The 53,908-nt window shown below is 68.4% G+C and carries 59 protein-coding genes, 1 tRNA gene, 1 pseudogene and 2 riboswitches (2 of these 63 running past the window's edge); of the genes and pseudogenes, 38 read left to right on the top strand and 23 right to left on the bottom strand.

What is annotated here, in order from left to right:
- The 3 genes in view from sdhA to sdhC are tightly spaced (each overlapping or abutting the next) and all read right to left on the bottom strand, a layout consistent with a single transcriptional unit that may run on beyond the window.
- Window positions 1-403: the 5' portion of a succinate dehydrogenase flavoprotein subunit gene (gene sdhA, locus FHS98_RS00590; protein WP_167098288.1), read on the bottom strand. 1,400 nt of this gene lie to the left of the window's left edge; only the first 403 of its 1,803 coding nucleotides appear in the window; the start codon lies at window positions 401-403; the stop codon falls past the left edge of the window.
- Window positions 403-792, bottom strand: a complete 390-nt coding sequence (gene sdhD, locus FHS98_RS00585; protein WP_167098285.1) for a succinate dehydrogenase, hydrophobic membrane anchor protein — start codon at window positions 790-792, stop codon at window positions 403-405. Before sdhD ends, sdhA begins: the two co-directional genes overlap by 1 nt.
- Window positions 792-1,229 carry a succinate dehydrogenase, cytochrome b556 subunit gene (gene sdhC / locus FHS98_RS00580; protein ID WP_167098282.1) on the bottom strand — a complete coding sequence of 146 codons (438 nt, stop codon included), beginning with the start codon at window positions 1,227-1,229 and terminating at the stop codon, window positions 792-794. Before sdhC ends, sdhD begins: the two co-directional genes overlap by 1 nt.
- A gap of 160 nt (window positions 1,230-1,389) precedes the next feature.
- Here sdhC and FHS98_RS00575 point away from each other — a divergent pair, with 160 nt between their 5' ends.
- The 7 genes from FHS98_RS00575 (at window position 1,390) to FHS98_RS00545 (ending at window position 7,255) form a co-directional block, all read left to right on the top strand.
- Window positions 1,390-2,721 carry a methyl-accepting chemotaxis protein gene (locus FHS98_RS00575; protein WP_167098279.1) on the top strand — a complete coding sequence of 444 codons (1,332 nt, stop codon included), beginning with the start codon at window positions 1,390-1,392 and terminating at the stop codon, window positions 2,719-2,721.
- Between the two features lie 61 nt (window positions 2,722-2,782).
- Window positions 2,783-3,499, top strand: coding sequence for an SDR family NAD(P)-dependent oxidoreductase (locus tag FHS98_RS00570; protein ID WP_167098277.1), 717 nt, complete (start codon window positions 2,783-2,785; stop codon window positions 3,497-3,499).
- A complete protein-coding gene (locus tag FHS98_RS00565; RefSeq protein ID WP_167098274.1) occupies window positions 3,489-4,397 on the top strand; it encodes a 50S ribosomal protein L11 methyltransferase in 909 nt (302 codons plus the stop codon). The genes FHS98_RS00570 and FHS98_RS00565 overlap by 11 nt, the downstream gene beginning before the upstream one ends.
- A gap of 77 nt (window positions 4,398-4,474) precedes the next feature.
- Entirely contained in the window at window positions 4,475-5,713 is a 1,239-nt protein-coding gene (gene coaBC / locus FHS98_RS00560) for a bifunctional phosphopantothenoylcysteine decarboxylase/phosphopantothenate--cysteine ligase CoaBC (RefSeq protein WP_167098271.1), read from the top strand.
- Window positions 5,710-6,159, top strand: a complete 450-nt coding sequence (gene dut / locus FHS98_RS00555; protein ID WP_167098268.1) for a dUTP diphosphatase — start codon at window positions 5,710-5,712, stop codon at window positions 6,157-6,159. Before coaBC ends, dut begins: the two co-directional genes overlap by 4 nt.
- Entirely contained in the window at window positions 6,156-6,905 is a 750-nt protein-coding gene (locus FHS98_RS00550) for a molybdopterin-synthase adenylyltransferase MoeB (protein ID WP_167098265.1), read from the top strand. The genes dut and FHS98_RS00550 overlap by 4 nt, the downstream gene beginning before the upstream one ends.
- Complete coding sequence (locus FHS98_RS00545) at window positions 6,893-7,255, top strand: peroxiredoxin (RefSeq protein WP_425057324.1); 363 nt, start codon at window positions 6,893-6,895, stop codon at window positions 7,253-7,255. Before FHS98_RS00550 ends, FHS98_RS00545 begins: the two co-directional genes overlap by 13 nt.
- Here the strand turns inward: FHS98_RS00545 and FHS98_RS00540 are convergent.
- Both FHS98_RS00540 and topA read right to left on the bottom strand, forming a co-directional pair.
- The gene (locus FHS98_RS00540) at window positions 7,252-7,641 is read right to left on the bottom strand and encodes a hypothetical protein (RefSeq protein WP_167098259.1); all 390 of its coding nucleotides are present in this window, start codon (window positions 7,639-7,641) and stop codon (window positions 7,252-7,254) included. The two genes, FHS98_RS00545 and FHS98_RS00540, sit on opposite strands and share 4 nt — an antisense overlap.
- 110 nt (window positions 7,642-7,751) lie before the next feature.
- Window positions 7,752-10,307, bottom strand: a complete 2,556-nt coding sequence (topA, locus tag FHS98_RS00535; RefSeq protein ID WP_167098256.1) for a type I DNA topoisomerase — start codon at window positions 10,305-10,307, stop codon at window positions 7,752-7,754.
- A 197-nt stretch (window positions 10,308-10,504) separates the two neighbouring features.
- Between topA and aqpZ the strand changes: the two genes are divergently transcribed.
- Entirely contained in the window at window positions 10,505-11,236 is a 732-nt protein-coding gene (gene aqpZ, locus FHS98_RS00530; RefSeq protein WP_167098253.1) for an aquaporin Z, read from the top strand.
- Between the two features lie 18 nt (window positions 11,237-11,254).
- Here aqpZ and dprA read toward each other — a convergent pair whose 3' ends face one another.
- A complete protein-coding gene (dprA, locus tag FHS98_RS00525; RefSeq protein WP_208401886.1) occupies window positions 11,255-12,400 on the bottom strand; it encodes a DNA-processing protein DprA in 1,146 nt (381 codons plus the stop codon).
- 4 nt (window positions 12,401-12,404) lie between these two features.
- Window positions 12,405-13,031 carry a glycerol-3-phosphate 1-O-acyltransferase PlsY gene (gene plsY / locus FHS98_RS00520; protein ID WP_208401885.1) on the bottom strand — a complete coding sequence of 209 codons (627 nt, stop codon included), beginning with the start codon at window positions 13,029-13,031 and terminating at the stop codon, window positions 12,405-12,407.
- A gap of 150 nt (window positions 13,032-13,181) precedes the next feature.
- Here plsY and murI point away from each other — a divergent pair, with 150 nt between their 5' ends.
- Window positions 13,182-13,976: a glutamate racemase gene (gene murI, locus FHS98_RS00515; protein WP_167098250.1), complete on the top strand. Its 795-nt coding sequence runs from the start codon at window positions 13,182-13,184 to the stop codon at window positions 13,974-13,976.
- A 75-nt stretch (window positions 13,977-14,051) separates the two neighbouring features.
- The gene (gene hemA / locus FHS98_RS00510; RefSeq protein WP_425057323.1) at window positions 14,052-15,311 is read left to right on the top strand and encodes a 5-aminolevulinate synthase; all 1,260 of its coding nucleotides are present in this window, start codon (window positions 14,052-14,054) and stop codon (window positions 15,309-15,311) included.
- 15 nt (window positions 15,312-15,326) lie between these two features.
- Here the strand turns inward: hemA and FHS98_RS00505 are convergent, their stop codons facing one another.
- Together FHS98_RS00505 and FHS98_RS00500 are read right to left on the bottom strand one after the other, a co-directional pair.
- On the bottom strand, window positions 15,327-15,806 hold the full coding sequence (locus tag FHS98_RS00505) for a DUF3429 domain-containing protein (RefSeq protein ID WP_167098242.1): 480 nt from the start codon (window positions 15,804-15,806) through the stop codon (window positions 15,327-15,329).
- On the bottom strand, window positions 15,803-16,972 hold the full coding sequence (locus FHS98_RS00500) for a phospholipase A (protein WP_167098239.1): 1,170 nt from the start codon (window positions 16,970-16,972) through the stop codon (window positions 15,803-15,805). Before FHS98_RS00500 ends, FHS98_RS00505 begins: the two co-directional genes overlap by 4 nt.
- Window positions 16,973-17,185: 213 nt before the next feature.
- On the opposite strand from FHS98_RS00500, the gene rpiB reads away from it, so the two are divergent.
- The 4 genes from rpiB to FHS98_RS00480 all read left to right on the top strand — a co-directional run bounded on the left by rpiB (window position 17,186) and on the right by FHS98_RS00480 (window position 20,237).
- On the top strand, window positions 17,186-17,644 hold the full coding sequence (gene rpiB, locus FHS98_RS00495) for a ribose 5-phosphate isomerase B (protein ID WP_167098237.1): 459 nt from the start codon (window positions 17,186-17,188) through the stop codon (window positions 17,642-17,644).
- Window positions 17,641-18,942: a serine hydroxymethyltransferase gene (gene glyA / locus FHS98_RS00490; protein ID WP_167098234.1), complete on the top strand. Its 1,302-nt coding sequence runs from the start codon at window positions 17,641-17,643 to the stop codon at window positions 18,940-18,942. The genes rpiB and glyA overlap by 4 nt, the downstream gene beginning before the upstream one ends.
- Before the next feature lie 111 nt (window positions 18,943-19,053).
- Window positions 19,054-19,515 carry a transcriptional regulator NrdR gene (nrdR, locus tag FHS98_RS00485; RefSeq protein ID WP_167098231.1) on the top strand — a complete coding sequence of 154 codons (462 nt, stop codon included), beginning with the start codon at window positions 19,054-19,056 and terminating at the stop codon, window positions 19,513-19,515.
- Window positions 19,515-20,237 (top strand): RNA methyltransferase, encoded by a 723-nt coding sequence (locus FHS98_RS00480; protein ID WP_167098228.1) that lies wholly within the window; start codon window positions 19,515-19,517, stop codon window positions 20,235-20,237. Before nrdR ends, FHS98_RS00480 begins: the two co-directional genes overlap by 1 nt.
- On the opposite strand, the gene FHS98_RS00475 is transcribed toward FHS98_RS00480, so the two are convergent.
- Complete coding sequence (locus FHS98_RS00475; RefSeq protein ID WP_425057322.1) at window positions 20,234-20,506, bottom strand: chorismate mutase; 273 nt, start codon at window positions 20,504-20,506, stop codon at window positions 20,234-20,236. The two genes, FHS98_RS00480 and FHS98_RS00475, sit on opposite strands and share 4 nt — an antisense overlap.
- 135 nt (window positions 20,507-20,641) lie before the next feature.
- On the opposite strand from FHS98_RS00475, the gene FHS98_RS00470 reads away from it, so the two are divergent.
- The 7 genes and pseudogenes from FHS98_RS00470 to aguB all read left to right on the top strand — a co-directional run bounded on the left by FHS98_RS00470 (window position 20,642) and on the right by aguB (window position 26,141).
- The gene (locus FHS98_RS00470) at window positions 20,642-20,890 is read left to right on the top strand and encodes a hypothetical protein (protein ID WP_167098221.1); all 249 of its coding nucleotides are present in this window, start codon (window positions 20,642-20,644) and stop codon (window positions 20,888-20,890) included.
- A 184-nt stretch (window positions 20,891-21,074) separates the two neighbouring features.
- On the top strand, window positions 21,075-21,689 hold the full coding sequence (rpsD, locus tag FHS98_RS00465; protein WP_019831093.1) for a 30S ribosomal protein S4: 615 nt from the start codon (window positions 21,075-21,077) through the stop codon (window positions 21,687-21,689).
- Between the two features lie 148 nt (window positions 21,690-21,837).
- Window positions 21,838-23,220: an alpha/beta hydrolase family protein gene (locus FHS98_RS00460; RefSeq protein WP_243847789.1), complete on the top strand. Its 1,383-nt coding sequence runs from the start codon at window positions 21,838-21,840 to the stop codon at window positions 23,218-23,220.
- 15 nt (window positions 23,221-23,235) lie between these two features.
- Window positions 23,236-23,835, top strand: a pseudogene (locus FHS98_RS18720) (alpha/beta hydrolase family protein); the annotation flags it as partial.
- Between the two features lie 101 nt (window positions 23,836-23,936).
- Complete coding sequence (locus FHS98_RS00455; RefSeq protein ID WP_167098218.1) at window positions 23,937-24,926, top strand: agmatine deiminase family protein; 990 nt, start codon at window positions 23,937-23,939, stop codon at window positions 24,924-24,926.
- The gene (locus tag FHS98_RS00450) at window positions 24,926-25,276 is read left to right on the top strand and encodes a DUF3147 family protein (RefSeq protein ID WP_167098215.1); all 351 of its coding nucleotides are present in this window, start codon (window positions 24,926-24,928) and stop codon (window positions 25,274-25,276) included. Before FHS98_RS00455 ends, FHS98_RS00450 begins: the two co-directional genes overlap by 1 nt.
- A gap of 13 nt (window positions 25,277-25,289) precedes the next feature.
- Window positions 25,290-26,141 carry an N-carbamoylputrescine amidase gene (gene aguB / locus FHS98_RS00445; protein ID WP_167098212.1) on the top strand — a complete coding sequence of 284 codons (852 nt, stop codon included), beginning with the start codon at window positions 25,290-25,292 and terminating at the stop codon, window positions 26,139-26,141.
- Between the two features lie 35 nt (window positions 26,142-26,176).
- Here the strand turns inward: aguB and FHS98_RS00440 are convergent, their stop codons facing one another.
- Window positions 26,177-26,335, bottom strand: a complete 159-nt coding sequence (locus FHS98_RS00440; RefSeq protein WP_167098210.1) for a hypothetical protein — start codon at window positions 26,333-26,335, stop codon at window positions 26,177-26,179.
- Between the two features lie 8 nt (window positions 26,336-26,343).
- Window positions 26,344-27,006: a uracil-DNA glycosylase gene (locus tag FHS98_RS00435; RefSeq protein WP_167098207.1), complete on the bottom strand. Its 663-nt coding sequence runs from the start codon at window positions 27,004-27,006 to the stop codon at window positions 26,344-26,346.
- 23 nt (window positions 27,007-27,029) lie between these two features.
- On the opposite strand from FHS98_RS00435, the gene folK reads away from it, so the two are divergent.
- From folK to FHS98_RS00420, 3 genes are all read left to right on the top strand, one after another.
- A complete protein-coding gene (gene folK, locus FHS98_RS00430; protein WP_167098204.1) occupies window positions 27,030-27,560 on the top strand; it encodes a 2-amino-4-hydroxy-6-hydroxymethyldihydropteridine diphosphokinase in 531 nt (176 codons plus the stop codon).
- A 25-nt stretch (window positions 27,561-27,585) separates the two neighbouring features.
- Window positions 27,586-27,661 (top strand) — tRNA-Lys (locus FHS98_RS00425).
- A gap of 197 nt (window positions 27,662-27,858) precedes the next feature.
- Window positions 27,859-28,188 carry a hypothetical protein gene (locus FHS98_RS00420; protein WP_167098201.1) on the top strand — a complete coding sequence of 110 codons (330 nt, stop codon included), beginning with the start codon at window positions 27,859-27,861 and terminating at the stop codon, window positions 28,186-28,188.
- 48 nt (window positions 28,189-28,236) lie between these two features.
- Here the strand turns inward: FHS98_RS00420 and gcvPB are convergent, their stop codons facing one another.
- From gcvPB to FHS98_RS00395, 5 genes are all read right to left on the bottom strand, one after another.
- Entirely contained in the window at window positions 28,237-29,808 is a 1,572-nt protein-coding gene (gene gcvPB, locus FHS98_RS00415) for an aminomethyl-transferring glycine dehydrogenase subunit GcvPB (protein WP_167098198.1), read from the bottom strand.
- The gene (gene gcvPA, locus FHS98_RS00410; protein ID WP_167098195.1) at window positions 29,805-31,169 is read right to left on the bottom strand and encodes an aminomethyl-transferring glycine dehydrogenase subunit GcvPA; all 1,365 of its coding nucleotides are present in this window, start codon (window positions 31,167-31,169) and stop codon (window positions 29,805-29,807) included. Before gcvPA ends, gcvPB begins: the two co-directional genes overlap by 4 nt.
- 129 nt (window positions 31,170-31,298) lie before the next feature.
- Complete coding sequence (gene gcvH, locus FHS98_RS00405; protein WP_425057321.1) at window positions 31,299-31,679, bottom strand: glycine cleavage system protein GcvH; 381 nt, start codon at window positions 31,677-31,679, stop codon at window positions 31,299-31,301.
- On the bottom strand, window positions 31,679-32,851 hold the full coding sequence (gene gcvT, locus FHS98_RS00400) for a glycine cleavage system aminomethyltransferase GcvT (protein ID WP_167098189.1): 1,173 nt from the start codon (window positions 32,849-32,851) through the stop codon (window positions 31,679-31,681). The genes gcvH and gcvT overlap by 1 nt, the downstream gene beginning before the upstream one ends.
- Before the next feature lie 57 nt (window positions 32,852-32,908).
- Window positions 32,909-33,033: riboswitch (glycine riboswitch) on the bottom strand.
- Window positions 33,034-33,140: riboswitch (glycine riboswitch) on the bottom strand. It lies immediately after the preceding riboswitch.
- Between the two features lie 115 nt (window positions 33,141-33,255).
- Window positions 33,256-33,921: a hypothetical protein gene (locus FHS98_RS00395; RefSeq protein ID WP_167098186.1), complete on the bottom strand. Its 666-nt coding sequence runs from the start codon at window positions 33,919-33,921 to the stop codon at window positions 33,256-33,258.
- A 98-nt stretch (window positions 33,922-34,019) separates the two neighbouring features.
- Here FHS98_RS00395 and ispH point away from each other — a divergent pair, with 98 nt between their 5' ends.
- From ispH to FHS98_RS00375, 4 genes are read left to right on the top strand one after another with little or no spacing between them, the layout of a single operon-like run.
- Window positions 34,020-35,000, top strand: coding sequence for a 4-hydroxy-3-methylbut-2-enyl diphosphate reductase (gene ispH / locus FHS98_RS00390; RefSeq protein ID WP_167098183.1), 981 nt, complete (start codon window positions 34,020-34,022; stop codon window positions 34,998-35,000).
- 35 nt (window positions 35,001-35,035) lie between these two features.
- Window positions 35,036-35,995 (top strand): homoserine kinase, encoded by a 960-nt coding sequence (thrB, locus tag FHS98_RS00385; RefSeq protein WP_167098180.1) that lies wholly within the window; start codon window positions 35,036-35,038, stop codon window positions 35,993-35,995.
- A complete protein-coding gene (gene rnhA / locus FHS98_RS00380) occupies window positions 35,992-36,444 on the top strand; it encodes a ribonuclease HI (RefSeq protein ID WP_167098177.1) in 453 nt (150 codons plus the stop codon). Before thrB ends, rnhA begins: the two co-directional genes overlap by 4 nt.
- Entirely contained in the window at window positions 36,444-36,803 is a 360-nt protein-coding gene (locus tag FHS98_RS00375) for a DMT family protein (RefSeq protein ID WP_167098174.1), read from the top strand. The genes rnhA and FHS98_RS00375 overlap by 1 nt, the downstream gene beginning before the upstream one ends.
- On the opposite strand, the gene FHS98_RS00370 is transcribed toward FHS98_RS00375, so the two are convergent.
- The gene (locus FHS98_RS00370) at window positions 36,793-37,914 is read right to left on the bottom strand and encodes an FAD-dependent oxidoreductase (RefSeq protein ID WP_167098171.1); all 1,122 of its coding nucleotides are present in this window, start codon (window positions 37,912-37,914) and stop codon (window positions 36,793-36,795) included. The genes FHS98_RS00375 and FHS98_RS00370 overlap by 11 nt on opposite strands.
- A complete protein-coding gene (locus FHS98_RS00365) occupies window positions 37,911-38,864 on the bottom strand; it encodes an alpha/beta hydrolase (RefSeq protein WP_167098168.1) in 954 nt (317 codons plus the stop codon). Before FHS98_RS00365 ends, FHS98_RS00370 begins: the two co-directional genes overlap by 4 nt.
- A gap of 51 nt (window positions 38,865-38,915) precedes the next feature.
- Between FHS98_RS00365 and FHS98_RS00360 the strand changes: the two genes are divergently transcribed.
- From FHS98_RS00360 to FHS98_RS00320, 9 genes are all read left to right on the top strand, one after another.
- A complete protein-coding gene (locus FHS98_RS00360) occupies window positions 38,916-39,389 on the top strand; it encodes an A24 family peptidase (protein ID WP_167098165.1) in 474 nt (157 codons plus the stop codon).
- 45 nt (window positions 39,390-39,434) lie between these two features.
- Window positions 39,435-40,454 (top strand): Flp pilus assembly protein CpaB, encoded by a 1,020-nt coding sequence (gene cpaB, locus FHS98_RS00355; protein ID WP_167098162.1) that lies wholly within the window; start codon window positions 39,435-39,437, stop codon window positions 40,452-40,454.
- A gap of 2 nt (window positions 40,455-40,456) precedes the next feature.
- Window positions 40,457-41,983, top strand: coding sequence for a type II and III secretion system protein family protein (locus FHS98_RS00350; RefSeq protein ID WP_167098159.1), 1,527 nt, complete (start codon window positions 40,457-40,459; stop codon window positions 41,981-41,983).
- Window positions 41,984-41,994: 11 nt separating this feature from the next.
- Window positions 41,995-42,663 (top strand): CpaD family pilus assembly protein, encoded by a 669-nt coding sequence (locus tag FHS98_RS00345; RefSeq protein WP_167098157.1) that lies wholly within the window; start codon window positions 41,995-41,997, stop codon window positions 42,661-42,663.
- Window positions 42,663-43,937 (top strand): CpaE/TadZ family protein, encoded by a 1,275-nt coding sequence (locus FHS98_RS00340; RefSeq protein ID WP_167098155.1) that lies wholly within the window; start codon window positions 42,663-42,665, stop codon window positions 43,935-43,937. Before FHS98_RS00345 ends, FHS98_RS00340 begins: the two co-directional genes overlap by 1 nt.
- Window positions 43,938-44,004: 67 nt before the next feature.
- Window positions 44,005-44,970, top strand: a complete 966-nt coding sequence (locus FHS98_RS00335; RefSeq protein WP_167098153.1) for a type II secretion system F family protein — start codon at window positions 44,005-44,007, stop codon at window positions 44,968-44,970.
- 20 nt (window positions 44,971-44,990) lie between these two features.
- Entirely contained in the window at window positions 44,991-45,995 is a 1,005-nt protein-coding gene (locus tag FHS98_RS00330; protein ID WP_167098151.1) for a type II secretion system F family protein, read from the top strand.
- Between the two features lie 68 nt (window positions 45,996-46,063).
- Window positions 46,064-46,546, top strand: coding sequence for a hypothetical protein (locus tag FHS98_RS00325; protein WP_167098149.1), 483 nt, complete (start codon window positions 46,064-46,066; stop codon window positions 46,544-46,546).
- 118 nt (window positions 46,547-46,664) lie between these two features.
- Window positions 46,665-47,063: a DoxX family protein gene (locus tag FHS98_RS00320; protein ID WP_167098147.1), complete on the top strand. Its 399-nt coding sequence runs from the start codon at window positions 46,665-46,667 to the stop codon at window positions 47,061-47,063.
- A 3-nt stretch (window positions 47,064-47,066) separates the two neighbouring features.
- On the opposite strand, the gene FHS98_RS00315 is transcribed toward FHS98_RS00320, so the two are convergent.
- The 4 genes from FHS98_RS00315 to FHS98_RS00300 are packed head-to-tail and all read right to left on the bottom strand — an operon-like array spanning window position 47,067 to window position 53,153.
- Entirely contained in the window at window positions 47,067-47,318 is a 252-nt protein-coding gene (locus FHS98_RS00315; protein ID WP_167098143.1) for a hypothetical protein, read from the bottom strand.
- Window positions 47,315-50,029, bottom strand: coding sequence for a pyruvate, phosphate dikinase (ppdK, locus tag FHS98_RS00310; RefSeq protein ID WP_167098140.1), 2,715 nt, complete (start codon window positions 50,027-50,029; stop codon window positions 47,315-47,317). Before ppdK ends, FHS98_RS00315 begins: the two co-directional genes overlap by 4 nt.
- A gap of 5 nt (window positions 50,030-50,034) precedes the next feature.
- On the bottom strand, window positions 50,035-52,254 hold the full coding sequence (gene glyS / locus FHS98_RS00305) for a glycine--tRNA ligase subunit beta (RefSeq protein WP_167098137.1): 2,220 nt from the start codon (window positions 52,252-52,254) through the stop codon (window positions 50,035-50,037).
- A complete protein-coding gene (locus FHS98_RS00300) occupies window positions 52,251-53,153 on the bottom strand; it encodes a glycine--tRNA ligase subunit alpha (RefSeq protein ID WP_167098134.1) in 903 nt (300 codons plus the stop codon). Before FHS98_RS00300 ends, glyS begins: the two co-directional genes overlap by 4 nt.
- A gap of 125 nt (window positions 53,154-53,278) precedes the next feature.
- Here FHS98_RS00300 and FHS98_RS00295 point away from each other — a divergent pair, with 125 nt between their 5' ends.
- Window positions 53,279-53,908, top strand: the 5' portion of a protein-coding gene (locus tag FHS98_RS00295; protein ID WP_167098131.1) for a TraB/GumN family protein. 291 nt of this gene lie beyond the right edge of the window; only the first 630 of its 921 coding nucleotides appear in the window; its start codon is at window positions 53,279-53,281; the stop codon falls past the right edge of the window.

Genomic DNA, 53,908 nt, shown 5'->3' with positions numbered 1-53,908 from the left:
GCGGGCCTTCGCCCATGTTCTGCATGTGGCCGCCGAACGGGCGCTGGTAGATCGTGCCTTCCGGGTTGCGGCTGAACGGCACGCCGGCATGTTCCAGCTCGATCACCGCCGCCGGGGCCTCGCGCACCATATATTCGATGGCATCCTGGTCGCCGAGCCAGTCCGACCCCTTGACGGTGTCGTACATGTGCCAGGTCCAGTGGTCCGGCGTGTTGTTGCCGAGGCTCGCCGCGATGCCGCCCTGCGCCGCCACGGTGTGCGAGCGGGTCGGGAACACCTTGGTGATGCAGGCCGTCTTCAGGCCCTTCTCGGCACAGCCCATGGTGGCGCGCAGGCCCGAGCCGCCCGCGCCGACGACGACCGCGTCATAGACATGGTCGATGATCTTGTAGCTGTTCGACATTATGCGGGCACCCCGCCGAAGGCGATCTTCAGGATCGAGAAGACGCAGAGCGTCGCCGCGCCGATCGCATAGGCATTGAGAAGAAGGAGAAGGGCGATCTTGCCGCCTTCCTCATGGACATAGTCCTCGATGAACACCTGAAGGCCGAGGCGCAGGTGCCAGAAGACCGATATCACCAGCAGCAGCAGCGGCACCGCCGCGAGCGGCGACTTGAGCCACAGCACGACCGCCTGATGATCGAGCACCGGCAGGCGCGCGATCGACACCACGAACCAGATCAGCAGGACGAGATTGCTGGCGGCGGTGACGCGCTGGAGCCACCAGTGATGCGAGCCGCTATGCGCGGAGCCGAGGCCCCGCACGCGGCCGAGGCTGGTACCCGTGCCCATCAGTATTTCCCCGCGATGACGGCCCAGAACAGGATCGTCGCGACGATCGAGAAGGCCAAAGTGAGGATCGAGCCCAGACGGTTGGTCTTCAGCTCATAGCCCGCGCCCGTATCGAGCACGAAGTGACGGATGCCCGAAGCCATATGCTGGAAGAAGCTCCAGGTCAGGCCGACGCCGACGATCTTCGCCAGGATGTTGGCGAGACGCTGCGTCGAGGCGTGGAGGCTGGCCGGATCGGCCTGCACCACCCAGTGGTAGAAGATGTTGTAAGCCGCCGGGCTCATCGCCGCGGCCGTCAGCCACCACGCGAAGATGACGCCGCCACCGATGGCGAGCGCCGTGCCGGTGGCGCGGTGAAGAATGGAGACCAGCATGTGCGGCCCCCACTTGTAGATCGAAAGGTGGGGCGACAGCGGTCGCGCTGGATTGTGCGCCATGGATCCTCCGTCGGGATACGCGTCGCCCCCTGTAACCATTGCGGCGCGCCTTGCAAGCCGCTCGTCGGCGGTTTTGCTCGCCTCGGCTAACTTCGCGTTTACCCTTACCCGCCTATTCATACCCGGAAGGCATCACCCCATCGGGGCAACGAGGGACAGGATGAACGAAGGCATCAGGGGCGAAGTGGCGCTGAGCGACGCGGAAATCAACGCGCGCGTCGCGGCCTATGCCGGCAGGGGCGATTACGAGATGCGCCGCCGCCGCCTGTGGGATCGCGCCCGCGACATCATCGAGCCCGAGCTGCGCTCTTATTATGTCGAGCTGTTCCGCGGCCGCTACGCCGCGGACGATTCGGCCACCCAGATGATGCTGGACGGTATCGAGGAGGTCTATGGCCGCCCGATCGACGCCGACTGGATTCGCGCCAATGCGCGCCATGGCGGCCAGATGCACCGGCTCCAGCTCCACACCTACGACGTCATCTCGGCCATGACGGAGAAGGCCGAGCGAATCGCCGCCCGCCTCGCCGAGGCCTTCCCCGACGATCACGCCTTCGTGATCGAGGGGACGCTGACGCTGCGCGCGCTCGACGATTTCCGCATCGAGGTGATGCAGGCCGAACTCGCCGCGATCCAGAGCCAGAACGCCGCCGTGGATCGCAACGCCAACAGCGCGGCCTTCCGCAACGACATCCTCGGCATCCTCTCGACCGCAATGCGCAACTCCACCGACCTGCGCGACCAGACCAGCGCCACCTCGGCCTCGGCGCGCGGGATGCTGGGCAAGGCCTCCGAGGTTGCCGCCGCCGCCGAGCAGTCCGCCGTCGCGATGCGCGAAGCCGCGCAGACCGCCGCCGGCCTGATCCGCGCCATCGAGGACGCGCGCCGCGAGGTGGAGATCGCCGCCGGCGTCGCCACCCGCGCCGCCGACCAGTCGAGCCAGGCGGTGTCCGTCTCCGAGGCGCTGTCCGGCCATGCGCAGGCGATCGAATCGATCCTCGGCCTGATCCGCGACATTGCGGGGCAGACCAACCTGCTCGCGCTCAACGCCACCATCGAGGCGGCGCGCGCGGGCGACGCCGGTCGCGGCTTCGCGGTCGTCGCGCAGGAGGTGAAGTCGCTCGCCTCGCAGACGGCGCGCGCCACCGACGACATCGCCGCCAAGATCGCCGCGATCCAGTCCGCCTCGCGCCAGACGCTCGACGTCAACGGCTCGATCCGCGACATCGTCGGCGAGGTGCAGACCTCCGCCCAGCGCATCCGCGAGGCGATGGAGGCGCAGGCCCACACCGTCACGATGATTACCGCCGCCGTCGACGAGACCGCGCTTGCCGCCGACTCGATGTCCGGCACGATCGCCGCGATCCGCGTCGACACCGAGTCCGTCGCCACCGACATCGATCGGCTGGAGGCGGGGTTCCGCTCGGTCGACGGGCAGCTTGCGCGGCTGGAGACGACGACCGGCGACTTCGTGGCGCGCATCGCCGCATGATAGCCTCCAGCCGGGGCTAAAGGCTTGCCCCGGCTCCGCCCGCGCCTTACCCGCGCAGGTCATGGACCGCATCCACATCCTCGCCACCGGCACCAGCCGGGGCATCGGCGCCGCGATCGCCGCCCGGCTCGATCGCCCGGACGTCCGCTTCGTCGGCCATAGCAGCCGGCCGGGCGACGATGCCCGCATCCCCGCCGACCTCGACGAGCCCGGCGCGGCCGCCGCGCTCTGGAATGAGGTGCTGGAGCGGCTCGACGGACGCATCGACGTGCTGGTGAACAACGCCGGCATCTTCGAGGCCGCGCCGATCGATCTCCCCGACGCCGACTGGCTCGCCGCGTGGGAGCGGACGATGCGGATCAACCTCACTGCCTCGGCCGAGCTTTGCCGCCTCGCCGTCCGGCATTTCGCCACGCGCCCCGGCGGCGGCCGCATCGTCAATGTCGCGAGCCGCGCCGCCTATCGCGGAGATTCGCCCGCGCACTGGCATTATGCGGCCTCCAAGGCGGGCATGGTCGCGATGACCAAGAGCATCGCGCGCGGCCATGCGAAGGACGGCGTGCTCGCCTTCGCCGTCTGCCCCGGCTTCACCATGACCGGCATGGCCGAGGACTATCTGGAGAGCCGCGGCGGCGACAAGCTCCTTGCCGACATCCCTCTGGGCCGCGTCGCCATGCCCGACGAAGTGGCCGAAACCGTCCGCTGGCTCGCGCTCGATGCCCCCGCATCCGCGACCGGCGCCGTCATCGATATCAATGGTGCAAGCTATGTCCGCTGAAAGCTGGAAGATCACCCTCCCCTGCACGCGCCTCGAAGCCGAGGCGCTGGCGAACTCGACCGATCCCTTCCCCACGCTCGACGAGCCGCCCGTGCTGAACACGCTGGAGCCGGACGAGACCAAGCCCGAGGAATGGCTGCTCGAAGCCTATACCGAGGGCAAGCCGGGCGCGGACATCATCGCGGCGGTGCAGGCGCTGGTGCCCTCCGCCAGGAAGCTCAAGCCCAGGGTCGAGAAGGTCGAGGAGCAGGACTGGGTGACGCTCTCGCAGGCCGGTCTGGAGCCGATCCGCGCGGGGCGCTTCTACGTCCACACCTCCGCGCATTCGGATGACGTGCCGGCCGACGCCACCGTCTTCCAGATCGAGGCCGGCCGCGCCTTCGGCACCGGGCATCACTATACGACGACCGGCTGCCTCCAGATGCTCGACCGGCTGAAGCGGCAGGGCGCGCGCTATCGCATGATCGCGGACGTCGGCACCGGCACCGGCCTGCTCGCCTTCGCCGCCATGTCGCTGTGGCCGCGCGCGCACGCCATCGCCACCGACATCGACCCCGTCTCGATCGAGGTGACGGCCGAGAACGCCGCGCTCAACCGGGTGAACGAACACCGCCTCGCGCTGGCAGTGGCGGAGGGCGTGGACCATCCGCTCTATGACGAGCTGGCGCCGTTCGATCTCGTCGTGGCCAATATCCTCGCCTTGCCGCTGATCGAGCTGGCGCCGAGCATCGCCGCCACGCTGATGCCGGGAGGCACGCTGATCCTCGCGGGCCTGCTCACCACGCAGGCGGAGGCCGTCGCATCGGCCTATCGCGCGCAGGGGATGCGGATGGGCGACACCATCGTCAACGGCGACTGGTCGATCCTGATGATGCGCAAGCGCCGCCGCGCGCGCTGACGAACCCATCCTCCCCGGCACGCTGGGGAGGATGCGAGGGCCTCGACAGGCGCCGTCCGCCACGTCATGAGCAGCGTATGGACCGCAAGCGCATCCTCCTGATCGTCGGCGGCGGCATCGCGGCCTACAAGGCCTGCGAGCTGATCCGCCTGCTGAAGAAACGCGGCCACACGGTGCGCTGCGTGCTCACCCCGGCCGGCGCCGAGTTCATCACGCCGATGACGCTGGCGGCGCTCTCGGAACAGCCCGTCCACACCTCGCTCTTCGACCTCAAGGACGAGTCCGAGATGGGCCATATCGAGCTTTCGCGCGAAGCCGATCTGGTGGTGGTCTGCCCCGGCACCGCGAACCTGATCGCGCGCATGGCGAACGGCCTCTGCGACGATCTCGCCACCACATTGCTGCTCGCGACCGACAAGCCGATCCTCGTCGCGCCCGCGATGAACGTCAGGATGTGGCAGCACCCCGCGACCCGGCGCAATGTCGCCCGGCTCCGCGCCGACGACACGGTGGTGATGGAGCCGGACGAAGGCATCATGGCGTGCGGCGAGTTCGGCCCCGGCCGCCTGCCCGAGTCGTCGGTCATCGTCGAGGCCATCGAGCGCGAGCTGGCCCGCCCGATCCCCGCGCGCCTGCTCGGCGTCGTGGCCCCGCCCCCGCCGCAAGGCCCGCTCACCGGCAAGCGCATCCTCGTCACCGCCGGGCCGACGCACGAGCCGATCGACCCGGTGCGCTACATCGCCAACCGCTCGTCGGGGAAGCAGGGCTTCGCCATCGCCGGAGCGCTTGCGCAGCTCGGCGCCGACGTGACGCTGGTTGCCGGCCCGGTGACGCTCGCCACGCCCCCCGGCGTGACGCGCATCGACATCGAGACCGCGCGGGAGATGGCCGCCGCCGTGGAGAACGCCCTTCCCGCCGACGCCGCCGTGATGGTCGCCGCCGTGGCGGACTGGCACGTCGACGCCGCCGCCACCAAGATCAAAAAGCGCGCCGACGGCACCCCGCCCGCGCTCGCGCTCGTCCAGAACCCGGACATCCTCGCCACCGTCGCGCACTCGGCCCGGCGCCCGCGCCTCGTGATCGGCTTCGCGGCCGAGACCAACGATGTGATCGCCCATGCGCGGGCCAAGCTCACCTCGAAGGGCTGTGACTGGATCGTCGCCAACGACGTATCGGGCGACGTGATGGGCGGTGACCGCAACAGCATCCACCTCGTCACCACGACCGGCGTCGAGGACTGGCCCGAACTTCCCAAGGATCAGGTGGCCGAACGCCTTGCCCAGCGCATCGCCCAGGCCCTCACGGAGCAAGCATGATCGAAATCGCCTTGAAGCGCCTGCCCCACGGCGAGGGACTGCCCGCGCCCGCCTACGCTACAACGGGTGCGGCGGGGCTCGACATCGTGTCGGCCGAGGACATCCTGCTCGGGCCGGGCGACCGCCATGCCGTGGCGACGGGTTTCGCCGTGGCGATCCCGGCCGGATATGAGATCCAGGTCCGCCCCCGCTCCGGCCTTGCGCTGAAGCATGGCGTGACGTGCCTCAACACGCCGGGCACGATCGACGCCGATTACCGGGGCGAGGTGAAGGTGATCCTCGCCAATCTCGGTCGCGAGCCCTTCGAGGTGAAGCGCGGCGAGCGCATCGCCCAGCTCGTTCCCGCCGAAGTGACGGCGGCCCGCTTCCTCGAGGTCGAGACGCTCGACGAGACGGCGCGCGGCGTCGGCGGCTTCGGCTCCACCGGCCGCCATTCGCTGCCGTGATCTTGAAGGACGAACAGCTCGACCGCTACGCGCGGCACATCATCCTCAAGGAGATCGGCGGTGGCGGGCAGACGCGGCTGCTGAAGGCCCACGCCCTCATCATCGGCGCGGGCGGGATCGGATCGCCCGTGATCCAGTATCTCGCCGCCGCCGGCGTGGGGAAGCTGACGGTGGTGGACGACGATCGCGTCTCGCTCTCCAACCTCCAGCGCCAGACGCTGTTCGGCACGCGCGACGTGGGCCATTCCAAGGTGGTGGTCGCCGCTAACGCCGTGCAGCGCATGAACCCGGACGTCACCCTCGTCCCCATCGGCCGCCGGATCGATGCGGAGAGCGTCCGCCCGCTGCTCGAAGGCGTGGACGTCGTCATCGACGGCAGCGACAATTTCGCCACCCGCCTCGCCGTGGCGGACGCGGCGCTGGCGGCGCGCGTGCCGCTGGTGTCGGCGGCGGTCGGGCAGTTCGAGGGGCAGCTCGCCGTCTATCGCGGCTGGGAGCCGGGCAAGCCCTGCTATCGCTGCCTCGTCGGCGACGATCCCGATCGGCCGGATGTGAGCTGCTCCGATCAGGGCGTGCTGGGCGCGCTCACCGGCGTGCTGGGCAGCCTCGCCGCGATCGAGGCGGTGCGGCAGATCGTCCCCTTCGGGGAGGACAGCGCGGGGCAGCTCCTGCTGATCGACGCGCTCGCCTTCCGCTTCCGCACGCTGGCGATGCCGAAAGATCCGGGATGCCGGTGCGCGGCCTGACCGTCGTCGTCGCGGAACCGGCGCCCGAACGCCTTCGCGCCGCGCTGACGCTGGCGATGGCGAACGCGGCGCTCGGCGGGCGGGCGCGGGTCTTCTGTCAGGGGCCGGCGGTGGCGCTGCTCGCGCCGCCGATCGCCGCAACGCACGACGTCGATCATGTCGCCGCCGGCCTGCCGACGCTCGCCGGCATGGTGGAGGAAGGCTTCGGCCTCGGCGTCGAGCTGATCGCCTGCCAGAGCGGCCTTCACCTGATGGGCGTGGACGCCGCGACGCTCGACCCGCGCATGGCCTTCGGCGGGCCTGTGAGCCTGCTCCAGACGCTCGACGATGACCGGCTGCTGATCGCCTAGGCCGGGCAGTCGATCGGCATCCGCTCCGTCCAGCCCAGCCACTGGATGGCGGGCTCCCGCTCCATGAAGAACTGGCAGTCGAGCCGGCTGATCTGGCGGCGCATCTGCGAGCGGGCGAGCGCGCTCGGCACCACCAGCGCGAACCTGTCGATCGCGGCGCCGCCCAGCAACGCGAAGGTCTGCATGTTGACCATGCGGATTTCCGCCCCCTGCGGCACATAGTCGATCATGTTCCAGAGGATGGACATGGACCGACCCGACATCTCGGCCGCCCAGCAGACGGCGCGGATCTTCTCGCGGAATTCCTCCGCCTCCGTCAGAGTCCAGTAACCGCTGCAACGGATGAAGACCCGGTCCGTCGCGCGATCATAGCGGATGATGTTCACGGCAACCCCGCCCCACATTCCTCCGCCTCAACAGGGGCCATGAAGGTAAACAGCCGCTTACCCGCGGCGCCTCCACGCCCCTGTTTAGACCAAAGTGAGGCGGTCTGCCGTCACTCCCCGGCCGAGGCGGCGGCCTTCTTCGACGCGGCCTTTTTGGGCGCGGCTTTCTTGGCGGGTGCTTTCTTGGGCGCGGCCTTCTTCTTGCCCTTGGCGGGCGCCTTGGCGGCCCGTTCGGCGAGAAGCTGCACCGCCTCGTCCAGCGTCAGCTCCCTGGGCTCGCGCCCCTTGGGAAGCGTGGCGTTGGTCGTGCCGTCGGTGACATAGGGGCCGAAGCGCCCTTCCATCACCTTCACCTCCGCGCCGCCATCCGGGTGCGCGCCGAGCGTCGCAATCGGTTCGCGGCTGGCGCCCGTGCGGCGGCCGCCACCGGCGGCGGCCTCGGCGAGCTTCACCACCGCGGCGTTCATGCCCGTCTCGAACACGTCCGCCGTCGACTGGAGCCGCGCATATTTCCCGTCATGCGCCAGATAGGGGCCGTATCGGCCGATCGAAGCCGTCACCGGCAGGCCCGATTCCGGGTGGTTGCCGACGGTGCGCGGCAGCGACAGGAGCTTGATCGCCATCTCCAGATCGAGCGCGGCGATGTCCTTGGGGATGGACGAGCGCTTCGCCTCCTTGCCCTCGCCGAGCTGGATGTACGGACCGAAACGCCCCGAACGCTTGCTGATCGCCTCGCCGGTCGCGGGATCGGTGCCGAGTTCCTCCGGCCCCGTGTCCGCCCCCTCGTTCGCGCCGCCCGGCTGGGCGAAGCGGCGGGTATATTTGCACTCCGGGTAATTGGAGCAGGCGATGAAGGCGCCGAAGCGGCCACCGCGAAGAGCGAGCTTGCCCACCTGACAGTTCGGGCAGAGGCGCGGATCGCTGCCGTCGCCCTTGTCCGGGAAGAGATAGGGCGCGAGGAACTGGTCCAGCTCTGCCGTCACCTCGGAGGGCTTCTGCTCCATCACCTCGGCGGTCTTGGGCTTGAAGTCCCGCCAGAAGGCCTCCAGCACCGCCTGCCACTGGGCGCGACCGCCGGAGATGTCGTCCAGCTCCTCCTCCAGCTCGGCGGTGAAATCGAACGAGACATATTTCTCGAAGAAGCGCTCCAGGAACGCCGTCACCAGACGGCCGCTCTCCTCGGCGTGGAAGCGGTTCTTGTCGATCCGCACATATTCGCGATCCTTGATGGTCTGGAGGATCGACGCATAGGTGGACGGGCGGCCGATCCCCAGCTCTTCCATCTTCTTGACGAGGCTGGCCTCGGAGAAGCGCGGCGGCGGCTGGGTGAAGTGCTGCTCGGCGCGCACGCCCTTCACGGCTGGCGAGTCGCCCTCCTTCAGGCGCGGCAGGCGGCGGCTCTCCTCGTCGCCCTCGTCGTCGCGGCCTTCCTCATAGACGGCGAGATAGCCGGGAAAGAGCACCACCTGACCCGTGGCTCGCAGGCCGAGCTGGCCGGTGCCGTCCGCGAAATCGACCGTGGTGCGCTCCATGCGCGCGGACGCCATCTGGCTCGCCAGCGCACGCTTGAAGACCAGCTCGTAGAGGCGCGCATGATCGCCCGAGGCGGCCTTCTCGCGGCTGAAATCCGTTGGGCGGATCGCCTCATGGGCTTCCTGCGCGTTCTTCGCCTTGGTCTGGTACTGGCGCGGCTTGTCGGGGACGTAGCCGCCGTCATAGCGCTCCGCGATCGCCTTGCGCGCGGCCGAGATGGCGCTCTCGTCCATCTGCACGCCGTCGGTTCGCATGTAGGTGATGAGGCCGTCCTCATAGAGCCCCTGCGCCACCCGCATGGTATGGCTGGCCGAGAAGCCGAGCTTGCGTGCCGCCTCCTGCTGGAGCGTCGAGGTGGTGAAGGGCGGCGGAGGGTTGCGAGTGAGCGGCTTGGTCTCGACCGAGACGACCGACAGCCGCGCGGCCTCGACATCCTTCTTCGCCGCCTCGGCATCGCCCTGCTGGCCGATCGAGAGGCGCTCGATCTTCTCGCCCTTCCACTTCACCAGACGCGCGGCGAAGGGGACGGCATCCTGCTCCATGTCGGCCGTGACCGACCAATATTCCTGCGCGCGGAACGCCTCGATCTCACGCTCGCGGTCGACCACGAGGCGCAGCGCCACCGACTGCACGCGCCCCGCCGACTTGGCGCCGGGGAGCTTCCTCCACAGCACCGGCGAGAGCGTGAAGCCCACCAGATAATCGAGCGCGCGGCGCGCCCGGTAGGCGTCGATCAGATCCTCGTCGAGATCGCGGGGCTCGGCCATCGCCTTCAGCACGGCCGGCTTGGTGATCGCGTTGAAGGTGACGCGCTTGGTGTCCTTGGGCAGCGCGCGGCGCTTCTTCAGCACCTCCTGCACATGCCACGAGATCGCCTCGCCCTCGCGATCAGGGTCGGTCGCGAGGATCAGCGCGTCGGCGTCCTTGGCCTCGTCTGTGATCGCCTTCAATTGCCGCGCTTTGTCGGCATAGGCCTCCCATTCCATCGCGAAGCCTTCGTCCGGGTTCACCGAACCGTCCTTCGCGGGCAGATCGCGGACATGGCCGTAAGAGGCGAGAACCCTGTACCCCGAGCCCAGATATTTCTCGATGGTCTTGGCCTTGGCGGGAGATTCGACGACGACGAGCTTCATGGCGTTGAGGCGCTTCCTTCACGTGTACGCGTACGAGGGTGGCGATGCGGCGGCGGGTCCGTCAAGCGGTTCAGCCATGTTCAACCCTTCATATAGCCCCTAGTTGCGCCTTGTTACGCTTAGGATATGATCCGCCCGCGCTTCGGCGGAACCAGAACTGCACAACCATCGCCAGAGCGCCTGGAGGGAGGACAGATATGGTACCCCTGCCCAAGCGGCTTTTCGCGGAATTATTGGGAACTTTCTGGCTGGTGCTGGGCGGCTGCGGAAGCGCCGTGTTCGCGGCGGCCTTTCCCGGCCTCGGCATCGGATTCGCCGGCGTGGCGCTGGCCTTCGGGCTCACTTTGCTCACCATGGCCTATTCGATCGGCCATATCTCGGGCTGTCACCTCAATCCGGCGGTGACGATCGGGCTGTGGGCCGGCAAGCGCTTCCCCGCATCCGACATCATCCCCTACATCATCGCGCAACTGATCGGCGCCACCATCGCGGCGGCCCTCATCTGGTGCATCGCCAGCGGCAAGCCGGGCTATGAACTGGCCCCCAACGGCCTCGCGGTGGATGGCTATGGCGCGCTGTCGCCGGGCGGCTACTCGCTCCATGCCGCCTTCGTGTGCGAGGTGGTGATGACCTTCGGCTTCCTGATCGTCATCCTCGGCTCCACCGATACGCGCGCGCCATCCGGCTTCGCGCCGATCGCGATCGGCCTCGCGCTGACGCTGGTCCATCTGATCTCGATCCCCGTCACCAACACCTCGGTCAATCCGGCGCGCAGCACCGGGCCGGCGCTGCTGGTCGGCGGCGAGGCGCTGCATCAGGTCTGGCTGTTCTGGGTCGCCCCGATCCTCGGCGCGATCGTCGCGGGCATCGTCTATCGCTTCATGGCCGGCGACCAGCCCGTGCCGGACATCACCGGCGAACCGATCTGACAGGCGGACGGGCCGGGCTCAGCCGTCGAGGCTGACCTGGCCCCCCGCATGGCGGGTGAGGCGCCCCGCCAGTTCCAGTTCCAGAAGCACCGTCTGCACGATCGCGGGCGGGCGGTGCGACTGGCGGACGATCTCGTCGACCGGCACCGCCGTCGCGCCCAGCAGCTCCAGCACCGCCAGGCGGTCCGCATCGTCGGCATCGGCCGTGACGCGCGGCGCGCCATAGCCGCCGCCCGCCGAGGGATCGGCGAGCGCCGCGCGCGGATCGATCGGGCGCAGCGCCTCCAGCACATCGTCCGCGCTCTGCACCAATGTCGCGCCCTCGCGGATGAGCTGGTTGCAGCCCTGCGCGCGCGGATCGAGCGGCGAGCCCGGCACCGCCAGCACCTCGCGCCCGAAATCGCCGGCATAGCGCGCGGTGATGAGCGAGCCGGACCTGGGCGCCGCCTCCACCACCAGCACCGCCTGCGCAAGGCCCGCGATGATGCGGTTGCGATAGGGGAAGTGCCGCGCGCGGGGCTCGATGCCCGGCGGCTGCTCGGCGACGAGCAGGCCGCGCGTCGCGATCTCCTCCTGAAGCGCGGCATTCTCGGGCGGGTAGACGACATCGATCCCGCCCGCGATCACGCCGACCGTCCCCGCCTCCAGCGAGCCCTGATGCGCCGCCGTATCGATCCCGCGCGCCAGCCCGGAGGCGACGGTGACGCCCCGCGCGCCCAGCTCGGCCGCCAGCCCGCGCGCGAAGCGGCAGGCGGCGGCGGATGCGTTGCGCGCGCCGACCATGCCCACCACCGGCCGGTCCAGCAGCGATCGCTGTCCCCGCACGATCAGCGCGGGCGGGGCCGCGTTGGTCGCCGCCAGCATCGCCGGATAGCCCGGCAGCCCGAGGAAGAGATAGCGCGCACCTGCCGCCTCGACCGCCGCGACCTCCTTCTCCACGGACGCGCGGGAGGGCACGGCCGGCGGCTTACCCCCGCCCTTGCGCGCCATATCGGGGATCGCCTCCAGCGCGGCCGCCGCCGTGCCGTAGCGCGCGAGGAGCTGGGCGTAGGTCACCGGCCCCACCGTCGGGGTCCGCATCAGGCGGAGGCGCGCGAAGCGATCCTCGCGGACGGCGCGCGGGGCAGCGCCGGGGCCGGTCGACTCGTCGATCGACCCGTGCATGGGATCAGCGGTTTCCGGTTCCGCCGCCGAAGCGCGGCTCCGTCCCGTCGAGCAGCCGCTCGACATTGGCGCGGTGCTTCCACAGCACGACCAGCGCCAGCAGCAGGAAGACCAGCGTCAGGTCCGACCGGTTGATGACCGCCGCCGTCACCGGCGTGACGATCGCGGCGGTCATGCCGCCGACCGAGCTGTGCCGCGTCACCGCGAAGGCCGCCAGCCACACCAGCCCGAAGGCAAGACCGCACGGCCAGGAGAGCGCCAGCGCGATGCCGAGGAAGGTCGCCACGCCCTTGCCGCCCTTGAAGCGCAGCCACACCGGATAGACATGGCCGAGGAACGCGAACGCGCCCGCCAGGATCGCCGGCAGCGAAGGCGGCAGCGGATCGGGCCAGATGCGCCCGGCGATCAGCACCGCCACCGCGCCCTTGGCCGCATCGAGCAGCAGCGTCGCCGCCGCCAGCCCCTTGTGGCCGGTGCGCAGCACGTTGGTGGCGCCGATATTGCCCGAGCCGATGGTGCGCGGATCCTGCGCGCCGCCGGCCCGCGTGACGAGCAGGCCGAACGGAATCGAACCCAGCAGATAGCCCAGCAATGCTGCGGCGCCCAGCACCAGCCAGTTCGTTGCCGTCAAAAGTCGATCCCCCGGTTGTCCGACCAATCATAGGGCTTGTGACCGCAAGCGCAACAATATGGGTTAGATTCCGCGCCGAAACGAGGGCATCGGGGCCTGCCGCATATGCCCGGTTCCCTCCCGGCGCAAACCGCTCTAGATCGCGAGGGGATGGACGCCCAACGCCCGCTCCTCCTGTTCGATTCCGGTGTGGGCGGATTGTCCGTCCTCGACGCCATCCGCCGCCTGCTGCCGACGGCCCCGATCGTCTATGTCGCGGATTCCGGCGGCTTTCCCTATGGCACCAAGAGCGAGGCGGAGATCGCGGCCCGCGTTCCCGCCCTGCTCGGCCGGCTGGTGGAGCGCTATCGCCCGCGGCTGGTGGTGATCGCCTGCAACACCGCGTCGACCATCGCGCTCGCCGTCGTGCGCGCCGCGCTGGACCTGCCGATCGTCGGCACCGTGCCCGCGATCAAGCCCGCGGCGCTCGCCAGCACGACTCGCGCGATCGGGGTGCTCGGCACCAACGCCACGGTGCGCCAGCCTTATGTGGACCGCCTCGCCGCCGAGTTCGCGGCCGACTGCGCCGTGATCCGCCACGGCTCGGCGCGGCTGGTGGAGCTGGCCGAGGCCGCGCTGCGCGGCGATCCGGGCGATCCAGAGGATTATCGCGAGGTCATGTCCGGCCTGTTCGACCAGCCGGGGGGCGACGCCATCGACACGGTGGCGCTTGCCTGCACGCATTTCCCGCTGGTGGCCGAACAGCTCGCCGCCGCCTCACCCCGCCCACTCACCTTCGTCGATGGAGCGGAGGGCATAGCGCGCCGCGTCGCCGTGCTGACGCAGGGGCAGCCCTGGCCCGATCGGCCTGTGGAGGGGGTTGCGGTCTTCACCTCCGATGCCGACGTTTCCGCGCTGGAGCCCGCGCTCGCCGCACGCGGGCTCAGCCGCGTCGAAAGACTGTGATCCTTCGACGAATCGGATCGCCTTGATCGATATTTCCACCGTCTCCCGGGTGGAATTATCGAGACCGGGGCTGTAATGGCGAGCACATGGCCCGCTGGCCAGGAGACGACGGCTTTGGACTATCAGCGCGTATTCACCCAGGCGATCGACCGGCTTCACGCAGAGGGCCGCTACCGGGTGTTCATCGATATCCTTCGCAACAAGGGCATGTTTCCGAACGCTCGCTGCTTCGCCGGCCATAACGGCCCCAAGCCGATCACGGTGTGGTGCTCGAACGACTATCTCTCGATGGGCCAGCATCCCAAGGTGATCGCGGCGATGGAAGAGGCGCTGCACGATGTCGGCGCCGGCGCCGGCGGCACGCGCAACATCGGCGGCAACACGCATTATCATATCGATCTCGAAGCCGAGCTGGCCGATCTCCACGGCAAGGAAGGCGCGCTGCTCTTCACCTCGGGCTATGTCTCGAACGAGGCGACGCTGGCGACGCTGGCCAAGATCCTGCCGGGCTGCATCATCTTCTCGGACGAGCTGAACCACGCCTCGATGATCGCGGGCATCCGCAATTCGGGCTGCGAGAAGCGCGTCTTCCGCCACAATGATCTCGCCCATCTCGAGGAGCTGCTGGCCGCCGAAGCCCCCGACGCGCCCAAGCTGATCGCGTTCGAGAGCGTCTATTCGATGGACGGCGACGTGGCCCCGATCGCGGAAATCTGCGACCTCGCCGACAAATATAACGCGCTCACCTATCTGGACGAGGTCCATGCGGTGGGCATGTACGGCGCGCATGGCGGCGGCATCTCCGAGCGCGACGGCGTGGCGCATCGCATCACCGTGATCGAGGGGACGCTGGCCAAGGCATTCGGCGTGATGGGCGGCTATATCGCGGCCGACAAGGTCGTGATCGACGTGATCCGTTCCTACGCGCCGGGCTTCATCTTCACGACATCGCTGGCGCCCGTGCTGGTGGCGGGCGTGCTGGCGAGCGTGCGGCACCTCAAGTCCAGCTCCGCCGAGCGCGACGGGCAGCAGGCGGCGGCGGCGATGCTCAAGCGCCTGTTCGCGGAAGCCGGCCTGCCGGTGATGCCGTCGACCACGCACATCGTGCCGCTGCTCGTCGGCGATCCGGTGAAGACCAAGAAGATCAGCGACATCCTGCTCGCCGAGTACGGTGTCTACGTCCAGCCGATCAATTACCCGACCGTGCCGCGCGGGCTGGAGCGCCTGCGCTTCACGCCCGGCCCCAGCCACACCGAAGAGATGATGCAGGAGCTGACCCAGGCCCTCGTCGAGATTTGGGACAGGCTGGAACTGGAACTGCGTCAGGCGGCCTGAGCCACGGCGGCCGGCTCAGCCGGCCGTCAGCCCCAGCCCGATCGTCAGCACGCCGAGCAGCACCGACATCGACACGCGCAGCCGCATCCACCAGGGCGGCACCAGCCTCTTCGTGCGCAGGTGGCGATCCACCAGCGGCGTCGCGAGGATGACGAGCCCGAGCAGAATTCCCGCCAGCATCGGCCGCCCGAGCGACAGCCCGATCAGCACCAGCGCCACGATCGTCGGCGTCACCGCGATGCCCACCAGCGGCGGCAGTTCCGCGCGCGTGACGCGCGCCACCGCGACGCCCCACCAGATGCCGCCGAGGAAGCTCAGGATCAGCGCGCTGTAGATCAGCCCGAGCGCGCCGATCGTGCCGGGCAGCGGCGATTCCGGCCGGGCGCCGGCCGCGAGCCTGACAAACAGCGCCATCAGCGGCGGCAACAGCCCGGCCGCCGACAACAGCAGCACCGGCAGCGGCACGCGGCGCGGCCGCTCCTTCTCCCCGTTCATCTCGTGATTCCCAGCCCCACTCTCACGCGTGTCTGATGCCGGTTATAGTCCAGCAGGTCTTCTCCATATCCGGTGAAGCCCTGCACGACGAGATACAGCGGAGTTCCTCCCAGAACGTTACGGAGCGGATAGGAAATCTCGCCGTCCACCGCGCCCTTGCCATGGCTGATGTTGAAGCGGCTGGTGGTGGAGAGCATGAGCCCGTCCTCCCGCCCGATCGATACCTCCAGCGCCTGATGCCCGCGATAGCGCGCGATGTCGGGGTTGTTGTCGCGGCCGAAGACATAATGGAACAGCCGCGGCCCGACCGAGAGGGTATAGTCGCCCAGCGGCAGCTCCGCCTGCGGCTGGACATAGAGATATTGATAGCCGCGCGAGTCATCCCCGCCCTTGCCGTTCGATTCGTGCAGGAACCCACCCCGCACGCCGAAGCGCACCCCGTTGGAACGCGGCGCCCAGTTGTGGATCCAGATCAGCTCGGGCTGGTAGCTGACATCGCGGAACGGCTGGCTGTCGGCGGTGACGTCCCAGAATATCTTCTGGGTATAGGCCAGATGCAGCCCGTCGAGCCATGAGGCCTCCGGCGCGCCCGCCTGGCCGAAGAGCTGATATTTGAAGCTGAGCTGGACCTTCAGGTCGCTGTCGGTGCCGCCGCCCGCCGCGGCATAGGTGGGCTCATAGGCCGTCAGATTGGCGAGCACGCTCCGCCCCGCGACGGGCGATATCTGGGCCGTGACCGGCGCGGCCTGCGCGACCCGGCTCGGCGCCTCGCCCGGTTCCGGCGATGGCGCGGCGAGCGCAAAGGCATAGCCCTCCCGCCCGGCACCCAGCGACAGGACGGCATCGCCGGTCATGCCCTCGGGGCGCTTCACCATATAATCGGCCGCGATCCAGCCATGCGGCGGGATCACCCCGCCCCGCTCGCGCGGGAGCAGCGACACCGGCGCGTCACGCCCGGCAGCGTGGAACATGGCATCGAGCCTCGCAGGCGGCGTGGCGACACGGGTCTCATCCCCGTTCATCAGCAACAGGCGGACGATCAGCAGATCGCCTCCCATCGGCCGCACCCCGTCGATCGCGATCACCGGCCCGGCCTGGCCCGCCACCGGGGCGGCCGACACGGCGCAGGCCGGCCACAGGATCAGCAGCCCCGCGATTATCCTCATCGCCCATTCCTCCCCGGCCTTGTCGTTGCGCCAACGCACCGAGACGTCGGAAAGTCGCGATGGCGCTCCCCGGTTGCCCCCTTCGACCAAAGCATGACCCGTCCACCGACCCGGAAATGTCACGGAGGGAGACGAGAGCGGTTCCTTGTGCGGCAATCCCGCACTAAGGAGGCGGCGTTCCGAATCACCCCGATCACGAGGAAGGGCCGCGTCATGGCGCTCCGTCTCGCCTTTGCATCCGATCATGCCGCTGTGGCCATGAAGGCCGCGCTGGCCGATCATGCGCGCGCGCTCGGCCACGACGTCATCGATCTCGGCCCCGACAGCGAGGCCTCGGTCGACTATCCCGATTATGGCTACAAGCTCGCCGAGGCGCTGGCCTCGGGCGCGGCGGATCACGGCATCGCGCTGTGCGGCTCGGGGATCGGCATCTCGATCGCGGTGAACCGCCACCCGGCCGCCCGCTGCGCGCTCGTCTCCGAGCCGCTCTCCGCCCGTCTCTGCCGCGAGCATAACGACGCCAACGCGATCGCGATGGGCGCCCGCCTGATCGGCATCGAGCAGGCCAAGGCGTGCCTCGAAGCCTTCCTCTCGACGCCCTTCGGTGGCGATCGCCACCAGCGCCGCGTCGACAAACTCAGCCATCCCGCCTTCGAGAAGGAGCCCGCATGAGCACCCAGCCCGCCGTCACCGATATCCGCAAGGATGGCTTCTTCACGCAAGGCCTCGCCGCCGCCGATCCGGCCGTGTTCGCCGGCGTCGCCCACGAGCTGGACCGCGAGCAGCACCAGATCGAGCTGATCGCATCCGAGAACATCGTCTCCAAGGCCGTGCTCGAAGCGCAGGGCTCGGTGTTCACCAACAAGTACGCCGAGGGCTATCCCGGCAAGCGCTATTATCAGGGCTGCGCCCCCTCCGACGAAGTCGAAACGCTCGCCATCGAGCGCGCCAAGAAGCTGTTCAACTGCGGCTTCGTCAACGTCCAGCCGCACTCGGGCGCGCAGGCCAACGGCGCGGTGATGCTCGCGCTCACTAAGCCGGGCGACACCATCATGGGCCTCTCGCTCGATGCCGGCGGCCACCTGACGCACGGCGCCAAGGCCGCGATGTCGGGCAAGTGGTACAATGCGGTGCAGTATGGCGTCCGCCCCGACGATCATCTGATCGACTTCGATCAGGTCGAGGCGCTCGCCAGGGAGCATAAGCCGACGCTCATCATCGCGGGCGGCTCGGCCTATCCGCGCCATATCGACTTCGCCCGCTTCCGCGCGATCGCGGACGAGGTCGGCGCGAAGCTGATGGTCGATATGGCGCACTTCGCCGGCCTCGTCGCCGGTGGCGCGCATCCGACGCCGTTCGGCCACGCCCACATCGTCACCACCACCACGCACAAGACCCTTCGCGGTCCGCGCGGCGGCATGATTCTGACCGATGACGAGGCGATCGCGAAGAAGATCAACTCGGCGGTGTTCCCCGGCCTTCAGGGCGGCCCGCTGATGCACGTCATCGCCGCCAAGGCGGTCGCGTTCGGCGAAGCGCTGACGCCCGAGTTCAAGGCCTATGCCCACGCCACGGTCGAGAACGCCAAGGCGCTCGCCAGCCGCCTGAAGGAGCGTGGCGCGGCGGTCGTCTCGGGCGGCACCGACACGCACCTTGCGCTGATCGACCTGACGCCGCTCGGCGTCACCGGCCGCGACGCCGACGAGGCGCTGGAGCGCTCGGCGATCACCTGCAACAAGAACGGCATCCCGTTCGACCCGCTTCCCCCGGTCAAGACCTCGGGCATCCGCGTCGGCTCGCCGGCCGGCACGACGCGCGGCTTCGGCATCGCCGAGTTCCGCGACATCGCCGACATGATCGCCGACGTGCTCGACGGTCTGCGCGCCAAGGGCGAGCATGGCGATGCGGCGGTGGAAGCCGATGTCCGCGCCCGCGTCCGCGCGCTGTGCGAGCGCTTCCCGATCTATTGACACCCATGCCGTCATCCTGACGAAGGTCAGGATCCATTGACGCTCCGCTCGCTCTTCGGGCGGAGCGGGAATGGACCCTGAACCAAGTTCAGGGTGACGAAGGAAAAAGAAATGCGTTGCCCGTTCTGCGGACATGAAGACAGCCAGGTGAAGGATAGCCGTCCCTCCGAGGACGGCACCTCGATCCGCCGCCGCCGCCAATGCGAGGGCTGCGGCGGCCGCTTCACCACCTTCGAGCGCGTGCAGCTTCGCGAGGTCACGGTGGTGAAGTCCGGCGGCAAGCGCGAGCCGTTCGAGCGCAGCAAGCTCGAACGCTCGATCGAGATCGCCTGCCGCAAGCGCCCGATCAGCGCGGAACGGATCGACCGGCTCGTCTCCGGCATCCAGCGCCAGCTCGAAACCTCAGGCGACAATGAGGTGGATTCGACGCGCATCGGCGCGCTGGTGATGGAAGGGCTGAAGGGCCTCGATCCGGTCGCCTACATCCGCTTCGCCAGCGTCTACAAGGATTTCACCGAAGCCCGCGACTTCGAGGAATTCGCCGGCAATGTCAGCGAGATCGGCAAGAAGTGATGCTGGAAGCCCTGCCCCCCGTCATCGTCCTCGTGCGGCCCCAGCTCGGCCAGAATATCGGCAAGGCCGCGCGCGCGATGCTCAATTTCGGGCTGACCGAGATGCGCCTCGTCTCCCCGCGCGACGGCTGGCCCAACCCGGAAGCCGGCCCCGCCGCCTCGGGTGCGGACATCGTGCTGGAACAGGCCAAGGTCTATGAGAGCGTCGCCGACGCGGTGGCGGATTGCGCGCATGTCTATGCCACAACGGTGCGCAAGCGCGGGGTCACCAAGCCGGTGGTCACGCCCGCCGAGGCGGCGTCCGAGATGCACGCCGCGCAGGGCCGCACCGCGATCCTGTTCGGGCCGGAGCGATCGGGGCTGGAGACGGACGACGTCGCCATCGCGCGCTCGATCCTGACCGTGCCGATCAACCCGGAGTTCGGATCGCTCAACCTCGCGCAGGCGGTGATCCTGGTGGCCTATGAATGGTCCAGGGGGCAGGCGCTGGCGCAGCCGCCGGCGGTGGACCTCGATCCCCCCGCCCCGCAGTTCGAGCTGGACGGCATGATCGACCAGCTCGAAGCGATGCTGGACGGCGCGGGCTATTTCTTCCCGCCGGACCGCGTGCCCGCCACCAGGCGGACGCTGCGCACCATGCTCACCAAGCCCGGCTGGAACAGCCAGGAAGTCCGCACGCTGCGCGGCATCCTCACGTCGCTCGCCAATCCGAGGTCGCGTTAGGGCCGCGCCTCGTCGAAGCGATCGAACTCATAGGCGATCGAGGCTTCGACCAGCACTTCCCAGAGCTGGGCGGCGATCTCGGGCGGCCAGCCATGCTCACGCGCGTGAGCAGCCGCGTTGGCGATCACCTGGGCCTTGCGCGGCTCGTCCCGCACATGGCCGCGCTCGGGCTTGATGCGGGCCGCGGCGCGCATGTAACCGAAGCGGGTGGCCAGAAGCTCGACGATCGCGCGGTCCGTGGCATCCACGCCGAGGCGCACTTCGGTCATCGTATGGCATTGATCGGGGGGAAGGATTGATGTCATGCTCCTCCCCATAAGAGAATAAGGGTCCGAAGCAAGGACACCGTCTTCAGGGGCGGCCGCTTCGGCTGCCGCATCATGTCAAATGGGGTGGAACAAGAAATGAGTGTCCTGTTTATCGCCGTTTCCCTTCTGGCCGCTTCGCCCGACGCCGCCACGCAGGCGGCCGTGCCGGCGCCGACGCCGGTGAAGGAACGCAAGATTTGTCACGACGAGCCCGAGACCGGCTCGCTCATCAGCAAGCGCACCTGCCACACCAAGGCGGAATGGGATGCCATCGCCAAGGCGAGCCAGCACGACATCGACGCCTTCCGCAACAAGCCGATGCAGAGCCCCGTATCCGGCGGCTGATCCGGCCTTCATCATCGTTCCGGCTTGACCTGGGGCGCGCCTTCTGCCACAGGCGCGCCTCGCAATTGGCCCCGCACGTCCGGTGAAGCGGGTGCCCTGCCGTCCCAGGAGCCTTATCGACTCTCGGTCGCGACAGCGCGGTACCGGACATTTGTTGAACGCAATTGATCTTGAAGGACGACATATGTCGAAGCGCACCAGCGCCAAGTACAAGCTCGATCGCCGCATGGGCGAGAACATCTGGGGCCGCCCGAAGTCCCCGGTGAACAAGCGTGAATATGGCCCCGGCCAGCACGGCCAGCGCCGCAAGGGCAAGGTTTCGGACTTCGGCATCCAGCTCAAGGCGAAGCAGAAGCTCAAGGGCTATTACGGCGACGTCACCGAGAAGCAGTTCAAGAAGGCCTACACCGAAGCGTCGCGCATGAAGGGCGACACCGGTCAGAACCTGATCGGCCTGCTCGAGCGCCGTCTCGACGCCGTCGTGTACCGCGCCAAGTTCGCGCCGACGATCTTCGCCTCGCGTCAGCTCGTCAGCCACGGCCACATCCGCGTCAACGGCGTGAAGTGCAACATCGCGTCGCGCCTCGTGAAGGTCGGCGACGTGATCGAGCTGGGCTCGAAGGCCGCCGAAATGGCGCTCGTGATCGAGGCGCAGGGCCTGTCGGAGCGTGAGGTTCCCGATTACCTCGCTCAGGACGGCACCACCAAGGTTTCGTACCAGCGCGTGCCGACCCTCGACGAGGTGCCCTATCCGGTGAAGATGGAGCCGAACCTGGTCGTCGAGTTCTACTCGCGCTGATCCGGCGGCTTCCGCCGAAAGATATGGGGCGGCTCCCTCGCGGGAGCCGCCCCTTTCTTTTTGGCGCGAACATCGCCCCCTCTCCCGATCGCTTGTCACTGCGCGAGACAGAGCGCAGATAAAGCACGGGGTATCATCAGGGGGTTTCATGCGTTTTTTCCCGTATGGCAGCGCCACGGCGGCGTTGCTGGCGATGTCCGCGCCTGTGCTTGCGGACAATTCACCGGCCAGTTCAACGGATATCCTCGCCCAGAAATTTGGACATCGCGAAGACATCATCGACGTCAGTCTTTCACCTGACGGACAGCAGGTGGTCTATATCTCACCGGGCGATGGCCAGGCGACATTTGCGATTGTGTCCAGCGTGGACGGTAGCCACGCGCGCCCGATCGCCCGCGCCGCCGGCGATCCTCTGCATCTCGAAGCCTGTGACTGGTCCTCACCGCACCGGGTCGTGTGCAAGCAATATGGCGTGGCCATGCGCGACAACGTTCTCGCGCCGTTCACGCGCACCGTGGCCGTCGACGACGACGGCACCCACATCCAGCCGATCGGGTTGCGCAACAATGTCGACAAATTGAGGATCAGCCAGTTCGATGGACAGATCATCGACTGGCTATCAGGGACTGACGGCACCGTGCTGATGACGCGCGATTATGTGCCGGACAACACCATGGCAATTGGCAACTTCGGCAGCCGGGAGGACGGGATCGGCGTCGATCTCGTCGATACGGTGACGGGGCGCGGCAAGCGCGTCGAGGCTCCCATCCACGGTAACGCCCACTATCTTTCCGACGGCCGGGGAGCCGTCCGCATCATGTCGAGCGATCGGAACAGCGGAAGCGGTGATATCCTGTCCGGTGTGACGCGCTACAGCTACCGCCTCACGGGTGAGCAGACATGGCGTCCCTTCAGTCAGACCGATGCCGCGGGCGGAAACGCCCTGATCCCGATCGCCGTCGATGGGCAGGCCAATGTCGCTTATGCGCTGCGATCGCTCGACGGGCGGGACGCGCTTTATCGGGTGGCGCTGGACGGCTCGATGAAGACGGAACTGGTGTACGCCAATCCGAATGTCGACGTACGCGGCGTCGTGACGATCGGCCGGGACGGGCGCGTGATCGGCGCCTCCTACACCACGGATCGCAGGCAGATCGAATATTTCGATCCGCAATATCGCGCGCTGGCGCGGGCATTGGGCAAGGCGCTCCCCAAGCTCCCCCTGATCTACTTCCTCAGCGCCAGTGCGAACGAGCGCAAGCTGCTGATTTTCGCCGGCAGTGACGTCGATCCGGGGCATTATTATGTTTTCGATCGCGATACCCATCATCTGGACGAACTGACATCCGCCCGGCCGGAGCTGGAAGGCCTCACCCTGTCGCCGGTGAGGAGCATCACCTATCCCGCGGCCGACGGAACCAACGTACCAGCCTATCTCACCCTACCGCCGGGGAGTTCGGGGCAGCATCTTCCCGCCATCGTAATGCCCCATGGCGGCCCCTCCGCGCGGGACGAATGGGGCTTCGACTAGCTCGCCCAATATTTCGCCCAGCGCGGCTTCGCGGTGCTTCAGCCCGAGTTCCGCGGTTCGTCCGGCTATGGCGACGCATGGTACGTCCAGAACGGCTTCAAGAGCTGGAAGACCGCGATAGGCGACATCACCGACGGCGCGCGCTGGCTGGAGAAGGAGGGCATCGCCGATCCGGCCAAGATGGCGATCGTCGGCTGGTCCTATGGCGGCTATGCGGCACTTCAGGCAAACGTGGTCGATCCCGCGCTGTTCAAGGCCATTGTCGCGATCGCGCCCGTGACGGACCTCGGCATGATGAAGAGCGAGGCTCAGAACTATACCAACTCCCGGCTTGTCGCGCGCTTCATCGGCGATGGCCCGCATATCGCGGAAGGCTCGCCCGCCCGCCATGCCGATCGCTTTCAGGCGCCGGTGCTGATGTTCCACGGTGACCAGGACATCAATGTCGCCATCGAGGAATCCCGCACGATGGACAAGGCGCTGAAACGAGCCGGCAAATCGAGCGAACTGATCGTCTTCAAGGGGCTGGATCACCAGCTCGACGACAGCAAGGCGCGCGCCGATATGCTGGCCAAGGCAGACGGTTTCCTGCGCGGTCATCTCGGCATGCAGTAGCCGGCAGGCACGACAATCCGGGCGGCATCGCAAGCATGATTGCCGGGGCGCGGCCGCCCTGTAAAAGAGCCGGCAACCCTCCCCTCTCCCAAGGACGCCCCATGACCTTCCGCCAGCCGCCCGAATGGGCTCGTCACGATGCCGTCTGGATCGGTTTCCCGAGCCATCCCGAGCTGTGGCTGGAGGATCTGGGCGCAGCGCGCGAGGAAGTCGTCGCCTTCGCCCGCGCGGTGTGGGCCGATGGCTTCGGCGAGAAGCCCATCCTCGTCGCCGCCGATGAGGATGCCGGCGCCGCCGCCACCGTGATGGCGGGCGATTTCGCCGAGGTGCTGGTCCGCCCGTTCGGCGACGTGTGGCTGCGCGACACCGGGCCGATCCTCGTCGCATCAAACGGGGCCATCGCCGCGCGCGATTTCGGCTTCAACTATTGGGGCGGCAAATATGATCTGCCCGGCGACGAGGAGATTGGCGGCCTGCTCGCGGCGACGCGCAAGCTCGCCGTCACCGGCTGCGACTGGGTGCTGGAAGGCGGCGCGATCGACACGGACGGCACCGGCCTTGTCGTCACCACCGAGCAGTGCCTGCTCAACCCCAACCGCAACCCCGACATGACCCGCGCCGAGATCGAAGCCCGCCTCGCTGGCGACCTCGGCCTCACCCGCGTGCTGTGGCTGGGCGATGGCCTCGCCAACGATCACACTGACGGCCATGTCGACAATCTCGCCCGCTTCGTCGGGCCGAACCGGCTGGCGCTGCCCGTCTCGGCGGGTGAGGACGATCCCAATGCCGCCGTCTTCGCCGACGCGAAGGCCCGCGCCGAGGCGATGGGCATCGAGGTGGTCGCCATCCCTTCCCCCGGCCGCGTCGCCAACGAGGAGGGCGATGTGGTGCCCGCCTCCTACATGAACTTCTATATCGGCAACGCGGCGGTAGTGGTGCCTGTCTATGGCGCGCCCAACGACGATGCGGCGGTGGCCGCGATCGGGGCGCTCTTCCCCGGACGTTCCGCCGTGGGGGTCCGCGCCGACCATCTGCTGACCGGCGGCGGCAGCCTGCACTGCATCTCGCAGCAGATTCCGTCCGCGGGCTGATGCTCGCCTTCTGGATCAGGGCGCTGCTCTCGGGCGTGATCGTGGCCGCCGTCTCGACGGTGGCGCGGCGCCTGCCCGCGGCCGGCGCGCTGATCGCCTCGCTGCCGCTCGTCTCGGTGCTGGGCATGATCTGGCTGTGGCACGACCGACCGGATGCGGAGAACATGGCGGCGCACGCGGAGGCGACCTTCTGGTACGTCCTCCCTTCGCTGCCGATGTTTCTGCTGATCCCGGCGCTGCTTCGGCGCGGCGTGGATTTCTGGCCGGCGCTCGCCATGGGTTGCGCGCTGACCATCTTCGCCTATCTCGCCACCGTCCTGATCGCCGCCCGCTTCGGCGTCCGCCTTTAGAAGAGACCCGCACATGACCACGATCACCGTCGCTGCCATGCAGCTCGCCTTTTCCGATGACGAGGCCGCCAACATCGCCAACGTCTCCGAACTCGTCCGCGAGGCGGCGGGCAGGGGGGCGCAGGTGATCCTGCCGCCGGAGCTGTTCGAAGGCCCCTATTTCTGCCGCGTCGAGGACGAAGGCTATTTCGTACACGCCCGCCCGACCCATTCGCATCCGGCGGTGCTGGCGATGCAGAAGCTCGCCGCCGAGCTGAACGTCGCGATCCCGACCAGCTTCTTCGAGGCGGATGGCCCGCACCATTACAACTCGCTGGCGATGATCGGCCCGGATGGCGCGATCCAGGGCGTCTATCGCAAGAGCCATATCCCGGACGGCCCCGGCTATGAGGAGAAATTCTATTTCCGTCCCGGCAACACCGGCTTCAAGGTGTGGCCGAACGTCGCGCCCGCGACCGTCGGCGTCGGCGTCTGCTGGGACCAGTGGTACCCAGAGACGGCTCGCGCGATGATGCTGATGGGCGCGGAAGTGCTGTTCTACCCGACCGCGATCGGCACCGAGCCGCACGACCCCGATCTCGACACCAGCCGCCTGTGGCGCCGTGCGATGATCGGCCATGCGGTGTCGAATGTCGTGCCGGTGGTGGCCTCGAACCGCATCGGCAACGAGGAAGGCCAGATCTTCTACGGCAACAGCTTCATCTGCGACGAGCGCGGCGACATGCTGGCCGAGTTCGGCAAGGACGAGACGGGCGTGCTGGTCGCGACCGTCGACCTCGCCCAGGTGAAGCGCCATCGCGCCGCCTTCGGCTTCTTCCGCGATCGCCGGCCGGAACTGTACGGCCGCCTCGTCCAGGACATCTGAGGCCCGAATATCCTCCCCGCCGAGCGGGGAGGATGTCAGTCGCGGCGGCGCACCAGCCGCCGCACCGCCCAGAAGGTGCCCCCCAGCGCCGCGAGGCCCAGCAGGATCACGCCTCCCGCCGACGCCGCCGCCCACAAGGCGGCGGTAATCAGGATCATCATGAAATCCGCGATCGCCAGCGTCAGGTGGACCATGGCGCGCCTTATCCCGCCTGCCGGAGGGCCAGCGCCCGCTCGAACACCGTCTCGAACAGCGGCGCGGTGATGACGCCGGTGTTCTGGTTGTAGCGCGACGGATGATAGCTATCGATGAGCCTGATCCCGGACGGCACGCGATGTTCCGCCAGATGCGCGAAGGGCATCTTCGGCAGCTTGCCGCCCAGCGCCTTCACCGCCGACTGGTGCGCGATCTGGCCGAGCGTCACCACCACCTTGAGGTTGGGCAGCGCATCGAGCGCGGGTTCGAGGAACTGGCGGCAGGTGCGGATCTCCTCCGGCGTCGGCTTGTTCTGCGGCGGCAGGCAGCGCACTGCGCTGACGATGATCGCTCCCTTCAACGTCACGCCATCGTCGGGCGTTCCCGCATAGGTGCCTTCGGACAGGCCGAATTTCGCCAGCGTCCCGTAAAGCAGCGGGCCGGAGAAATCGCCGGTGAAGGGCCGCCCGGTGCGGTTGGCGCCCTGCATCCCCGGCGCCAGCCCGACGATCGCGAGCCACGCCTCGGGATCGCCGAACGAAGGCACGGGCGCGTTGAACCAATCCGGGTGGAGCGCACGCTGCTCCGCGCGCAACGCCGCCAGCCGGGGGCAGAGCGGGCAATCGGGCGAAGGTTCGGCGGCGACGAGATCGGGGGTTTCAACACGCATCGCCCGGCGATAGGCGCTGGGGGATGGGATCGGCAAGTTATGTCATCGGCCTCGGCTCGAACCGCCCGCACGGGACGCACGGCCGGCCGCGCGCCGTCCTCGCCGCCGCGATCGGGGCGCTGGCTGCGCAGGGGCTGACGATCCGGGCCAGGAGCGCCATCCTGCGCACCCCCGCACTCGGCCCCAGCATCCGCGATTTCGCCAATGCCGCCGTGCTGATGGAGAGCGATCTCGCGCCGCCCGCCCTGCTCGCCCTGCTCAAGCGAGTCGAGCGCGCCTTCGGGCGGCGGCGCGGGCAACGCTGGGGCGCGCGGGTGATCGATCTCGATATATTGGTATGGTCGGGGGGGGCATGGCCGCCGCTGCCCCGTCGCGCCTTCTCAGGGCGGCTCGCGGTGCCGCACGTCGCGCTGCCTTTCCGCGATTTCGCGCTGGCTCCCGCCGCCGCCATGGCGCCCGGCTGGCGCCACCCGATCGCCTGCCACACGCTCCGCCAGCTCGAAGCGCGCCGCCGCAAGCCGCGACCGGTTGACCGCCGGCCCCGAGACCAATAGGGACGGCCACGCGGCGGCGCGGCATGGGTCCGTAGCTCAGTCGGTAGAGCAAGCGACTTTTAATCGAGAGGTCATGGGTTCGAGTCCCATCGGACCCACCACCCGCGCCGCCGCTGCCATCGAAATATTTTCGGACGGCCGAACGTCTCGTTTCGCGCCCGAATCAGCCTCGTTCCGGGCTGGCAACAAGGTTGCGCGCGCTCATTCCCACCAATTTGTCATGGAACCCGCCTTATTCTGCCGGGTTAGGCCCCACGCGAGACCTGTTCACTCGCCGACAACGGTTGGAGGAACGATAATGAAGATGATCCTTTTCGCGTCTGCACTGGCGTTGAGCAGCGCCGCCGTCGCGCAGGATACCCCGCCCGCCCCGACGACGCCGCCTGCCGATGCGACCGCGCCCGACCAGTCGGCCCCGACCACGACGGCTCCGATGACGCCGGACGCTTCGGCGACTCCGCCGGCGCCTGCCGCCGAGCCCGCCGCTTCGGCCGCCGCGGCGACCGACGACAGCAATCTGCCGGCCTGCTCGCGCACCGTCACCGACAAGTGCGTCCAGAAGGGCGGCTCGGGCCATCACGCGACGGCGAAGCACCACGCGAAGCATCGCGCGGCGCCGAAGAAATAAGCGGTTGGAGAGGAGGCCGGGCGGCATCGCACCGCCCGGCCGAACCCCTTACTCCGCCGCGCGAGCCTGCACCGGCTCCTTCCAGACGAGCACCGGCTTGCGCGCGGCGGCCGTCTCGTCGAGGCGGCGGCGTGGCGCGTGGACCGGCGCGGCCTTGAGCGCGGCGTCGCCCGCCTTGGCCTTCCCCGCCACATGGCGGAGCGCGCCGATGAACTGATCGAGCGCGGCCTTGCTCTCGGTTTCGGTCGGCTCGATCAACATCGCGCCGTGGACGACAAGCGGGAAGTACATCGTCATCGGGTGGAAGCCCTCGTCGATCAGCCCCTTCGCCACATCGAGCGTCGAGAAGCCCTCGGCGAAGCCCGCATCCGAGAAGATCGCCTCGTGCATACAGGGGCCGGATGCCGCGAACGGTGCGTCCAGCGTGTCCTCCAGCGAGCGCAGGATGTAGTTGGCCGAGAGCACGGCGTCTTCCGACACCTGCTTCAGGCCATCCGCACCGTGGCTCATCATATAGGCCGCCGCGCGGACGAACATGCCCATCTGGCCGTGGAAGGCGACCATGCGGCCGAAGGCGTCGCTATGCCCCTCGGCGGCCACCGTCTCCTCCTCGACGAGGACATAGCGATCGTCATGCTTCTCGACGAAGGGCAGCGGCGCGTAGGGCGCCAGCGCCTGCGAGAACACCACCGGACCCGAACCCGGACCGCCACCGCCATGCGGGGTGGAGAAGGTCTTGTGCAGGTTGATATGCATCGCATCGACGCCGAGATCGCCCGGACGCACGCGGCCGACGATCGCGTTGAAGTTGGCGCCGTCGCAATAGACATAGCCGCCGATGCCATGGACCGCCTCGCAGATCGCGATCATGTCGCGCTCGAACAGGCCGCAGGTGTTCGGGTTGGTAATCATCACGCCCGCCACCTCGGGCGAGAGCGCGGCCTTCAGAGCCTCCAGATCGACGCGGCCATCCCCGGTCGCCGGGATGCCCTTCACCGCATAGCCGGCGAAGGCGGCGGTCGCCGGGTTGGTGCCGTGCGCGCTCTCGGGCACGAGGATGATCTTGCGGGCATCGCCCTTCGCCTCATGCGCGGCGCGGATCGCCAGCAGGCCGCACAGCTCGCCATGCGCGCCCGCCTTGGGGCTCATCGCGATGCCGGGCATGTTGGTGAGCGTCTTCAGCCACTCGGCGACGAGATGGATCAGCGCCAGCGCGCCCTGCGTGCCGTCGACCGGAGTCAGCGGGTGGAGATCGGCGAAGCCCGGCAGGCGGGCCATCTTCTCGTTGAGGCGCGGATTGTGCTTCATCGTGCACGAACCGAGCGGGAAGAGGCCGAGGTCGATCGCGTAGTTCTGGCGGCTGAGGCGCGTGTAGTGGCGCACCGCCTCCGGCTCGGTGAGGCCCGGAAGCTCGATCGGCTTCAGGCGCTCCAGACCGCCAAGACGGCTCTTCACCTTCGGCGCTTCCGGCAGGTCGACGCCCGTGCGGTCGCTGCCGCCGATCTCGAACAGCAGCGGCTCTTCGAGCATCAGGGCCTTGTTGCCCGTGTAGGTGGGGGCCGCATCGGGGCCGCCCTGAACGGGCGCTTCCGGGCGCCAGCCCGACTGATTGATCGTCATGCCAGCGCCTCCTCGAGCGCGGCCGCCAGTGCGGCGACATCTTCCCTGGTGGTCGTCTCGGTGACGGCGACGACCAGCCCGTTCTCCAGCGCCTTCACGCCCGGATAGAGGCGGCCGAGCGACACGCCGCCGAGCACGCCCTTCTCCGCCATGTGGCGGACGACCGGACGCGCTTCCTTCGGGAGCGTCAGCGTGAACTCGTTGAAGAAAGCCCCGTCCATCACGGTGACGCCCGGCACCTTGGCCAGCGTGTCGGCGGCTTCCACCGCGAGCGCATGGTTGAGCTGCGCCAGCTCGCGCAACCCCTTCTCGCCCAGCAGCGTCATATGCACCGTGAACGCCAGCGCGCAGAGGCCGGAGTTGGTGCAGATGTTCGACGTCGCCTTCTCGCGGCGGATATGCTGCTCGCGGGTCGAGAGCGTCAGCACGAAGCCGCGCTGGCCATCCGCGTCCACCGTCTCGCCCGCAAGACGGCCCGGCATCTGGCGGACATGCTTGTCCGAGCAGGCGAACAGGCCGACATAGGGACCGCCGAAGTTCAGGCCGACGCCCAGCGACTGGCCCTCGCCCACGACGATGTCCGCACCCATCTCGCCCGGCGACTTGATGAGGCCGAGCGACACCGGCTCCGTCACCACCGCGATCAGCAGCGCGCCCTTGGCGTGGCAGGCCTCCGCCAGCTCGCTGAGATCGGCGACGCGGCCGAGGATGCCGGGGTTCTGGACGACGACGCAGCTCGTCTCGCTGTCGATGGCGGCGATGAGGCGCGCCATCTCCATCTCGGCGGTGCCTTCGAGGCGCGGGGTCGAGGTCTCCAGCACGTCGCCGGTGAACTTGGCCATCGTTGTGCAGACGGAGACATAATGCGGGTGCAGACCACCCGAGAGGATCGCCTTGCCGCGCCTGGTGATGCGGCGCGCCATCACGATCGCCTCCCAGCAGGCGGTCGAGCCGTCATACATGGAGGCGTTCGCGACGTCGCAGCCGAACAGCCGCGCGACCTGCGTCTGGAATTCGAACAGCGCCTGCAACGTGCCCTGCGCGATTTCGGGCTGGTACGGCGTGTAGCTGGTCAGGAACTCGCCGCGCTGGATGATGTGGTCCACGCTCGCGGGGACATGATGCCTGTAGGCGCCGGCGCCGAGGAAGAAGGGCTGGTCGCCCGCCGCCTGGTTCATCCGCGCGAGCTGGCTGAGCTGGCGCTCCACCTGCTGCTCGGTCTGGTGCATCGGCAGGCCGGGGACGGGGCCGGAGAGGCGCGCGGCGGCGGGCACGTCGACGAACAGGTCGTCGACCGAGCCGGCGCCGATCACGCCCAGCATCGCCTGCCGATCGGCGGGCTGGAGGGGCAGATAACGCATCAATGGGGCTTCCTCATCAAAAGCGGAGGCAGTGTCCCCGCCGCAACCGGCAATTTCCCGGTAAGATTGAGAATGGGCAGCCCTTCCTCCCTCCCCCGATGAAAAGGGAGAGAGGAAGGAGATTCGAGATTACAGGCCGTCGACGAAAGCCTTGTAGCCGGCCTCGTCCATCAGGCCGTCCAGCTCGGACGGATCGGCGAGCGTCAGCTTGAAGAACCAGCCGTCGCTCTCCGGCGCGGTGTTGACCAGCGAGGGGTCGTCACCGAGCGCGCCATTGCCCTCGATCACTTCGCCCGTCACCGGCGCATAGACGTCGGAGGCCGCCTTCACCGACTCGACGACGGCGGCTTCCTTGCCCTTCTCGACCCTGGTGCCGGCGGCCGGCACTTCGGCGAACACGATGTCGCCGAGCTGCGATTGCGCATAGTCGGTGATGCCGACGGTCGCGGTGGTGCCGTCGACGGCGATCCACTCATGGTCCTGCGTGAAATAGAGCGTCGTCATGGCCATCAAGCTCCCTTGCGATGGTAACGGTGGGGGACGAACGGCATCGGGGTGACCGTGCCGGTGTAAATCTTGCCGCGCTGGCTGAGCGTGATCTTCGCGCCCGCCTGAGCGGAGGCCAGCGGCACATAGGCCATGGCGATCGGCTGGTTGGTCGAGGGCGAGTGGCCACCCGACGTCACGCGGCCGACCTCATTGCCCTCGGCATCGAGCACGGCCGCGCCCTCGCGGACCGGCTGGCGGCCCTCGACGACGAGGCCGACGCGCTTCAGGATCGAACCGTTCTCGCGCTCCGCCATGATGCGGGCGTGGCCGGGGAAGCCCCCTTCCTCGCGGCGGCGCTTGGAGAGCGCGAAGCCGAGATCGGCGGCGACCGGCGTCGTCTCCTCGTCGAGATCATGGCCGTAGAGCGGCAGGCCCGCCTCCAGACGCAGCGAGTCGCGCGCGCCGAGGCCGATCGGCTTCACCTCGGGCTGCTCGCACAGCAGGTTGGCGAGCGCCTCGACATCCTCGGCCGGGACAGAAATCTCGACGCCGTCCTCGCCGGTATAGCCCGAGCGGCTCACCCAGCAGTCGATGCCGCCGATGGTGAAGGCGCCGGCGGTCATGAAGGTGAGGTCCGCGACACCCGGCGCGAGGCGGGCGAGCGCCGCCACCGCCTTCGGCCCCTGAAGCGCCAGCAGCGCCTGCTCGTAAAGGTGCGAGAGCGTCACCTCGTCGGGGAGATATTCGCGCAGATGCCCGATATCCTCCCACTTGGTCGCGCCGTTGACGACCATGTAATAGCCGCCCGGCGCATCGAAGGGCGACGCCTCCGGCAGATGCGTGACCATCAGATCGTCGAGGATGCCGCCATTCTCGGCCAGCAGCAGCGAGTAGCGCTGGCGCCCCGCGGCGAGGCCCTTCACGTCGGCCGGGAGCAGCGCCTCCAGCGCGGCGGCGACATCGACGCCTTCTTCCTCGGCCGTGAAGACGAGCTGGCCCATATGGGAGACATCGAACAGGCCGGCATTCTCGCGGGTCCAGAGATGCTCGGCCATGATGCCCTCATACTGGATGGGCATGTGATAGCCGGCGAACTCGACCATGCGGCCGCCCTTTGCGCGATGCCAGGCATCGAGCGGCAGCGTCTCGGGCGCGTTCTCGACGATGTCGGCTTCGGGATTCGTGTCGGTCATCAGGCGCTCCGGTCAGATACGAACGAGGCGGCGGCGACGGGATTCGTCGCATCCATCCTCGCCCCCTCTGTCACGGAACCTGAGAGCTTTCGCGGACAAGCGCCTTGCGAGCGCCGTCGCTTACCCCTTCGGTGGGGCGGCTGGCCGCATACGACCCCCGCCCGCTTTCCAGAGTGCCCTGTTCTGCCCGCGCGGTCCCGTGGCCTGAGAGATTCCGGGGCGGTTGCTCCTTCGGCGGCGCCGCCCTGACCCATCAGGCCCGATCGACACACTCTCCCGCGCGTGCAGCCGGCGGTCGCCCACCGGAAGCGAGTCGCGGAGTGGCCGAGCGCCGCGCTCGAGTCAATCAGCGGCCACGCTCTTTGCTGTGGAAAGAGGCGTACCCCTTTCCGCCAGCCGCCCGCTTACTTGGTCGCGTTGTAGGCGAGCTGCTCGTTGGTGAGCTGGAAGCCGACCAGCAATTCGAAGCTCGCCTTGTTGAGCGCGGCGCGCACGCCCGGATCGGTCATCGGGTCGATCGAGGCATCCACGTCCTCGGCATTGCGCTTGCGGATCAGGCGGTTGCGGATGTTCTCCGGCAGCGTCGCGTCCGCGCGGCTGACGGTGGCGTTCGCCTGGCCATTCGCTTCGCCCAGCAGCTTGCCATCGTCGAAATGGATCGAGATGCGGCTGATCGACTTGGAGGCGATCTTGTCCCCGCCATGGATCACCACCGCATAATAAGGCAGCACGACGTCGCGCGCGCCATGGCTGTCGCTGCGGCGGGCGACCACGCGGAAGGTCGCGTTGGTGGCGAGCGTGGGCGAATCCGTGTCGCTGTCGTCGCACTGGCTCTTGAGGTCGGTCAGCGTGGCGACCACGTCGATCGCCTTGGAATCGCGGCTCGCCGGCGGGTTGAACAGGGTCACCGTGCCCGTATAGGCGGCGACGCCGACCGCGGGGCAGCTCGTGCGCTTCACCTCCTGGCCGATCGAGCCGCCGATCGCGGTGATCTCGTTATCATGGGCGCATCCCGTGGCCAGCAGCGGCAGAAGGACGAGGGCGAGCGGCAGACGCTTGGCGATCGACAAGGGGATACATCCTAGAGGCACGCCGGGCGGCGCGGAACAGCGCGGATCATAGGAAGCGCCTTTCGTGCAGGCAAGCAATCGCGTAAGGCTCGACAGGCATGGTCGACGTTCAGATTGAAACCCGCCCGCCTGCCGAAGCCGGGCTCCCGCCGCTCGAACTGCTGATCGCGGCGCCCCGCGGATTCTGCGCCGGCGTCGATCGGGCCATCCGCATCGTCGAGTTGGCGATCGAGAAGTTCGGCGCGCCGGTCTACGTCCGGCACGAGATCGTCCACAACAAATATGTCGTGGATACGCTGAAGGCGCAGGGCGCGATCTTCGTCGAGGAGCTGGACGAGGTGCCCGACGACGCGCCCGTGGTCTTCTCCGCCCACGGCGTGCCCAAGGCGGTGCCCAACAAGGCGACCGAACGGGGCCTGACCTGGCTCGACGCCACCTGCCCGCTCGTCTCCAAGGTCCACCGTCAGGCCGAGCGCCTGTCCGAGCAGGGGCGCCATATCCTCTTCATCGGCCATGCCGGCCACCCGGAAGTGATCGGCACGCTGGGCCAGCTCCCCGAAGGCGCGATGACGCTGGTCGAGACGATGGAGGATGTCGCCGCGCTCGCGCCCGCCGATCCCGACAATCTCGCCTTCCTCACCCAGACGACGCTCTCGGTCGACGACACCGCCGACATCGTGGAGGCGCTGAAGGCCCGCTTCCCGAGCATCCACGGGCCGCGCGGCGAGGATATCTGCTACGCCACCTCGAATCGGCAGGCGGCGGTGAAGGCGATCGCGCATGAGTGCGATGCGATGCTGGTGATCGGCGCGCCCAATTCGTCCAACTCCGTCCGCCTCGTCGAGGTGGCCGAGCGCGAGGGCGCCCGCGCCCGCCTCGTCCAGCGCGCCGAGGAGATCGATTTCGACTGGATCGAGGGCGTGAAAATCCTCGGCATCACCGCCGGCGCGTCGGCGCCCGAGGTGCTGGTGCGCGAGGTGGTCGCCAAGATCGCGACACGCTATGCGATCAGCGAACGCGAGATCACCACCACGGTGGAGAAGATGTCGTTCAAGCTGCCCCACGGCCTCGCCGCCTGAACGGGCGACGGCAGGGCGATCTTGGGGGAAGTTCCATGGCAGTCTACACGCATGTTCCGGCCGAGGAGATGGCCGTGCTCCTCGCATCCTATGGTCTGGGCGCGCTGCGCTCGGCCAAGGGGATCGCCGAAGGAGTCGAGAACAGCAATTATCTGGTCGAGGCCGAGGGCGGACGCTTCATCCTGACGCTCTATGAGAAGCGCGTGGATGCGGGCGACCTGCCTTTCTTCCTCGCACTGCTCGACCATCTGGCCGATCGCGGGCTGCCCGTGCCGCGCGCGCTCAGGGATCGTGAGGGGCGGCAGATTCAGACGGTCGCCGGACGTCCGGCCTGCCTGATCGAGTTTCTCGAAGGCGTCTCGCTCTCGCATCCGACGGCGGCGCAGGCCCGCGCGGCGGGCGAGGCCCTCGGCCAGATGCACGCGGCTCTGGCCGATTTCATGCCGACGCGCCCCAACACGCTGGGCCTGCCCGGCTGGCACGAGCTGGCGGCGCGCTGCGGAGATGCGGTGGATGCGATCCAGCCCGGCCTCTCCGCGCGGATCGGCCAGGAACTCGCCTATCTCGACGCGCACTGGCCGGCCGGCCTGCCGCGCTCGGTGATCCATGCCGATCTCTTCCCCGACAATGTGCTGATGCTCGGCGACACGGTGACGGGGGTGATCGACTTCTATTTCGCCTGCACCGAAATCCGGGCGTGGGATCTCGCCGTCACGCACAGCGCCTGGGCCTTCTCGTCCGATGGCGCGACCTATGACGAAGCGATCGGGCGTGCCCTGCTCGACGGCTATGCCGACGCCTTCGGCCTCTCCGATGCCGAGCGGGCGGCGCTGCCCGTGCTGGCGCGCGGATCGGCGCTGCGCTTCACCCTCACCCGCGCGTGGGACTGGCTGAACACGCCGGCCGACGCGCTCGTCACGCGGAAAGACCCCCTCACCTTCCTGCGCCGGCTCGATTTCTATGCCGCGAGGGGCACGGAGTTGTTCACCGCGTGACCGAAGAGCTTCCCATCGTCTCGATCTTCACCGACGGCGCCTGCAAGGGCAATCCCGGCCCCGGCGGCTGGGGCGCGCTGCTGCGCATGGGCGCGACCGAGAAGGAGCTTTCCGGCGGCGAGGCGCAGACCACCAACAACCGCATGGAGCTGACCGCCGCGATCCGCGGGCTTCAGGCGTTGAAGCGCCCGTGCCGCGTCACGCTCACCACCGACAGCCGCTATGTGATGGACGGCCTCACCAAGTGGATACACGGCTGGCGCAAGAATGGCTGGAAGACCGCCGACAAGAAGCCGGTCAAGAATGCCGAGCTGTGGCAGGAGCTGCTCGCCGCCGCCGCCCCCCACCGGATCGACTGGAAATGGGTGAAGGGCCATGCCGGCCATGACGAGAATGAGCGCGTCGACCAGCTCGCCAGCGCCGAGGCGCTGAAGTTCGGGCGGCGCTGATGCCGCCCCTCCTCGCCCGGCTGCTCCCGCCGCTGATGCTGGTCGCATCCAACCTGTTCATGACGACGGCGTGGTACGGCCATCTCAAATATAAGGACCGGGCGCTCTGGCTGGTGGTGCTGGTGAGCTGGGGGATCGCCTTCTTCGAATATTGGCTGGCGGTGCCGGCCAACCGGATGGGCAGCAACGTCTATTCCGCCGCCCAGTTGAAGGCGATGCAGGAGGTCATCACGCTGACCGTCTTCGCCGGATTCTCGGTGCTCTATCTCGGGCAGAAGATCACATGGAACCACGCGATCGGCTTCGCGCTGATCGCCCTGGGCGCCTTCTTCGTGTTCCGCGCGCCTGCTAGCGGCTGAAGCGCCCCGGCGCATAGCGCACGGCGTCGACATGCGCGAGCATCGGATCGGGCGCCACCTTCCCCAGCAACGCCGCGCCGAGCTTGGCCGCGGCCGGTGCGGTCTGGATGCCGAACCCGCCCTGCCCCGCGAACCAGAAGAAGCCCGGCCGGTCTTCCGCGAAGCCATAGATCGGCAGGCGATCCGGCGCGAAGCTCCTGAGGCCGGCCCAGGAGCGCTCCACCCGATCGACCCGCCAGTCCACCACGCCGCCCATGCGATCGATGGCGGTGGCGACGTCGATCTCGTGCGGGGCCGCGTCGGCGGCGGGTGCCGGGGTCTCGTCGTGCGGGCTGAGCCAGAGCCGGCCGCCCGATTCGGGCTTGAAGTAGAAACGCTCGGCCGCGTCGATCACCAGCGGCAGCGCGGATGGCGCGGGCGGCGTCACCCGAAGCTGCGCGATCGTCCGCCGATAAGGCCGGATACCGAGCGGCGCGGCGTCGGCGATGGCCGCCACCTCGTCCGCCCAGGCGCCGGCGGCGTTGACCAGCACGTCCGCCTCGATCGTCAGCGCATTGCCCGCGTCGATCCGCCAGCGCCCGCCCTCGCGGTCCGCGGAACGCAGCGGCGCGGCGCAGATCAACTCCGCCCCCGCCGCCTTCGCCGCGCGCAGATAGGCGGCGTGGAGCGCAGCCACGTCGATGTCCGCCGTACTCGCCTCCAGCAAACCGCGCCACGGCCCCGGCCGGAGCCCCGGCACGAGCGCCGCGATGGCCGCCCCGTCGAGCGGCTCCAGCGCCACGCCGCTCCCGGCGAAACGCGCCTCGAAGGCATCGAGCGCGGCGAAGTCCGCCTCCGCCGCCAGATGCAGGGCGCGGCGCGGCGTCAGGAATCCGCGCTCGGAGAAGCCCTCGGGCGGCGCGGCGAGGAATTTCCCCGACGCGCTGGTGAGCGGCTGCACGCCCGGCCCGCCATAGCTCTCGGTCCAGAAGGCAGCGGAGCGGCCGGTGGCATGGTAGCCGGGCAGCGCCTCGGCCTCGATCATCGCCACCGAGGCGAACGGCGCGACTTCGGCGGCGAGGCTCGCGCCCGCCATCCCGGCGCCGACGATCACGATATCGAAGCGCTTCACCGGGCGGGCGCCTTCCGATCCAGAAAACCATCGATGGCGGCGAGCGCGGGCAGGCGATTCTCGTCGGCCTCGCGCAGCACCTCGTGCCGCGCGGTGGGAAGCGTCAGCAGTTCCGCCTCGGGAAGCCGGCGCGCGGCCTCCGCGATCGCGCCATCGTCCACCAGCACGTCGAGCCCCGCCGCTTCGAGCAGCACCGGCGTCGCCACCGCTTCCAGCGCGCGCGGCCGGGCGATTCGCGCGGCCCCGGCCAGCGCCGCGCCCAGCCAGTTCCAGCTCGGCGGGCCGAGCGCGAGCCCCGGCTCCTGCCGCTTCCACCATTGCGAATCCTCATAGCGCTCGCGGCTGGCGGTGAGCCGGAGCTGGCGGCGCGGATCGGCCGGATCGTCCCGCCACGCCGCGCGATGGCCGAGGCCGAGCAGCTTCGCGCCGCGCACCATCGCGCGCGCCAGCGGCGCGGGGATTCGCCGCGTGTCGAGCGCCAGCATCGGCGCCACCAGCACCAGCGCATCGAGCCTGAGCCCCCGCTCGGCGCAGGCACGGAGCGCGACATGCCCGCCCATCGAGTGCGCCACCAGCACATGCGGCCCCGGCGTCCGGGCCTTCCAGTCCGCCGCGAACGCCATCAGATCGTCGATCAGCGGATCGAAGCTCAGCCGGTCGTCGGCCCATGCGCCGGGCGCGGAACGCCTCGAACCACCCTGCCCGCGCCAGTCGAATCCCTCCATGGACCATCCGCGCCCGTGCCAGTGATCGCAGGCCTCCAGATATTTCTCGATGAAGTCCGCCCGGCCGGACTGGAACAGCAGGCTGCCGCGCGGGCGGCCCTCCGCATCCCAGCGCCAGGCGCGATGCGCCCAGCCGTCGGCGGCCTTCCACGTCCAGAATCGCATCCCCTCCGGGTGCCTGCGGCGGTCGAAGATCGAGTCGGCGGGGAGAACGTCTAAAGGCATCGTCCGGGCTGGTTACGGTTTGGCAAGCCCCGCCGTCTAGTGTCCGCAGCCATGCAGACGGTTCTGATCGGAATCATGGCAGGCGGCCTCATCGCCGCACTCGCCTACGCGACGTGGACGGATATCCGTTCGCGCATCATTCCGAATCCGCTCAACGCCGGCATCGCGCTCTCCGCGCCCTTGTGGTGGTGGGCCTCGGGGCTCAGCCCGTGGCCGGGGATGGCGATCCAGCTCGCCCTCGGCGGCGCGGCGCTGCTGGTGTTCATGGGCGCCTTCGCGATGGGCGCGATGGGCGGCGGCGACGTCAAGCTGATCGCCGCGCTGGGGCTCTGGCTGCTGCCCCTGGACTTCTTCCAAATGATCGTCTGGATGTCGCTGGGCGGCGGATTGCTCACCTTCGGAATGCTGATCTGGAAGTGGGCAAGGAAAAACGAGGGTCAGCTTGAAATCCCTTATGGCGTGGCAATCGCCGCCGCGACAGCACCCGTTTTAGCCGAACGATATATTTACCATTTCACGGGATAATCCGGGCTCAAGATGGACCTTGGCCTGTAGGGGGCAAACGACGTCATGGATGGAAAGAAGCTAGCACTGCTGATCGGCGCGTTATTCGTCGCCGCAGTGACCGCGATCATGGCGAAGAGCATGTTCGGCGCGTCCGGTGCCCCGCAGGTCTTGGCCGCCCCCGCCCCCGTCCCGACCGGGCCGAAGGTGCTGGTGGCGACCAAGCCGCTGCCGGTCGGCACGATCCTCGGGCCGGATGCCTTCCGCTTCCAGCCCTGGCCGAAGGATCTGGTCGATGGCGCTTATTATGTCCAGGGCCAGGCCAATGCCGATCCGGCGAAGATGGCGGGCATGGTCGTCCGCTCGGAGATCACCGCCGGCCAGCCGCTGACCCAGGGCGCGCTCGTCTCGCCGCAGGACCGTGGCTTCCTCGCCGCCGCGCTGACGCCGGGGATGCGCGCCGTGACCGTTCCGGTGGGCGGCGCGACCGGCGTGGCCGGCTTCGTCTTCCCCGGCGACCGCGTCGACCTCGTGCTGACGCAAGACGTTCAGGCCAATGGCGACAGCGGCCAGCCGCTCCGCGCATCGGAGACGATGATCCGCAACATCCGCGTTCTCGCCACCGACCAACGCACCGACAATCAGCCGACGTCGGACGGCAAGACCGACGTGCGCAACTTCTCGATGGTGACGCTCGAAGTGACGCCCAAGATGGCGGAGAAGATCGGCGTCGCGCAGAAGCTCGGCTCGCTCTCGCTGTCGCTGCGCCCGCTCGCGGACAACACGCAGGAGCTGGAGCAGGAGATCGCCGCCGGCGACATCAACGTCCCCACCGGCACGGACCCGAAGGCCGAGCGCAAGATGCTGCTCGACATGGCGAGCCGCCCGCAGGACACGCAGACCACCTTCACGACCGGCGGCGAGGTGTCTCGCTTCGCCCGGTCCTCGATGCCGCGCACGCAGGTCGCGACGGCCGCTCCGGCGGCGGGCGGCAGCGCCGCCCCGGCCGCGCCCGCCTTCGCTGGCCCGGTCGTTCGCGTCGCCCGCGGCAACACCGTCACCGACACGCCCGTGGGGGGGAAGTGATAATGTCGATGAAGCCGATCTATCGCCACGGCGCTACGGGCACAGCCCTCGCCGCGGCCCTCGCGCTGGGCCTGATCGCCGCGCCGTCGGCGCCCGCCGCGGCCTGGCCGGCCGCCGCCCGGCCGCACCACGCGACCGCCCGCACGGCGCCGATGCCGAACGTCACCACCGGCGGCGCGGCCGTCGCGGTGGCGCCGGGGCAGGCGATCACGCTCTCCACCGGGCGCGGCCAGCTCATCACGCTGCCCCGCCCGATGTCCGACCTGTTCATCGCCGATCCCGCGATCGCCGACGTGCAGGTCCGCTCGCCCACCCGCCTCTATGTGTTCGGCAAGGCCAGCGGCGAGACGACGCTTTCCGCCACGGCGAAGGATGGTTCGGTGGTCTTCTCCACCTCGGTCCGCGTCGGCCCGAACATCGGCAATATCGGCCAGATGCTGAAGATCGCGATGCCCGAGGCGCAGATCACGGCGACGCCGATGAACGGCCTCGTCGTGCTGACCGGCACCGTCGCCGCGCCCGATGACATCGAGGAAGCGAGCCGCCTCGTCACCGCCTTCGTCGGCAAGGACGTGCAGGTGGTCAGCCGCATCAAGACGGCGACGCCGCTTCAGGTGATGCTGAAGGTGCGGTTCGCGGAGGTGAGCCGTTCGTTCGACAAGAGCATCGGCTTCAACATCCTGACCAGCGATTCCACCGGCGGCTTCAAGTTCGGCCTCGGACAGGGGCAGGCGATCGATCCCGATACGCTGAAAACCGCCATTCCGACCACCGGCTCGGTGCTGAACTTCGCCGGCCCGCTCGCCGGCCTCAACATCATGAGCGCGCTCGATCTCGCGGAGACCGACGGCCTCGCCACCACGCTCGCCCAGCCGACGCTGACCGCGCTTTCGGGCGAGACCGCGAGCTTCCTGGCCGGCGGCGAGATCCCGATCCCGGTGCCGCAATATCAGGGCGTCACCACGATCGAGTACAAGCAGTACGGCGTCAGCCTCGCCTTCACGCCGACGGTGCTCGGCGACGGGCGCATCTCGATGCGCGTGCGGCCCGAGGTTTCGCAGCTCGACAAGACCAACGGCGTGACGATCGGCAGCATCTCGGTGCCCGGCATCCTCACGCGGCGCACCGAAACCACCGTGGAGCTGGGCTCCGGGCAGTCCTTCGTGATCGGCGGCCTGCTCAACAACAATGCCAACAATTCCGTCAACAAGGCGCCCTTCCTGGGCGACCTGCCGATCATCGGGCAGCTCTTCCGCTCGAACGGGTGGAAGCGCGACGAGGATGAGCTGGTGATCGTCGTCACGCCTTATCTGGTGCGGCCGGTGTCGGACAACAGGATCGCGCTGCCGACGGACGGCTATCGCATGGCGAACGACGCGCAGATCATCGCGCTCGACCAGCAGGCTGACGGCAAGTCGGGCAAGAAGGGCAAATATCCCAAGGCCCTGCCGCCCGTCACCGCGCCGGCCCCCGATCCGTCGCGCAAGACCACGCCGGACGCGCCCGCTCCCGGCTTCTCGATCAATTGAGGATGCTCGTCATGGCCCAGCAGCTTCGCCATTTCGCCATCGGGCGCGCGGCTCTCGCCCTCGCCCTCGCCACCGGGGCGCTTGCCGGGGCGCACGCGGCGACCGTCAACCGCTCGATGGAATCGGTCCATCAGCCGGTCGTCAGCCGCACGGATTATGTGATCGACGTCCAGGCCTCGCCCAACGGCCTCGCCCCCGGTGAGGCCGACCGGCTGACCGGCTGGTTCGACGGCCTGAACCTCGGCTATGGCGACACCGTCGCGATCGACGATCCGTCGGGCTGGCGCGGCGGCGGCGCGCGCGATGCGGTGGCGGCGGTGGTCGCGCGGTACGGGATGCTCGTGTCGCACGAGCCCGCGCCCGTCACCGCCGGGCATCCCGATGCCGGCACGGTGCGCATCGTGGTGAGCCGCGCGGTCGCCCATGTCGAGGGCTGCCCGGATTGGTCGCACGGCAATTTCTCCGAATATAGCGGTGCGTCCATGTCGAACTTCGGCTGCGCGAGCGCCAACAACCTCGCCCAGATGATCGCCAATCCGCAGGATCTGATCGAGGGCCGCACCGGCGACCGCTCGGGCGACGCGATGCTCAGCGTCAAGGCGATCAAGACCTTCCGCGATGCTGCTGCGACCGGGGCCGGCCCGCTCAAGCAGGAAAGCACGAAGACGGGGAGCAACTGATGAACGCACCCTTCCAGCACCGGACCGCCGGCACGCGCGATCCCTTCGCCGCCTTCGTCTGCGACGAAGCGACGGTGGATCTGCTTCATCCCATCGTCATCGAGAATGGCTGGGCGCCCGAGAAGGTGGTCCGTGGCGGCCTGCGCGCGGCCGTGCAGGCGCTGGCCGTGGCGGCCAGCCCGATGATCCTGTTCGTCGACATGTCGGAATGCGGCGATCCGCTGAGCGACATCAACGCGCTCGCCGAAGTCTGCGAGCCGGGCACGGTGGTGATCGCCGCCGGCCAGGTGAACGATGTCCGCCTCTATCGCGATCTCGTCGCCAGCGGCATCCAGGATTATCTGCTGAAGCCGTTCAACCCCGACCAGATGCGCGAGGCATTGGCCCATGCGCAGTTCACCCTCTCCGGCCCGCGCTCGACGGAGCATGTGGTCGATCGCCCGCATCTGATGACGGCGGTGGTCGGCGTGCGGGGCGGCGTCGGCGCGTCGACCATCGCGACCTCGCTCGGCTGGCTGCTCGGCAGCACCGAGGGCCGCTCGACCGCGCTGCTCGATCTCGACGTGCATTTCGGCACGGGCGCGCTCGCCTTCGACGTGGAGCCTGGCCGCGGCCTCACCGACGCGATCGAGAATCCCAGCCGCATCGACGGCCTGTTCATCGAGCGCGCGATGGTGAAGGCCGCCGACAAGCTCTCGATCCTCTCGGCCGAGGCGCCGCTCAACCAGCCGCTCATCACCGATGGTTCGGCCTTCTACCAGCTTCAGGAGGAGCTGAAGGCCGCGTTCGAGGCGACCGTGCTCGATCTGCCGCGCCACATGCTGATCCAGCACCCGCATCTGCTGCATGACGTGCAGACCATCGTGCTGGTGGTGGAGCTGACGCTGGCCGGCGCGCGCGACACGATCCGCATGCTCTCCTGGCTCAAGGCCAATGTGCCCGCCGCGCAGGTGATGGTGCTCGCCAATCGCGTCGTGCCCGGCGCCGTGGGCGAGATCACGCGCAAGGAGTTCGAGGAATCGATCGAGCGCAAGATCAGCCTGTGCGTGCCCTATGACGTCAAGCTGTTCGCGCAGGCGGCCAAGCTCGGCAAGCCGCTCGCCGAGGTCGCCAAGTCGCACAAGACGGCGGCCCCGATCGGCGAGCTGGCCCGCTCCATCTCACGCGCCGCCGACACCGGCCTCGCCAGGCCCGCCGAGGAGGGGGAGAGCAAGTCGCTGATCGGCAAGCTCAGCGATCTGAAGTCGCTGCTGCCCGGACGGAAGGCGAAATGAGGTCGGCCGGCGCGTCCCGCGTTTCCCGCGCCGCGCCGGGCCTTGAGGACAGGAAGGCGATCGGCTGATGTTTCCGGCAGTTCTTCTCGCATTCAGCGCCGCGGTTTCGCTGGGTCTGCTGGCGCTGGCCTTTTCCGGTCCGTCGGTGGGCAAGGCCAAGACGCGCCGGATGAGCGAACTCAAGACCCGCCATTCGGGCGGTGACTCATCCGTCACGGCCCAGATGCGCCGCGCCCTCACCCAGCGCGACACCAAGCTCGATTCCTACGCCAGCCGCTTCCTGCCCAATCCCGAGCTGCTGCGTCAGCGCCTCGCCATGACGGGCAAGAGCTGGACGCTCGGCCAATATGGCGCGGCCTGCGCAGGCCTCGCCGCGCTCGTCATGTTCCTGCTGGTGGTGAAGGGTGCGGGCTTCCTGATCGCGCTGCTGGCCGGCCTCGCGATCGGCCTCGGCGTGCCGCACAAGGCGGTCGGCGTCCTGATCGCGCGCCGCGTGAGCCAGTTCACCGCGCGCTTCCCCGATGCGATCGAGCTTCTCGTGCGCGGCCTGCGATCGGGCCTGCCGATCACCGAGACGCTGGGCGTGGTGGGCAACGAGATTCCCGGCCCGGTCGGCGTCGAGTTCCGCCTGATCGGCGACCGCATCAAGATCGGCCGCACCATGGAAGCGGCGATGCAGGAAACCGCGGACCGGCTCGGCACGCCCGAATTCCAGTTCTTCACCATCACGCTGGCGATCCAGCGCGAGACGGGCGGCAACCTCGCCGAGACGCTCGCCAATCTGGCGGACGTGCTGCGCAAGCGCGCGCAGATGAAGCTGAAAATCAAGGCGATGTCATCGGAATCGAAGGCGTCGGCCTATATCGTGGGCTCCCTGCCCTTCTTCGTGTTCGGCGCCGTCTACTTCATGAACCCGAGCTATCTGATGGGCTTCTTCACGCAGACCCGCCTGATGATCGCGGGCGGCGTCGGCCTGGTCTGGATGGCGATCGGCGCCTTCATCATGGCCAAGATGGTCAATTTCGAGATCTGATCGGCGAGGACGAGACGAGCATGTACACAGCGCCGCATCCGAGCATCATGGGCATCGATCTGAAGCTGATCGGCACGATGCTGGCCGGCATGGCGACGCTCGCCGTGCTGGTCGCGCTCTATGCCGCCACCACGGTGCGCAACCCGATGGCCAAGCGGGTGAAGGCGCTGAACGAGCGGCGCGAGCAGCTCAAGCTCGGCATCACCGCCTCCACCTCGAAGCGGCGCGCCAAGCTCACCACGCGCACCGAGGCGACCGACTGGATGCGCTCGACGCTGGGCAATCTGAAGGTGCTTCAGGACAGCCAGCTCAAGCAGGCGCAGATCAAGCTCCTTCAGGCGGGCATCCGCTCCAAGGATGCCGCCGTCGCGGTGATTTTCGCGCGCATGGTGCTGCCGATCGTGATCGGCGGCACGGCGCTGGTGGGCGTCTACGGGCTCGGCTGGTTCCCGACCAAGGGACCGCTTTTCCACTATATGGTCGTCGCCGGCGCGCTGGTGCTGAGCTACAAGGGGCCGGACATCTGGCTCAAAAACACCATCACCAAGCGTAGCGCCGCGATCCGCAAGGGCCTGCCCGACGCGCTCGACCTGCTGGTGATCTGCGCCGAGGCCGGCCTCACCGTCGACGCCGCCTTCAGCCGCGTCGCGCGCGAGCTGGGCAAGGCCTATCCCGAACTGGGCGACGAGTTCATGCTCACCGCGATCGAGCTGGGCTTCCTCACCGAACGCCGGCAGGCCTTCGAGAATCTCGCCACCCGCGTGGCGCTCGACAATGTGCGCGGCGTCGTCACCACCATGATCCAGACGGAGAAATACGGCACCCCGCTGGCTTCGGCGCTGCGCGTGCTGTCGGCCGAGTTCCGCAACGAGCGCATGATGCGCGCCGAGGAGAAGGCCGCCCGCCTGCCCGCGATCATGACCGTGCCGCTGATCCTCTTCATCCTGCCGGTGCTGTTCGTCGTGATCCTCGGGCCGGCGGCCTGCTCGATCTCCGACGCCATGTCCTCGGGCAGGATGGGCTGACGCACCGGGGGCTGCGGGAACGCCGCCCCCCGCCCATCGGTTCTCCCTCCGCAACGAGGAGAGGACCGATGGGCTTTACCGCAAACCAGTGGGCGATCGTCGCCCTCGTGCTGGTGCTCGGCTGGCTTCTGGGCCTGCTGTCGCGCTCGGGCGGGGCGAAGTGGCGCCGCGCCTATGAGGAGGAGCAGGAAGCCCGCATCGCCGCCGAAAAGCGTGAGCAGGCCGCCCACGAGCATGTCGCCGAGCTTGAACGGCAACTCGCCGGCCGGCCCATCGGCCCCGGCACGGCGGCGGCGATCGGCGCGGCCGCTTCCGGCACGCGCGACGATCTCGCCCTCATCCACGGCATCGGCCGCAACCGCGAGACGGTGCTGAACGAGGCCGGCATCCACAATTACCGTCAGGTCGAGGATCTTTCCGCCACCGATGCCGAGATATTGGAAACCCGCCTGGGCCTGCCCTCCGGCACCATCGCACGGGAAGAATGGCGGGAGCAGGCGGCTCTCCTGCGCCGTGGCGAGATCGAGGCCCACCGTACGCGCTATCCATGACGTTCGACTTTTCCGATCGATCTGCTCGATATTATATCGATTCTGTCGGAGCCGAAATGGCAGCATACATATCCCGCCGCCGCCACCCACTGCCGGGCGGCCCAAAGGGGATATTGCCATGACCGAGACCCGCTCTTCGTCCGCCGCCGCCTTGCCGCTCGTCGGGCGTATCGGACTAGCCGCGATCTTCCTGCTGAGCGGCTTCTCGAAGCTCGCCGCCCCGGCCGCGACGATCGGCTATATCCAGTCCGCCGGGCTGCCGCTGCCGCAGGTCGCCTTCGGGATCGCCGCGCTGATCGAGGTGGGCGGCGGGCTCGCGCTCGTGCTGGGCTTCCGCACGCGGATCGTCGCGGCCATCCTGGCGGCGTTCGCGATCGTCACCGCCTTCGCCTTCCACCACGATCTCGCCGACCAGGGCCAGTTCATCAACTTCTGGAAGAATGTCGCGATGGCCGGCGGCCTGCTCCAGGTCGTCGCCTTCGGAGCCGGCCGCTTCAGCCTCGACGCGCGCCGCTGAGCTTTACTTCGGCCCGGCCGGAGCCGCCTCCACGGGCGGCTTCGGCTGGCGGATGTAGGACTGGCCCGGTTGCAGCGCGGCCGGGTCTTCCTGCGAGCCGACATCCTCTGGCGGCTTGGCCATCGGGTCCGGCCCATTCTTGTGGCGCGCCGCCGCGCCGAACGGCTGGGCCGGCTTGTCGTCCGCCGGCGCCAGCTTGACCGGGGCCGCCGCGACCAGCAGCGCGCCCATCATCATCACGATCACCGTCTTCATTTCGTCCTCAGAGCCGCCTGCGCAGCCGCAAGCCGCGCGATCGGCACGCGATAGGGCGAAGCGGAGACATAATCGAGCCCCACCTTCTCGCAGAAGGCGATCGATGCCGGATCGCCGCCATGCTCGCCACAGATGCCGAGCTTGATGCCGGGGCGCGTCTTGCGGCCGCGCTCGGCGGCGATCTCGATCAGCTCGCCCACACCCTCGGTGTCGAGGCTGACGAACGGGTCGCGCGCATAGATGCCCTTCTCGACATAGACCGACAGGAACCGCGCCGCATCGTCGCGGCTGACGCCGAGGGTGGTCTGCGTCAGATCGTTGGTGCCGAAGGAGAAGAACTCGCCCACCTCGGCGATCTCGCCCGCCTTGAGCGCCGCGCGCGGCAGCTCGATCATCGTGCCGACCAGATAGTCGAGACGACGCCCCTTCTCGGCGAACACGGCCTCGGCCGTATCGTCGATCACCTTCTTCATCAGTTCGAGCTCGCGACGGGTGGCGACGAGCGGCACCATCACCTCGGGGATCGGCGCCTCGCCCGATTTCGCCGCGACGTCGCACGCCGCCTCGAAGATGGCGCGGGCCTGCATCTCGTAGATCTCGGGATAGGTCACGCCCAGACGGCAACCGCGATGGCCGAGCATCGGGTTGAACTCGTGCAGCTCGGACGCGCGCTGGCGAAGCTGCTCGACGGTCAGCCCCGAGGCGGTGGCCACCTCCTCGAACTCATGCTCCTCATGCGGCAGGAACTCGTGGAGCGGCGGATCGAGCAGGCGGATCGTCACCGGCAGCCCCGCCATGATCTCGAAGATCGAGGCGAAGTCGGCGCGCTGCTCGGGCAGCAGCCTGGCGAGCGCGGCGCGGCGGCCGGCCTCCTTGTCCGCGAGGATCATCTGGCGCACCGCCGTGATGCGCCCCGCATCGAAGAACATATGCTCGGTGCGGCAGAGCCCGATGCCCTCCGCGCCGAAATCGCGCGCCGTCTGGCAATCGAGCGGCGTCTCGGCGTTGGTGCGCACCTTGAGGCGGCGCACCTTGTCGGCCCACTCCATCAGCGTGCCGAAATCGCCGGCCAGCTCGGGCTGCACGGTCGCCACTTCGCCCGCCATCACCTCGCCAGTCGAGCCGTCGATGGTGATGACATCGCCCTCGCGGAACTCGCGGCCCGAGGCGCGCAGGCGCTTCGCCTTCGCATCGATGGCCAGCGTCCCCGCGCCCGAAACGCAGGGGCGCCCCATGCCGCGCGCCACCACGGCGGCATGGCTGGTCATGCCGCCGCGCGCCGTCAGGATGCCGCGCGCCGCGTGCATCCCGTGGATGTCCTCCGGCGACGTCTCGATGCGGACGAGGATGACGGCATCGCCCCGCTCAGCGCGCGTCTCGGCCGTCTCGGCGTCGAACACGACGATGCCCGAGGCGGCGCCCGGCGAGGCGGGCAGGCCCTTGGCGATCACGTCGCGCGGCGCGTTCGGATCGAGCGTCGGGTGGAGAAGCTGGTCCAGCGCCTGCGGATCGACGCGCAGGATCGCCGTGTCGCGATCGATCAGCCCTTCGCTCGCCATCTCCACCGCGATCTTGAGCGCCGCCTTGGCGGTGCGCTTGCCCGAGCGCGTCTGGAGCATCCAGAGCTTGCCCTCCTGCACGGTGAACTCGATGTCCTGCATATCGCGATAATGCGTTTCCAGCAGGTCGAACACGCGGGCGAGCTCGCCATAGACCTCGGGCATCGCCTCTTCCATCGAGGGGGCCTTGGCGCCCGCCTCGTCCTTGGCGGCCTTGGTCAGATATTGCGGCGTGCGGATGCCGGCGACGACATCCTCGCCCTGCGCGTTGATGAGGAACTCGCCATAATAAGCCCGGTCACCCTTCGACGGATCGCGCGTGAAGGCCACGCCCGTCGCCGACGTGTCGCCCATATTGCCGAACACCATCGCCTGCACGTTCACCGCCGTGCCCCAGTCGCCGGGGATATCGTTCAGGCGGCGATAGACCTTGGCCCGCTCCGACTGCCACGAGCCGAACACCGCGCCGACCGCGCCCCAGAGCTGCTCCTGCACATCCTGCGGGAAGGGCTTGCCCCACTGTTCCTCGACCAGCGCCTTGTAGCGGGCGACGAGGCCCTTCCAGTCATCGGCCTCCATCTCGGTGTCGAGATTATAGCCCTTGTCCTCCTTGGCGATCTCCAGCGCCTCCTCGAAGGCGCCGTGATCCAGCTCCAGCACGACATCGGAATACATCTGGATGAAACGGCGATAGCTGTCCCACGCGAAGCGCTCGTCGCCCGAGCCGGTCGCCAGCCCCTCGACCGTCCGGTCGTTGAGGCCGAGGTTCAGCACCGTGTCCATCATGCCCGGCATCGACACCCGCGCGCCCGACCGCACCGACACCAGCAGCGGATCGCCCGCATCGCCGAAGCGCTTGCCCGTGATGCCCTCGATATGCGCGATGCCCGCGGCCACTTCGGCCTTCAGGCTGTCGGGGAAGGCCTCGCCTTCCTCATAATAGCGGGCGCACATGGCGGTGGAGATGGTGAAGCCCGGCGGCACCGGCAGGCCGATCGAGGCCATCTCGGCCAGATTGGCGCCCTTGCCGCCGAGCAGATTCTTGTCGCCCGCGCCGCCGTCCGACACGCCGCCGCCGAAGCGATAGACGTAGCGGGCGGTGCCGCCCTCTCCCTTATTCGTTGCAGAACCGGTGGAGAGGACGGTGGCCACGATGTCTATCCCTCAATCTTGGAGAAGTCGGCGACCTTTTGCATTGCAGCACGCAATTTATCAAGCAAGGCGAGACGCGTTTCGCGCTTCGTCTCATCTTGGGAATTGACCGTCACATCATCAAAGAAGCGATCAATTGTAGGACGAATAACTGACAACGCAGTCATCGCTTCTTCGAATTGTTCGCGCGCAATTGCTTCTTCCGCAACGGGGAGTTGCGTGTCGAGCATCTGCGCGAGTTCGGCTTCGGCGGCGTCGGGCTCGTAGGAAAAGCCGGTGAAGGCCTTCGGTTCCGTGCCCTTCTTGGCCTCGGCCTTGAGGATGTTGGCGGCGCGGCGATAACCGGCGAGGAGGTTGGCGCCGTCGTCGGTCTCGACGAAGGCCTGCAACGCCTTCACCCGCGCGAGCAGGCGGACGAGATCGTCCTCGGCATCCACGACCGCATCAATTAGATCGTGGCGAACCCCGAGGTCACGCTGCTGAACCTTCAGACGATCGGTGAAGAAATCCGGCAACTGAGAGAAAACCAAGTCTATGCCCGCTTTATGTTCTGCGAGCTTCTCTTCACCCAAGTCGGGGTGGCAAATTTGCCGCGTGAATGCCGAAACGCTCTTCTGGATGGCATTTACCAACCAGACGCGGAGACCGTTCTTGGTCAGCAACTCAATTACGCCAATACACGCACGCCGCAAAGCAAACGGATCGCGCGATCCCGTGGGGCGCTGATCGATCAAAAAGAAACCAACCAACGTATCCAGCTTATCCGCCAAGCTCACCGCCACCGTCACCGGCGCGGTGGGGACGTCATCGCCCTGCCCGACCGGCTTGTAGTGATCGCGGATCGCGTCGGCGACGGCGTCGGGCAGGCCCTCGGCCCGCGCGTAATAGCCGCCCATCACGCCTTGAAGCTCGGGGAACTCGCCGACCATGCCGGTGACGAGGTCCGCCTTGGCGAGGCGCGCGGCCTGCTCGGCCATGTCGGCGAGGGCCTTGCGGCCCTCTTCGTCACCCCGGCGCACGCCGGGGTCCAGAGCCGCAGACGACGACGCGTGAAGCTCTGGATCCCGGCTTTCGCCGGGATGACGGGAAGAAACAATCCCCTCTTCCACCAGCCAGCGCGCCAGCTTGGCCACACGCTCCACCTTGTCGGCGACGGTGCCGAGCTTTTCGTGGAAGACGATCTGGTCGAGCTTCTTCGCCTGTTCCGCCAGCGCGATCTTCTTATCCTGCTCCCAGAAGAAGCGTGCGTCCGAAAGCCGCGCCGCCAGCACCTTGGCATTGCCCTCGACGATCGCCTTGCCGCCGTCCGCCGCCACGATGTTGGCGGTGCAGACGAAGGCCGGCGCGAGCTTCCCCTCGCCGTCGACGCAAGCGAAATATTTCTGGTTGGTCCGCATGGTGAGCTGGATCACCTCGCGCGGGACGGAGAGGAACTCCGGGTCGAACCGGCCGAGCAGCGGCACCGGCCATTCGGTGAGCCCCGCATTCTCATGCACCAGCCCCTCATCCTCGACGAGCGTGAAACCGGCGATGGCGGCGGCCTCCTCGGCCTCCTCGCGCACGATCACGCGGCGCTCGCGATGATCGACGATGACATGCGCCGCGTGCAGCGTCGCCTCATAGGCGTCGGCGGTCGGGATCGCGATCGGGCCGGTGCTGTGGAAGCGGTGGCCGACCGTCTCGCGGCCGCTCTCGATGCCGTCGATGGCGGTCGGCACCACGGCGTCGCCGAACAGCGCGACGATGCCCTGCAACGGGCGCACCCAGCGCAGGCTCTCGGACGAGGACGACGCCTTGCCCCAGCGCATCGACTTCGGCCACGGGAAGGCGCGGATGATCGCGGGCACGGCCTCGGCCAGCACGTCCGGCGTCGGACGGCCCGGCTTGTCGATGACGGCGAAGAGCACCTTGTTGCCCTTGGCGTCCTCACGCTCGACAAGCTGGTCGCGGGTGAGGCCGGTCTTGCCGAGGAAGCCGGCGAGCGCCTGCTCCGGCGCGTCCGCGCGCGGGCCCTTCAGCTCTTCGGACACAGCCTCGGTCGCTTCGGGCAAGCCGCGCGCGATCAGCGCGAGGCGGCGCGGCGTCACGAAGCCCTCAATGTCCTTCGCCTTGAGCCCGGCCTTGGCCAGCTCGGCTTCGAGCAGGCGCACGAGATCGGCCGACGCCTTCTCCTGCATCCGCGCGGGGATTTCCTCGCAGAGGAGTTCGAGAAGGAAATCCGTCATGCCACCCACCCCGGGAATTGCTCCTGCCACTCGGGCGTATTCTTCTCGATCCACGACGCGCACGCGCCCTTCGCCAGATCGCGGACGCGGCCGATATAGGCCTGACGCTCCGCCACCGAGATCACGCCGCGCGCCTGCAACAGGTTGAAGGTGTGGCTGGCCTTGATCGCCTGCTCATAGGCCGGCAGCGGGAGCTTCGCGTCGAGGCAGCGCTCGCACTCAGCCGAGGCCTTGCGGAAGGTGTCGAACAGCGCCTCGGTGTTGGCGATCTCGAAATTATAGGCGCTCTGCTGGCGCTCGTTTTCGAGATAGACGTCGCCGTAGCTGACGCCCTCATCGTTGAACTTGAGATCGTACACCCGGTCCACGCCCTGGATATACATAGCGAGGCGCTCAAGGCCGTAGGTCAGCTCGCCGGTGATGGGCTTGCAATCGAAGCCGCCGACCTGCTGGAAATAGGTGAACTGCGTCACCTCCATGCCGTCGCACCAGACTTCCCAGCCGAGACCCCATGCGCCGAGAGTCGGGCTCTCCCAGTCATCCTCCACGAAGCGGATGTCATGCCTGGTGAAGTCGATGCCGATCGCCTTCAGCGAGCCCAGATACAGCTCCTGAAGGTTCGCCGGCGAGGGCTTCAGCACCACCTGATACTGATAATAATGCTGGAGCCGGTTCGGGTTCTCGCCATAGCGGCCGTCGGTCGGGCGGCGCGAGGGCTGGACGTAGGCCGCCTTCCACGGCTTCGGGCCGAGCGCGCGGAGCGTGGTGGCGGGGTGGAAGGTGCCGGCCCCCATCTCCATGTCATAGGGCTGGAGGATCAGGCAGCCCTGATCGCTCCAATAATCATGGAGCGTCAGGATCAGCCTCTGGAAGCTCAGCGGCTCAGGATGGTGTGACATGCTTCCCTTATGGCGGGCGTGGTTCTGGATGGTCCCCGCCTTGGCGCAGCCCTCCCGCCCGGTCAAGCAAACGCGGTTCGCAGCACCCCGCTTGCGTGTCGGCGCACCGCGTGTAGGACGGCGGCATGAAGCTGAATCGCGCGGCTGTCCGCACCGCCATCCTCCTCGCGCTGCTCCAGCCCGCGCTGCCGCCTGCCCTGATGGCGCACCGGCCCGTCGAGCACGCCAGGGGCCACGCCCCCCACCCCGCGCTGTGGAAGCTCAGCAAGGGGCCGTCGACCATCTATCTGTTCGGCACGATCCACGCCCTGCCCCCGCATTTCGAGTGGGAGACGCCGCAGCTCCGCGCCGCTTTCGCCCAGTCGGACCGGCTGGTGCTGGAAGCGGTGATCGATCAGGACGCGGGCAAGTCCGCCGCCGCGCTGATGCGGATCGGGATGCCGGCCTCGCCGCTGCCGCCGCTCGCCGATCGGATCGCCCCCAAATATCGCCCGGCGCTGGCCGGGATGATCGCGAAAAGCGCCGTCCCCGCCGCGACGCTCAACGCGATGAAGACATGGGCCGCCGGAATGCTGCTGTTCGGCACCACCGTGCAGTCGCTCGGCGTCAGCAGCGCGGATGGCGTGGAGGAGCGGCTCAAGGCCGAGTTCCGCGCCACCGGCAAGCCTGTCGAGGGGCTGGAGACGCTGGAGCAGCAGCTCGGCTTCTTCGATACGCTGACCGAGCCGCAGCAGCGCGACTTCCTCGAAAGCGTG

Source organism: Sphingomonas oligoaromativorans, assembly GCF_011762195.1.
In the GTDB taxonomy this organism is placed as follows: domain Bacteria; phylum Pseudomonadota; class Alphaproteobacteria; order Sphingomonadales; family Sphingomonadaceae; genus Solisphingomonas; species Solisphingomonas oligoaromativorans.
This window is presented reverse-complemented; position numbering and strand designations above follow the sequence as displayed.

What these genes read in the sequence shown, in the direction of transcription:
- dprA (WP_208401886.1), bottom strand. Translation starts at nt 12,400, where the DNA reads ATGCACGGGTCGATCGACGAGTCGACCGGCCCCGGCGCTGCCCCGCGC.
- rpsD (WP_019831093.1), top strand. Translation starts at nt 21,075, where the DNA reads ATGTCGAAGCGCACCAGCGCCAAGTACAAGCTCGATCGCCGCATGGGC.
- aguB (WP_167098212.1), top strand. Translation starts at nt 25,290, where the DNA reads ATGACCACGATCACCGTCGCTGCCATGCAGCTCGCCTTTTCCGATGAC.
- FHS98_RS00455 (WP_167098218.1), top strand. Translation starts at nt 23,937, where the DNA reads ATGACCTTCCGCCAGCCGCCCGAATGGGCTCGTCACGATGCCGTCTGG.
- FHS98_RS00350 (WP_167098159.1), top strand. Translation starts at nt 40,457, where the DNA reads ATGTCGATGAAGCCGATCTATCGCCACGGCGCTACGGGCACAGCCCTC.
- folK (WP_167098204.1), top strand. Translation starts at nt 27,030, where the DNA reads ATGGGATCGGCAAGTTATGTCATCGGCCTCGGCTCGAACCGCCCGCAC.
- murI (WP_167098250.1), top strand. Translation starts at nt 13,182, where the DNA reads ATGGACGCCCAACGCCCGCTCCTCCTGTTCGATTCCGGTGTGGGCGGA.
- hemA (WP_425057323.1), top strand. Translation starts at nt 14,052, where the DNA reads ATGGCGAGCACATGGCCCGCTGGCCAGGAGACGACGGCTTTGGACTAT.
- sdhC (WP_167098282.1), bottom strand. Translation starts at nt 1,229, where the DNA reads ATGGCGCACAATCCAGCGCGACCGCTGTCGCCCCACCTTTCGATCTAC.
- coaBC (WP_167098271.1), top strand. Translation starts at nt 4,475, where the DNA reads ATGGACCGCAAGCGCATCCTCCTGATCGTCGGCGGCGGCATCGCGGCC.
- FHS98_RS00440 (WP_167098210.1), bottom strand. Translation starts at nt 26,335, where the DNA reads ATGGTCCACCTGACGCTGGCGATCGCGGATTTCATGATGATCCTGATT.
- gcvPB (WP_167098198.1), bottom strand. Translation starts at nt 29,808, where the DNA reads ATGACGATCAATCAGTCGGGCTGGCGCCCGGAAGCGCCCGTTCAGGGC.
- FHS98_RS00435 (WP_167098207.1), bottom strand. Translation starts at nt 27,006, where the DNA reads ATGCGTGTTGAAACCCCCGATCTCGTCGCCGCCGAACCTTCGCCCGAT.
- rpiB (WP_167098237.1), top strand. Translation starts at nt 17,186, where the DNA reads ATGGCGCTCCGTCTCGCCTTTGCATCCGATCATGCCGCTGTGGCCATG.
- FHS98_RS00340 (WP_167098155.1), top strand. Translation starts at nt 42,663, where the DNA reads ATGAACGCACCCTTCCAGCACCGGACCGCCGGCACGCGCGATCCCTTC.
- FHS98_RS00420 (WP_167098201.1), top strand. Translation starts at nt 27,859, where the DNA reads ATGAAGATGATCCTTTTCGCGTCTGCACTGGCGTTGAGCAGCGCCGCC.
- FHS98_RS00365 (WP_167098168.1), bottom strand. Translation starts at nt 38,864, where the DNA reads ATGCCTTTAGACGTTCTCCCCGCCGACTCGATCTTCGACCGCCGCAGG.
- gcvT (WP_167098189.1), bottom strand. Translation starts at nt 32,851, where the DNA reads ATGACCGACACGAATCCCGAAGCCGACATCGTCGAGAACGCGCCCGAG.
- FHS98_RS00360 (WP_167098165.1), top strand. Translation starts at nt 38,916, where the DNA reads ATGCAGACGGTTCTGATCGGAATCATGGCAGGCGGCCTCATCGCCGCA.
- gcvH (WP_425057321.1), bottom strand. Translation starts at nt 31,679, where the DNA reads ATGGCCATGACGACGCTCTATTTCACGCAGGACCATGAGTGGATCGCC.
- FHS98_RS00325 (WP_167098149.1), top strand. Translation starts at nt 46,064, where the DNA reads ATGGGCTTTACCGCAAACCAGTGGGCGATCGTCGCCCTCGTGCTGGTG.
- aqpZ (WP_167098253.1), top strand. Translation starts at nt 10,505, where the DNA reads ATGGTACCCCTGCCCAAGCGGCTTTTCGCGGAATTATTGGGAACTTTC.
- FHS98_RS00500 (WP_167098239.1), bottom strand. Translation starts at nt 16,972, where the DNA reads ATGAGGATAATCGCGGGGCTGCTGATCCTGTGGCCGGCCTGCGCCGTG.
- topA (WP_167098256.1), bottom strand. Translation starts at nt 10,307, where the DNA reads ATGAAGCTCGTCGTCGTCGAATCTCCCGCCAAGGCCAAGACCATCGAG.
- FHS98_RS00450 (WP_167098215.1), top strand. Translation starts at nt 24,926, where the DNA reads ATGCTCGCCTTCTGGATCAGGGCGCTGCTCTCGGGCGTGATCGTGGCC.
- glyA (WP_167098234.1), top strand. Translation starts at nt 17,641, where the DNA reads ATGAGCACCCAGCCCGCCGTCACCGATATCCGCAAGGATGGCTTCTTC.
- FHS98_RS00320 (WP_167098147.1), top strand. Translation starts at nt 46,665, where the DNA reads ATGACCGAGACCCGCTCTTCGTCCGCCGCCGCCTTGCCGCTCGTCGGG.
- FHS98_RS00345 (WP_167098157.1), top strand. Translation starts at nt 41,995, where the DNA reads ATGGCCCAGCAGCTTCGCCATTTCGCCATCGGGCGCGCGGCTCTCGCC.
- FHS98_RS00475 (WP_425057322.1), bottom strand. Translation starts at nt 20,506, where the DNA reads ATGACCGAAGTGCGCCTCGGCGTGGATGCCACGGACCGCGCGATCGTC.
- FHS98_RS00300 (WP_167098134.1), bottom strand. Translation starts at nt 53,153, where the DNA reads ATGTCACACCATCCTGAGCCGCTGAGCTTCCAGAGGCTGATCCTGACG.
- sdhD (WP_167098285.1), bottom strand. Translation starts at nt 792, where the DNA reads ATGGGCACGGGTACCAGCCTCGGCCGCGTGCGGGGCCTCGGCTCCGCG.
- FHS98_RS00470 (WP_167098221.1), top strand. Translation starts at nt 20,642, where the DNA reads ATGAGTGTCCTGTTTATCGCCGTTTCCCTTCTGGCCGCTTCGCCCGAC.
- FHS98_RS00335 (WP_167098153.1), top strand. Translation starts at nt 44,005, where the DNA reads ATGTTTCCGGCAGTTCTTCTCGCATTCAGCGCCGCGGTTTCGCTGGGT.
- FHS98_RS00565 (WP_167098274.1), top strand. Translation starts at nt 3,489, where the DNA reads ATGTCCGCTGAAAGCTGGAAGATCACCCTCCCCTGCACGCGCCTCGAA.
- FHS98_RS00315 (WP_167098143.1), bottom strand. Translation starts at nt 47,318, where the DNA reads ATGAAGACGGTGATCGTGATGATGATGGGCGCGCTGCTGGTCGCGGCG.
- FHS98_RS00480 (WP_167098228.1), top strand. Translation starts at nt 19,515, where the DNA reads ATGCTGGAAGCCCTGCCCCCCGTCATCGTCCTCGTGCGGCCCCAGCTC.
- ispH (WP_167098183.1), top strand. Translation starts at nt 34,020, where the DNA reads ATGGTCGACGTTCAGATTGAAACCCGCCCGCCTGCCGAAGCCGGGCTC.
- gcvPA (WP_167098195.1), bottom strand. Translation starts at nt 31,169, where the DNA reads ATGCGTTATCTGCCCCTCCAGCCCGCCGATCGGCAGGCGATGCTGGGC.
- FHS98_RS00570 (WP_167098277.1), top strand. Translation starts at nt 2,783, where the DNA reads ATGGACCGCATCCACATCCTCGCCACCGGCACCAGCCGGGGCATCGGC.
- FHS98_RS00330 (WP_167098151.1), top strand. Translation starts at nt 44,991, where the DNA reads ATGTACACAGCGCCGCATCCGAGCATCATGGGCATCGATCTGAAGCTG.
- nrdR (WP_167098231.1), top strand. Translation starts at nt 19,054, where the DNA reads ATGCGTTGCCCGTTCTGCGGACATGAAGACAGCCAGGTGAAGGATAGC.
- cpaB (WP_167098162.1), top strand. Translation starts at nt 39,435, where the DNA reads ATGGATGGAAAGAAGCTAGCACTGCTGATCGGCGCGTTATTCGTCGCC.
- FHS98_RS00460 (WP_243847789.1), top strand. Translation starts at nt 21,838, where the DNA reads ATGCGTTTTTTCCCGTATGGCAGCGCCACGGCGGCGTTGCTGGCGATG.
- dut (WP_167098268.1), top strand. Translation starts at nt 5,710, where the DNA reads ATGATCGAAATCGCCTTGAAGCGCCTGCCCCACGGCGAGGGACTGCCC.
- glyS (WP_167098137.1), bottom strand. Translation starts at nt 52,254, where the DNA reads ATGACGGATTTCCTTCTCGAACTCCTCTGCGAGGAAATCCCCGCGCGG.
- FHS98_RS00505 (WP_167098242.1), bottom strand. Translation starts at nt 15,806, where the DNA reads ATGAACGGGGAGAAGGAGCGGCCGCGCCGCGTGCCGCTGCCGGTGCTG.
- thrB (WP_167098180.1), top strand. Translation starts at nt 35,036, where the DNA reads ATGGCAGTCTACACGCATGTTCCGGCCGAGGAGATGGCCGTGCTCCTC.
- FHS98_RS00575 (WP_167098279.1), top strand. Translation starts at nt 1,390, where the DNA reads ATGAACGAAGGCATCAGGGGCGAAGTGGCGCTGAGCGACGCGGAAATC.
- FHS98_RS00375 (WP_167098174.1), top strand. Translation starts at nt 36,444, where the DNA reads ATGCCGCCCCTCCTCGCCCGGCTGCTCCCGCCGCTGATGCTGGTCGCA.